Origin of the sequence: Acetobacter farinalis (genome assembly GCF_011516935.1) — a bacterium.
Classification (GTDB): Bacteria; Pseudomonadota; Alphaproteobacteria; order Acetobacterales; family Acetobacteraceae; genus Acetobacter; species Acetobacter farinalis.
Genome location: NZ_WOTF01000006.1, coordinates 56,197 through 98,777, shown reverse-complemented (window position 1 = coordinate 98,777; position 42,581 = coordinate 56,197). Strand labels below are relative to the sequence as shown.

The following is a 42,581-nucleotide window of genomic DNA, read 5'->3' as shown; positions in this document are numbered from 1 at the left end:
ATGCCAAATCCACGCCTCCATGAACTCCTGCCATGGCACTGGAAAACCCTTCACCACAGCAATAATACCATCAAAGCCTGATTACGCCCGCGGCTCTCTCCGGATGCTTACCATCTGTCCGCAAGCGGTGCGCGTGATGGTTCAGCCGCCTGTCAGAGAGAGTGTTGTCCAGGCGCGAGCCGACTTCGGGCTCTACGTCCGAGGGAAACCCACGTTGTATGTCGAAGTGGTCGGCACCGTCACCCGTGACGGACGCTCGATCTCAGAAGACGCCGAAGGCCTCCGCAACGCTATCGAGGAACGCCTGCTCCGCTATGTCGGGATGGCTCCGGTCGAAGTGCTGCACATCGATGAAGTATGCGATCCTGCCAGCCTGACGGCGCGTTTAGGTCAAGCTTTTGCTAGGGCTCAAGCCTTGTGAGCGCCTGACCTCAGTGAAGGCGAACGGGGGCGTGCACCAGGACAAGCCCCCGTCGGCTCCGGGTCAATGATGGAGCATGATGAATCGTATCAGCAAGGCCGCAGCGATCAGATAGAAAATGAGTGTCTCCAGGGCCACTGGAAGAGGCTGGGAACAGGCCCGACCGCGACGCGTTGAACCGCAAGGTCCACCTGATTCCATATCAGGGACATCCGCCCGGACCACCAGCTTGAGGACGTCCGCCAGAAGGAAGAGCGTTTTCCGGCCGAACTTGTATTTCGGGAGGAGCCCCTTGGCGACGTATCGGTCAACCGTCGCAACGTCGCATCGCAGATAGATCTCCGCTGCCTCGAGCCGGGTGATAAAGCGCCCCAATAGGCCAGACGTCTGTATGTCGTGCACCGCATGCACTCCTCAAGCCATGACGGTCGACCATCGACCGTCTTGTCGAACCACCTTGCCGAGGAGCTGGGGCTGTCTTGGGGAGGACGTTTGCCCTCGGTCACGAGGGGCTATGCTATGTTCTGTCGGGATGGAGAAATATTAAACGAAAAGGCTCCTCAGCGTATTCTTGTTTTGTTCTATCAGAATACGCGGCGTTCTGCCAACACAAATCGTTCCAACGCGGTTTGAAGCCGCCCGACGCCACAGGAAACCGCAAACCATAAGGTGGGATGGATGATGGGAGCGTAAAATAAATCACTCGCAACACACTGATTTGTTTAATGTTTTTTGATTATGTTGGCGGAGGGGATGGGATTCGAACCCACGGTACGGCTTGACACCGTACAACGGTTTAGCAAACCGTCGCCTTCAGCCACTCGGCCACCCCTCCGCAAGAAGAGTGTGAAAATACACGACGTTTGCAGAGGTGCTTTTAGGGGGTTCTGAACGTTCCGTCAAACCCCCTGAAAGGCTTATTTGCAGGTTATTTTCGCTCTACGCGAAAAATTATGTGCCCGGGCTCCGTCTGCCCGGGCACTGCCCGGTGCACTTATGCGTCCAGCTTGGATTTCAGGGCTTCGTTCACCAGCGCAGGGTTTGCTTTCCCCTTGGTTTCCTTCATCACCAGCCCCACAAAAAATCCGAACAGCTTGTCCTTTCCTGAACGATATTCGGCAACCTTGTCGGCATTGCTGGCCATGACAGACTCGATGGCGGCATCAATCACGCCTGTATCCGTCACCTGACGCAGGCCTTTTTTCTCCACAATCGCATCCGGGCCTTCCCCGGTTTCCACCATGTCTTCAAACACCTCTTTGGCAATTTTGCCATTGATGGTGCCATCCGCAATCAGGTCCAGCATCTTGCCCAGCGCTTCCGCGCTGACAGGGCTGGTTTCAATGGTCTTGCTGGTGCGGTTCAGGGCGGCAAACAGGTCTCCCGTCACCCAGGAAACGGCCAGTTTGCCATCACGCCCTTTGGCCACGGTTTCATAAAAATCCGCCACCGCCTGCTCGGCCACCAGAACGCCGGCATCATAGAACGGAATGCCGTAATCGGACTGGAAACGCGCCCGCTTGGCATCCGGGAGTTCCGGCAGGGCGGCCTTCAGCGCATCAACCCATTCCTGTTCAATCACCAGAGGCAGGAGGTCCGGGTCCGGGAAATAGCGATAATCATGCGCGTCTTCCTTGGAGCGCATAGTCCGGGTTTCACCCCGGGCGGCGTCAAACAGGCGTGTTTCCTGATCAACCTCGCCACCGCTTTCCCAGATTTCAACCTGACGGGCCGCTTCAGCCTCAATCGCCTGCATGACAAAGCGAATGGAATTGACGTTCTTGATCTCGCAGCGCGTGCGGAACGGCTCACCCGCCTTGCGCACGGACACGTTCACGTCCGCACGCATGGAGCCTTCTTCCATGTTTCCATCACACGTGCCGAGATAGCGCAGAATCTGACGAAGTTTACGCAGATAGGCCCCGGCTTCCTCCGGCTCACGGATATCCGGCTCGCTCACGATTTCCATCAGCGCCACGCCGGCCCGGTTCAGGTCCACCATCGACTTTGTGGGGTCCTGATCATGGATCAGCTTGCCTGCGTCCTGCTCCATATGCAGGCGGGTAATGCCGATTTTCCGGATTTCGCCGCTGGAGAGCTCAATCTCGATCGTGCCTTCGCCCACAATCGGGTGTGCGAACTGGCTGATCTGGTAGCCCTGCGGGAGGTCCGCATAGAAATAGTTTTTCCGGTCAAACCGGCTTTCCAGATTGATGCGTGCGTTCAGCCCCAACCCGGTCCGCACGGCCTGCGCCACGCATTCCTTGTTGATAACCGGCAGCATGCCCGGAAACGCCGCATCCACCAGACTCACCTGAGAGTTCGGCTCAGCCCCGAATGTAGTGGATGCCCCGGAAAACAGTTTGGAATTGCTGACAATCTGGGCGTGCACTTCCAGCCCTACAACAATTTCCCAGCTCCCGGTTTTACCTTCAATCACGTAGCTCATACGCCTGCCTCCGCATGCAGGGTGGGCTTGTGGGCAAAGCCCGCAGCCGCCTCGAGCGCGCCGCCAACAGACAGCACGGTTTCTTCATCAAAATGCCGCCCGATAATCTGCAGCCCGAGCGGCAGACCTCTGGAATCCAGCCCCACAGGCACAGACAGCGCCGGAACCCCGGCCATGCTGGCAGGCACGGTGAAGATGTCATTCAGATACATCTGCACCGGATCATCCATGTTCTCACCCTGCGCAAAGGCCGCACTCGGTGCGGTGGGAGTCAGCAGAACGTCCACCTGCTCAAACGCCTGCACAAAGTCACGCTTGATCAGCGTGCGGACTTTCTGGGCTTTCAGGTAATACGCATCGTAATACCCGGCGGACAGCACATAGGTGCCCATCAGGATACGGTTACGCACTTCCTGCCCGAACCCTTCCGCACGAGTGCGTTCGTAAATGCCATCCAGCGTGGGGGCATCCTGACGTTCGCCAAAGCGAATGCCGTCATACCGCGCGAGGTTGGAAGAGCACTCCGCCGGAGCAATGATGTAGTACGTGGCCAGACCATATTTGGTATGCGGCAGTGAGACATCCACCACCTCGCATCCGGCTTCACGCAGCCAGGCAATGCCCTGCTCCCACAGTCTGGCGATTTCTTCCGGCATGCCGGGAGCACGGTATTCTGCGGGAATACCAACTCGCAGACCCTTCACGCTCTTGCCCACAGCCTTGGAAAATTCCGGCACGGGGCGGTTGGAGCTGGTGCTGTCTTTCTCATCAAACCCGGCCATGGCTTCCAGCATCAGCCCGGCATCCGCCACGCTGCGTGTCATGGGGCCAGCCTGATCCAGCGAGCTTGCGAAGGCAATGGTGCCCCAGCGGCTGCACCGGCCATAGGTCGGCTTCAGCCCGACAATACCGCAGAACGCAGCAGGCTGACGGATGGAGCCACCGGTATCCGTGCCGGTTGCGGCCAGCGCCAGACCGGCGGCCACAGCCGCGGCAGAGCCACCGGAAGAGCCACCAGGCACCAGAGCGGCATCATCCCCTTTACGCTTCCATGGGTTCAGCACGGAACCAAAGGCGGATGTGATGTTGGCCGAGCCCATGGCGAATTCGTCAAGGTTGGTCTTGCCCAGGAACACTGCGCCCGCATCCAGCAGGCGTGCTGTCACGCTGCTTTCATAAGGCGGCACAAAATTGGCCAGAATTTTGCTGGCGGCGGTGGTTTTCACACCTTTTGTGCAGAACAGGTCCTTCACGCCAACCGGCAGGCCGTCCATCAGCCCGGCTTCTCCCTTGGCATAGCGGGCATCGGCGGCATCAGCGGCAGCCAGAACATCCTGCTCGGGCAGAACCGTAATATAGGCATTGAGCTGCGTGTTCAGGCGGCCAATGGCGTCCAGATGCGCCTGAGCGAGCTCACGGGCAGAAAATTTGCGGGCAGCAAGCCCCGCGCGCGCTTCGGTAAGCGTCAGTCCGGTCAGCATCATTCAACAACCTTGGGTACTGTATAGAAGGGGCCGGATTTTTCCGGCGCACAGGAGAGGATGGCATCACGGCAGTTACCGTCCGTCACCACGTCTTCACGTTGGCGCAGAGCCTCTGTTTCAGTCCCCACCATGGGGGGCACGCCCTCAACATCCACCTCGGAGAGCTGATCAACCCAGCCCAGGATGCCGTCCAGCTTCTGGCGGACGTTTTCAAGCTCCGCGTCTTCAAGGCCGATGCGGGCCAGTTTCGCAATACGTCGGGTGGTCGCGAGGTCGAGCGACATGAAAGCAGACTCTCTTCAGCTATGGAGGAAAAAAGCCCTAGCATAATCGGGCGCAAGGCAACATACCGTGCAGACATGGCTCTGTTCAACCTCTCCGATCTCGCCGCCACTCTGGCCCCTGAAGCGCGCCTGCTGGGCATTGACCCCGGCCGCAAGCAGGTAGGGCTGGCGCTGTCCGATGTGTCCCGCATGGTGGCCACCCCGCTGGAAACCGTAAAGCGCGGCAAGCTGGGAGCCATGGCGCAGCATGTACGCGCTCTGGCGGAAAAACACGGCATTGGCGGTATGGTGATCGGTATTCCGCTCTCGCTCGATGGCTCTTTCGGCCCCGCCGCACAAGCCAGCAAGGACTGGGCCACGGCTCTTTCCGAACAGTCCGGCCTTCCCGTCTGCCTGTGGGATGAGCGGCTTTCCTCTTCCGCCGTCAACCGTATGCTGATTCAGGAAGCAGACCTCTCACGCCGCAAGCGCGATGATATTGTGGACAGGCTGGCCGCGGCCTATATCCTTCAGGCCGCACTGGACTGCCTGCCCCGCCCTTGAACATGATGGGACCAGCATGGCAGAACCGGGGGAAGCGGGAGGTTTTTTTCACACCTTTTCTCAAGAATTTTACCGCATACCTCGCACAGGCTACTCTCATATTTGCCATAAACCGGCGGCATGACGAGTATAGCGTAGTGAACCGTATGGAGACCAAAATGGCACTTGCGACATTCCGGACCGCCCTCACCACCCTTCTGGGAGCTGCGGCGTTCACGCTTACCCTTCCTGCTGAACCCGCTCATGCTGAAGAACAGGGAGCTCTGAGCCGCACGTGGAATGACACGCGTCAGGCAACAGACAAAGCGTGGGATAAAACCAAGGAAGGCACCTCCAACGCTTGGGACAAGACCGCGGCCGGTTCCGAAAAGGCGTGGGATAAAACCAAGGAAGGCACCTCCAACGCCTGGGACAAGACCGCGGCCGGTTCCGAAAAGGCATGGGATAAAACCAAGGAAGGCACTTCCAACGCCTGGGACAAGACCAAGACCGGCTCCGAAAAGGCGTGGGATAAAACCAAGGAAGGCACCTCCAACGCCTGGGACAAGACCAAGACCGGCTCCGAAAAGGCGTGGGATAAAACCAAGGAAGGCACCTCCAACGCCTGGGACAAGACCAAGACCGGCTCCGAAAAAGCGTGGGATAAAACCAGGAACGCGACATCAGACGCGGCTGACTCTACAAAAAACTGGGCCAAGCGCACTGGCAAAGCTATTGGAAAATGGGGGGATAAAGCTGGTAAGAATATCAGCAACACATTTTCTGGTGACGGGAAATAAAACTATCCGCTCTCCAAAAAGCCCGCCCTTTCAAAGGGGCGGGCTTTTTTTTATGTGTTGTACATGCTTTTCAGGAGACCGTCAGAAAACCCGAGGCCGCAAGGTGGTGAAGGATTTTTGCAATGGGAAACGCGCCGCAGCCCTCACACACTCTCCGCCGTCCAACCCGGAAAAGCCTTTACTTAAACCCTTAAAAGATATGGCTGCTATGACCACACGCGCCGCAGACCACGCCACTGCGCCAGCCGCTGTCGTACAGAAGCCCGTGTTTTGCTGGCAATGCCTTTCAAGGCAAGCCAGTAAGCCCAGAATGCTGTCATGTTAGCCTCCGAATACTGCCATACTGCAAAATTCCTAATAATAATGTCTTCAGTATGACAGCATGACCCTTAATATTGACAAAACATTCTTCGGGAATATTTCATACAAACGTCACACTACACCGAGCAATCAGAGTGCTAGAACGCCGTCAGCCACAGTTCTGAACGGCAAAAGACAGACCATGAAACACGCTATGATACTTTCCAGCACAACACCGACCAATGAGAAATGGCGTGAAGCTGTTCATGAAACGCTTCGCAAAACACTCCTCTACATCTGGGAGCAGCCTGCTTCCGTACCATGCCGCGCACAGCGCCCCATGCCACACAGAAACACGCCTGCCCAGCCTTCAGCTCTTGCCTTGACCAACCAGACCGGACAATAACGCACGGCATTTTCTGGTTCAGTCTGAGAATGCTGAGCGGCCTCTCCGTCCCTCTTCATGCACTTTAGACATGGTGTTCGGCCTGCTCTTTCCAGACAACAGCGGCACGGGACCTGTTGAGGCCTCTCTGCAAGCAGGCTTCTTGCTTGAAAACATCAGACATGAGGACAGGCCTCACCCCGGCAAGGCTGGAAAAGCGGGTGTCCTGACCGTCAGCCTTGGTCGGGCAGGCCCTCACGCTGGGCGAAATGGCTGACGGCATCAAGCTCGTGAAGCGAAACCTCACGCTTGAACACCAGATGCAGATGGCGCGTGAAACGCTCCGTGAGCAGGCAGATGTCAGGTCGATACCGAGACAGTTAAGAACAGTCTTATTTCGATGAGAGAGCGGATGCCGGATAAAGCCTGCGGGCAACCCGCTCCATGGTCAGGCCCTGCACGATGATGGTGAACACAACCACGCCGTAGCAGACAGGCAGCAGCAAATCGCGCAAATCTCCGGGCGGCAATCCCAACGCCAACGCGACCGAAATACCACCCCGCAGGCCGCCCCAGGTCAGGATAGCAAGAGCACGCCCCCGCTTCCATTGCCGAAGATGTACCGGGAGAGTGGAAAGCAGCACGCTCAATGCCCGCACGGCAATAGAGAGCGGAATCACGACAAGCGCGGCCATTACCGTAAACAGGCGCGGCGTGATTTCCAGAATTTCAAAGCCGATAAGCATGAACAGCAAAACGTTCAGCACCTCGTCAATGAGCGTCCAGGCGCCGTCCAGCTCCCTGCGAGACGGCACATCAAAAACAGACTGACTGGAACTGGTTCCGAAGCACAATCCAGCCACGACGACGGCAATCGCGCCCGACATACCTAACTGGTTGGCTATGCTGAAAGTTCCAGTCGCCAGAGCCAACGATGTCAGCAGATCAATATGCGGATCTCGCTGCCGCTTGAGCACACCCAGTGCGATCCACCCGGTTACTGCGCCCAACAAACCGCCACCAAGCGCCTCCCGGCAGAAGCTCAGGGCAATTTCAGAGACAGTCACCCCATGGCTGTCCCCGGTCGCCAGCCCAATCGTCACACCGAAAATGACAACCCCCACACCATCATTAAAGAGACTCTCGCCTGCGAAAACGGCCTGGAGTGGTCCCGGCAGCCCCAGACGTTTCAACATTCCCACGACCGAAACCGGGTCAGTCGGTGCAAGGATGGCACCCAGTACGATGCACCATGCAAAAGGAACGGGGTGCCCCAGCAAGGGGAAAATATACCATGCCGCGACCGCCAGAAAGACGACAGCCAGCACGGTCCCCAGAACAGAGAGAGCAGCGACGGACGCAAGCTTTGCGCGAAGATGCCCAACATCCACCTGCATGGCCCCGGCAAACAAAAGGAGCGACAATGCACCGTTCAGAAGTGCCGTGGGGAGATTTATGGCTCCGAGCATGGATCGCGGGAGAGCCTGAAGATCATAAGCCGGGATCAGCGGATTCAGGATCATGACCAGCAGGGAGGTCAGCAATGAAAAGACCAGCACGCCGATCGTCAGCGGCAAGCGAAACGTGTGATGATTAAGAATACTGAAACCGGCGCAGAGAGTCAGAAGTAGGGCAAGGAGGCTGATGGTGTCCATGTTTCATCGCTGCTTCCTTCCGCTCTCCACGTCAAGAAAAACCCGTAATACCTGGCTTTTGAAACGGATCTGCCCCTGTAACCGGGTAGCCCCTGACAACGCAGTATCCGGCAAGACGAAGCAGGAAAATCATCGCTATAATGCGTTCCCCCAAGGCCGGAATTCTGCCGCCCTCCGACACCCTCACCATCCTGCCGCTCGGCATCACCGATCCGGACACTATCAGGAAAGCGTTCGCGCAGGTCAGCGATATCGCCGGGCTGCCAGAGCTGACAACCGCAGCACACACCCAAGATTCATCAACGACGGACCCCCTGGAAAATGTCGGCCTTCTGGTCGGCATGATCGACACACCGATGACAAAGAACTGGAATATTCCGAAGAGCAGCGCGACGAGCGTCGTGACAGAAGCCTATAACTGCATTGCCGCAGGGGCTCTCGAAATTCTGGCCGACGATACGACGCGCGACCTGAAATCAAGGCTCAACACGAAAGGCGAGGAACTGTATCCTTGGATGCATGCGCAACTCCGGGCGCTGATGGCATCATAGAAGCGGCGGGGCATTGATCAAGACGATACGTCGCTTCAGTTCGCTCCCGCCGAACCGCCTGCGCTCGCGGCCAGAGACAACAAAACTGCCGACTTGTTATGTCACTCATGTGCCAACGCACAGCGGTGCCGTTTTCCCGGAACATCCAGGACTCCATGGTCAGCCGATACTTGCCCTCCCCAACGCGTGTTTCCAGATGATAGTGATGGTTAGAGAAAAAAGTATGAACTGTCGGAAATGGGGGGGGAAGCGAAATGTCCGCTCTTGGCTGGCAGGCCAGTTACCGAGACATTCCTCACAAGAGCAACATGAGATTTTATTGATTAGGTAAACTTTATATGGTTATATGCCAATCAATGTATAACCGCACCTAAAGAGATAAAGATGGACCCGGTTCGAAATCCGTTTGCTCCCGGGGCTGGCTCACAGCCGCCCGAGTTAGCGGGGCGTGAGGAAATTATCACGACTACCGAGATAGCTCTAAAACGTATTCTACTTGGGCGCCCTGCCCAATCGCAAATGCTATTGGGTTTGCACGGTGTCGGCAAAACTGTTCTTCTAAACCGAATCGAACAGGTTGCTGAAAAACTAAATTACCTCACCTCTTTTATAGAGGCACCAGAAGATCGGACACTTGCCGATCTGCTTTATCCAAAAATCTATCAGGTTCTTCGTAAACTATCGCTATTTGAGAATGCAAAGACTGCCACACATAATGCTATGCGCGCTCTTCGCAGTTTCGCAAGCGTATTCAAAATTTCTATGGGCGATTTTGAAGTATCGGTCGATCCCGAGCCAGGAGTGGCGGACAGCGGAAATCTTGAATACGATATCACCGAACTCTTTTTTAAAATTGGCGAGGCGGCAAAAGCTGCTGGCCGAGGATGGGTGTTGCTGATTGATGAAGTGCAGTATCTTTCACCTGCAGAGTTAGGCGCGCTGATTGTTGCGATTCATCGCATCAATCAAAAAGCGTTGCCAGTGCTATTATTCGGGGCAGGTCTTCCCGCAGTAGCAGCCCTGTCCGGGGATGCAAAATCATATGCGGAAAGACTTTTCATTTATCCAAAGATAGATGCTTTGAATAAATTAGATGCTGCAAATGCAATTCGGCAGCCGATCGAAAGTGAGGGTGAGTCTATAGACGAAGATTTTCTATATAAAATTGTTAATTTAACAAAAGGATATCCTTATTTCTTACAAGAATGGGGGTTTCAGGTATGGAATGCATCAATGCAATCTCCGATTAGCATAGATTGTATTCAAGCCGCCGAGAAAGAAGCACTTAGAAGGCTCGACGAAGGTTTCTTCAAGGTTCGTATTGATCGCCTAACGCCAAAGGAGAGAGAATATGTCATCGCAATGGCACAGCTAGGAGCGGGGCCATATCGTTCAGCAGAGGTCGCCGACAAGCTCGGCGAAAAACTCACGACACTTGGACCTAGACGCGCACAAATCATTGCGAAGGGAATGATTTACAGTCCTGCGTATGGAGATATTGCATTTACTGTTCCAATGTTTGATGAATATCTTAAGCGTCATTGGATTATAAGCTAGACATCACCAGTAATACTATCCCAAGGCGCGGACATTATGCCGGGTAGCCGGCAGTGGCGCAAAACAAGAACGAAGAGTAGTTACCGCGAATATCCGCTATCCGCTCTACACCAAGACGTCGGGAACGACCGACATGAGGCGAAAGCGGCCATTTACTACTTTCTCTTACCTTTGCACATTGCCCATACCCGCTTGACTTGGCTGACGCTGCCCCCGGCTAGACGAGCGGTTTCCGCGATGCTGCTCCCGCCCGGAGCGCGACAACGCGAGCGTGCAACGCCCGATTGGGTCTGCACCCGCCATAACGGCCTGCCGCTTTCGCCAGTTCTATCCCCTTGCCGTTGGCGTTCCCTTCGATCCTCATCGTCGGCGGCGGCCATCTGCAAGGCTAGGCGCAGAAGCATTTCTTGTGCGGATTCAAGAACAATCCGAGCGACGCCTTCGGCCAAGGCTGTCACTTCCGATAGATCTACAACACCGAGGGTGGCGCGCCGTGCGCCTTGATTACAGATAGCTTTCACAAGCTGCGCCGCGTCGGCAAGAGGCAGGCGGCTGATGCGATCCATCTTTTCCGCGATCACGACTTCACCGCCTTGCAGATCGACGATCCTCCGCAACAACTCAGGCCGGTCGCTCCGCGCGCTCATTGAAGAGGTCGCAAGCGCCATTGACCGGGTCGCAGCCCTATCAGTGGTAAATTTCAATTTGTGTGCTGGTAGCGTGCCAGACTTAACTGCGAAGGATAGCAGTCCAAGTGCATAAGCTTCAGAAAACAGTGGGTTTTCCACCGGTCAAAGATGGTGGGCGCAACAGGGATTGAACCTGTGACCCCTACCATGTCAAGGTAGTGCTCTACCGCTGAGCTATGCGCCCATCTTTGACCGTGGGCCGCGTTCTATCTCGCTTGCGTTCAAAGTGCAAGCCCTCAATGATGGGCTCATGAAAAATATTACGCACAGCCTGATCAACCGGGGTCTGGCCAAGGTTTTGCCTGAAAAGCCAGCCAGCGGACAAGAAGAAGCGGACCGCGTGCAGGCTCCCGCCCCGGTGCTGGTTTCCGGCCAGCCGGAAACCCCGGTTGTGCTGGCCTCCCCCCATTCGGGCCGTTTCTACCCGGAACTTTTTGTGCAGGAGAGCCGCCAACCTCTGAACATCCTGCGCAGCGGGGAAGACAGCTATGTGGACGCCTTGGCGGCACAGGCGCACGCGGCTGGCCCTATGCTGGTCCATGCAACCTTCCCCCGCGTGTTCTGTGATGTGAATCGCGCCGCGTGGGATCTCGACCCCCGCATGTTCAGCACGCCTGTGCCAGCCTTCGTGCGGGCAACGCATCGGGGTCTTGCCGGGTTGGGGTCTGTGCCCCGCGTGGTTGCCGATAACCGCCAGATTTACCGGAGCCGGATGCCTTTCATGGAAGCAGCGCTCCGGGTCCGGGATTACTGGATGCCATATCATGCCGCTCTGGCCGGCACACTGCGCCAGACACAGGAGCGACATGGCCTATGCCTGCTGCTGGACCTTCACTCCATGCCCGACGCGCCGGAAGCCGGAAACCCTGATTTTGTTCTGGGTGATGTTTACGGGGCAAGCTGCGCACATGTTCTGGTACAGACAGCGGAAGACGCCCTGCAGGACTTGGGCTTCAGAACATCACGCAATACACCATACGCAGGCGGATATATCACCCAGCATTACGGTCGCCCGCGTGACGGAGTGCATGCCCTTCAGATAGAAATGCGCCGCAGCCTGTATATGGATGAGCAAACACGCCAGAAGCACGCAGGCTTCTCCCGCCTGAGCGACGCTCTGGCGCAGGTGGCAGAACGCCTTGTCTCGACGCTGCGTACGTTTGAGACGCTTTAGAAAAACCTTCGCGTTTTCAAAACGCCTTGAGAAAACGCTCCGGAATTCTGTGCAGACCGCTTTCAGCGCCCGCGTTTATAATCCCTGCAAGATCAAGATCCCCCAGAGATGTTTCCGAACGCGTTGCCTGAAATGTCCTGATGAAGTTGACCATGGTCCGATCCGCCATCCGGTGCGAGGCACCATGCTCCAAGGTCAGCGCCCGCTCACTCCACCGCAGGTGGCGTGTGATGTTCAACCGTTCCAGCAGGGTGTGTTGATCCGCATATTTCAGGTGAAACATCCATAGGTCTGTATCCAGATAAGCGGGTTCCTCGCAGGCATGAAAACCGGGCTGCCAGGTTAGAGGCACGGAGGAGAGAAGCGTTTTGCACGACCAGAAGCGTACCGCACCATAGGATCTTTGCGCCAGAATGGGTTTGTCCCACTGCACAGGTGGCAGATCCGGTGCGTAATCAATCACATCCACCCCCACACAGCGGAGGCTGGGGGCTGGAGCCCGCTCTACGTAGTCCAGCAGGGACGAATACCGCGCAGGGTCCGCCACCAGAAATTCATCACAGTCCGTGAAGAGAACATACCGATAGGTTTTGAGAAGCTGTTTCTGAAACGCCTCAACCTGCGCGCAACGGTCAATCTCATCCACTTCACCCCGCGGGACGGGAATGACCTCACACCCGGGCAGAGCAGGCAGGGCATCGCTCCCGTGGTCCAGAACAAAAATATTCCCCGCCCCGGCCTGCCGCCTGTAATAATCAGCCCAGAGCGGCAGCATGCGGTGCTCGTTATACACCATGGTCAACACGGCCAGCGGTTTGCGCGTATCCGGCCTGAACAGGCGCAAGAACGCCGCTCCCCATTTTTTCCATCTCGTTTTCATACGCCCCCCTTTCCGGGTTTGAGAGAAAAGTCCTGCCGTTGCCTCATTTATACCTTTGTCGAATGATGCTCTTTCTGCGGGAGACGCTTCGACCTGATGGCCGCTGGCCACAGCAGGGCCGAGGCTGCCCCCATTCAACCGTCCCGCCTGCTGAAGGCGCATGGCGCACCCAGACGCCATACTCAGGAGAAGACAGACAGATGATCACACGTTTCCCGGTCCTGATGGGTACAGTCTCCAGAAAACTGCTCGGCGCGAGTGTGCTGGGGGCCACCCTGTGCAGTCTGGCAGCGTGCCAGCCTGCACCGGCCACAGCGAGTGAACAGGCCGGAGCTACACCCTCCGGCGCGGCCCTGCCGCAGAGCGTAGCACCGCAAGCCCCGGTGCCGGGTACGGCACAGAGTGCAACACCCGGCACCATGCCCCCCGGCCAGCAGGCCCCGGCCCAGAGCAAAAAGCGCATTGGCATGGCCAATCCGGCTTCGCTCCACTGCCTTAACGCCGGAGGCAAGCTGGAGATCCGCACCGCGTCCTCCGGGGGGCAGTATGGCGTGTGTCACCTGCCGGATGGAAACAGTTGTGAGGAATGGTCTTTCTTCCGCACAGGCCAGTGCACCGCCGAGTCCCTGAAAAACCGCTGACGTTCTGCATCGGGAGATATTGAAAAATTCTCCCGATCATCTCATCTCCTTGAAGATGCAGGAGGCGGCAGCGTCTGGCCTGAGGGCAGATACTGCCGCGCTCATGATGCACAAGACGCATGAATGCGGGGATATGATGACTGAAAGAGCTACGGGCGCCACGCCCGCAAACGGCAGCGAAACACGGGAATTCAGCGCGGAAGTCGGGCGGCTGCTCGATCTTGTCGTGCATTCGCTCTATTCCGAGCGGGAAATTTTTCTGCGTGAACTGGTTGCAAACGCCGCTGATGCCACGGACCGCCGTCGTTTTGAGGCGTTGACCGATGGCGCGCACGCCCTTCCCGAAGACGCAAAAATCCGGATCAACCCGGACAAGGACGCCCGCCTGCTGACCATCAGTGATGATGGGTCAGGCATGAGCCGTGAGGAACTGGTTTCCAATCTGGGCACCATTGCCCGCTCCGGCACCCGCGCCTTCGGCCAGAAGCTGGAAAACGCGAAGCCGGAAGACCGCCCGAATCTGATCGGCCAGTTTGGCGTGGGCTTCTATGCAGCCTTCATGGTGGCGGACAAGGTGGATGTTGTCTCCCGCCGCGCTGGCTCGGAGGAGGCCTGGCGCTGGACGTCTGACGGAAAAGGCTCCTACACGCTGGAACCTGCCACGCGTGAAAAGCCCGGCACCGATATCACACTGCATATCAAGGAGGATGCGGACGAATTCCTTGATAGCTGGCGCCTTGAAGCCATTATCCGCAAATGGTCCGACCATATTGCCTGGCCCGTTACCATCCTCAAGGACGGCACGGAAGAAGCGGCAAACGAAGGCACCGCCCTGTGGCGCAAGCCGCGCAGTGAAGTGACGGATGAACAGCTGAACGAGTTCTATCGTCACGTCACCCACAATTTCGATACACCGTGGGACACGCTGCACTGGCGCGCTGAAGGCACGATTGAATTCTCGGCCCTGCTCTTCATTCCGGGCAGCCGCCCGTTTGAATTTGCCGAGCAGACACGGGAAAGCCGCGTCAGGCTGCATGTCCGCCGGATGTTCATTACTGATGAAGCCACCATCCTCCCCTCATGGCTGCGCTTTGTGCAGGGCGTTGTGGATACGGAAGATCTGCCTCTGAACGTCTCGCGCGAGATGCTTCAGGCCACCCCGGTTCTGGCGCGCATCCGCAAGGCCGTGACCGGCAAGGTGATGGGCGAACTGAAAACCCGCTCCAAAGATGAAGAGGCCTACGCAACCTTCTGGGAAAACTTCGGCCCCGTGCTGAAGGAAGGCATGTGGGATGACCCGGCACACCGCACAGAGGTAGCGGCTCTCAGCCGCTTCCGTTCCAGCGCGGTGGAGGGGCTCACCTCTCTGGATGCCTATATCAGCCGTATGAAGCCCGAGCAGGACGCCATTTACTACCTGACGGGAGACAATGCCGAAACACTCGCCTCCTCCCCGCAGATTGAAGGGTTCAAGGCCCGCGGTGTGGAAGTGCTGCTGCTGTCTGATGCGGTGGACTCCTTCTGGCCGGAACGTCTGGGCACCTATGAAGGGAAAACGTTGCGCAACGTGGCGCAGGGCCAGACGGACCTTGAAAAATTCGGCGCGCCCGCAGAAAGCGATGCCGAAAAGGCCGACATGGACACGCTGGTCCCTGCCCTGAAAGAGGCTCTGGGTGACGCGGTGTCCGACATCCGCGCCACAGACCGCCTGGTGAACAGCGCCATGGTGCTGAGCGCGCCCGAAGGAGGCCCGGACCTGCAACTGCAAAAGCTGATGCAGCGGAGCGGCCAGAGCCTGCCCTCCGTCACACCGGTTCTGGAACTCAACCCCGCCCATCCGATTGTCCATCATCTGGCCGGGCTGGTGAGTGCTGGAAAGCCGGTGGACGCACTGGCGCATATCCTGCTGGATGTCGCCAGCATCCAGAATGGCGAAACACCAAAGGACGTAAACGCCTTCTCCCGCAGGCTGATGGATTATCTTGCGGGCGGTGCTGAAACCCACACCGCATAAGCACTGGCCCCCTCTTACCCGGAGGGGGCCTTTTTTTGGGCGTCTATCCCAGGCCCGGCTTCTCAGGCCTCGCGTTTTTTGACCGCGTTCCAGACATCATCAAGATACTCTACGGACTGATCCTGCATGGAGCGGCCCTCTGCCGCCAGATGCGCTTCAACCGCCTGAAAGCGGCGCGTGAATTTGTCGCAGGCTTGCCGCAGACACGCCTCCGGGTCCAGATTCAGGCGTCGGGCCAGACTGGCGATCGAGAACAGGACATCTCCCAGCTCATCCTGCATTTTGGCCCGGTCATTCGCCGCCATTTCCACGGCGAATTCTTCCATTTCCTCATGCACCTTGGCCACGACACCCTGCACGTCCGGCCAGTCAAACCCCACACGCGCCGCGCGGGAGGCGATTTTTGAAGCCCGGAGCAAGGCTGGCAGCGCGGGGGGAATTCCCGCCAGAGCACTGGAATGCTGGCCCGGAACCCCTTGCTTCTGGCGTTCCCTGTCTTTCAGCTTTTCCCACTGCTCCGGCATGACGGCAGAGGCTGGCTGTGCGGCATGCGGGCTGTCCGTGCGGGCTGCGGCCTCTTCCGAAAAGCCCAGCACATCCGGGCCGAATGTCACGTGCGGATGGCGGCGGATCATTTTTTCCGTAATCATCCGGGCGACTGTCGCGAAGTCAAAATGCCCTTCCTCTTCCGCCAGCCGAGCCTGATAGACCACCTGCAGGAGCAGGTCCCCCAGCTCATCCGGAAAAGCCTGCCAGTCCCGCTTCTGAATGGCATCCAGAACCTCGTAGGCTTCTTCAATCGCGTATGGCGCTATGGTCTCATGCGTCTGCTCCCGGTCCCACGGGCAACCGTGATCCGGGTCGCGCAGGCGGGCCATCAGCGCCACAAGGCGTGTCAGCTCACGGGCGGCATCTGTCTGCCCCGCGGTTTCAGTCTGATCCTGCGCCGAAGAGGCGTCGTGTTGTGCACCCATAAGACCCTGCACTTCCTTTCAATACCCTTGTGTGTTCCCTCCAGCGGCCGGAACAGAAAGCCTCTTCCCGCATACCAGCCCCGCACCCGAAAGGTGTTTTTCATTCCCCCCCCTTTCGCCACAGGGGACTTACCCCATACTATGCACAAGCAGAGAGACCGAACAGCCACGCACCACAGGCCCGTGGTTCAAGGCGAAGAGAGAGGACCTCCCACGATCAGGGCGGATGAGAACGGTATGACACAGCAGCCTGTTATTTTTATTGACGGAGAAGCCGGAACCACCGGGCTGGGTATTCGGGAGCGCCTGTCCGCGCTGCCTGTCACGCTCCACTCCATCGACCCCGCCCACCGGAAAGACCCGGCCGTCCGCAAGGACGCCATGGCGGCCGCAGATCTGGTTGTGTTGTGCCTGCCGGATGAGGCCTCGCGTGAGGCTGTGGAGATGGCCAATACACTCGGGCAGGCAGCCCCGCGCCTGCTGGACGCCAGCACGGCCTTTCGCACAGCCCCCGGCTGGGTCTACGGCTTTCCGGAACTTTCTCCCGCACAGGCCGAAGCTATTCAGGGCGCGCCCCGCGTCTCAAACCCCGGCTGTTACCCAACCGGTGCGATTGCGCTGCTGCGCCCGCTGATTGATGCGGGGATTATGGACGCCCACTATCCTGTGTGCATCAACGCCGTCAGCGGCTATTCCGGTGGTGGCCGGATGATGATTGAAGCCCACGAGCGCGACGGCGGCCCGGCCTTTGAACTCTATGGTCTGGCACTTGAGCACAAGCATGTCTCGGAAATTCACCTCCATGCGGGGCTGGCACGGCGGCCGGTTTTTGTGCCGTCTGTCGGCCATTTCGCGCAGGGCATGATTGTCTCCATCCCGCTGCATCTGGATGACCTGAACGGCGGCGTGACAGGGGAAGACCTGCATACCGCACTGGCTGGCCGTTATACCGCTCAGGACCACGTGCATGTTCTGCCTGCAGACCCCAAACTCTCCGCCGAGGCTCTGGCAGGCAGCGATAAAATGGAACTGCGGGTTCACGGCAATCCTCACACCCGGCAGGCCGTGCTGACAGCGCGGCTGGATAACCTTGGCAAAGGGGCATCCGGGGCGGCTTTGCAGAATATCGCCTTGATGCTCGGCCTGACACAGGCCTGAGCACTTCTTCGGTTTTACAAAAGCAAGGACCTGAAACATGACAAACCGTGCAGCGCTGGTCACGGGCGGCAGCCGGGGCATTGGCGCCTCCATTGCAGAAGCATTGGCAAAAGACGGGTTTGACGTAGCCCTGACCTACGCCCGCAATGCAGAGGCCGCAGAGGCCACAGCCGCAACCGTGCGGGCGCATGGCCGCAAGGCGTTGACCATACAGGCCGATGGCACCACGATTGAGGGCAATCAGGCCGGAATTGCTGCCACCGTGAAAGAATTTGGCCGGATTGATACGCTGGTGTGTAACGCTGGCCTCTATCCGTACGGGCCGATTGACGAAATGAGTGTTGCGCAGATCGAAGAGGTTCTGAACCTCAACCTGCGCGCCGTGATGGTGGAAACCATGGAAGCGGCCAAACATATGAAGGACGGCGGCCGGCTGATCTTCATTGGTTCCGCTTTTGGTGCCCGCGCGCCTTTCCCCGGCATTTCCCTTTACGCGGCTACCAAGGCCGCCCTGCGCGGGTTTGCCAAGGGTGTTGCGCGAGATCTGGGGCCGAAAGGCATTACCGCGAACGTGGTGGAGCCCGGCCCGATTGATACAGACCTCAACCCCGCCACGGGGGACTCCGCCAAGCTGATCAGCAGCTTTGTCGCAACCGGGGCCTACGGAACGGTTCAGGACATTGCCAGCATGGTCTCTTTCCTCGCCAGCCCTCAGGCAGGCTACATTACAGGAGCCGCCCTGCCGGTGGATGGCGGCCTGGAAGCCTGACAAAACCTGATTGAACACGGGTTATCCAACCGGGAAGGCTGGCACGCCTTTCCGGTTTTTTATGAACGGCTTAGCGTCTCATTATTTGTATTGATTATCATTAATTATATTGTTAAGGATTTTTAAGGATGAGCCGGCGCACGGTTCTGCGGTGCGTGATCATTCTTGTTATAATTTTCAAGGAGCAAACGCGATGCGTACCCTGACAACTACAGAAATGGACAATGTTTCCGGCGGCACATGCTGCCTTATCGCTGCTGGCCTGTCCGTGCTGGCTCTGGCTGCGTTCTTCACGGCAATCAGCCCGGAAGCCAATGGCGGCCAGCAGGCTGCTGTAGGCAAGACGCCTGCACCAAGCAAATAAGCAAGACTTCAGCCTGCCATGCCGTGAAAACAGCATGGCAGAAGAAACCACTTTCGAAAAACGATTATTCCGACAGACTACGGCGTGTCGTCAATTAGGCTCAGGGCCTATTAATTTATTGAACTGAGCGAGACGTTGTGATTCCCAGGCTTACCGATGGAGGTGAGGCTGTGAATGAGGTGTTTTTGCTGTCTGAGCACCAGATGAAGCGGATTGAGCCATTTTTTCCTCTGACGCATGGAGTGCCACGAGTGGATGATCGCCGTGTTCTGAGCGGGATCGTTTACGTGATCCGCAACGGGCTTCAGTGGAAAGACGCTCCAATAGCGTATGGCCCGCAGAAGACTTTATACAATCGTTTTATTCGCTGGAGCCGCCTCGGTGTCTTCGACTGGATCTTCGTCGCCCTGACAGAACAGGCTGGCCGTTCAAAACGCCCGATGATCGACGCGACGCACCTTAAAGCGCACAGAACGGCGGCGTTTCTCCTCAAAAAGGGGCTTTTCCCCGCTATATCGAACGCACAAAAGGCGGTCTGAACTCAAAACTGCATGCCATGTGCGACGGTCAAGGGCGGCCTATCCGCCTTCATCTGACTGCGGGACAGGTTAGTGACTTCAAAGGCGCAGACGTGCTGCTGGCAGATCTCCCCGACGAGACAGAAGAAGTTATCGGGGACGGAGGCTATGACAGCAACCAGATCAGGTTATCGCTTGCAGAACGCAATATCACTGCCTGTATTCCCCCGAAGAAGAACCGGAAATCAAAGCCGCCTTACAATTGGCATCTGCATAAAAAGCGTCATCTGATCGAAAATATGTTCGCAAAGCTGAAAGACTGGCGACGTGTTGCGACCAGATACGACCGCGGCACTCATACAGTCATGTCTGCAATCCACATCGCAGCAAGCATCATCTTCTATCTCAAAGAATGAGTCCTGAGCCTAGATATTCCGTCCATTCGTCAGAGAGACTGCTCAATTCTGGATCACCAGGATTTTGAACATCAGTACCGAATCAAACGGCGGATGCCTGCCCTTACTCCCATCAGTATAGGCCAGAGCTTTGTCTAGATTAGGGCAGAAGATCTCGAAATCCACAGTTCGGGAAAACGCTTTGATTGGGTCACCAAGCCGCTCTTCAACATCAAAGAAACCGGACTGTTTCATGCCATCACTCCCAATCATCATATAATCACAGCCAATAGCTCAAAACCAAGAGGTTTTTAGAATCCTCCATTTTCAAAAAAAAATCGATTGCAAAAATATTTCCCTACGATAACAAACATGATGATTGGAGAACAAGAAATGATAGCATCTAAATATAAAATATCCATCTCTGTATGTTTTATCTCTTTTCTGTGTGCGGTATTTCTATTTTTACACGATGGTTATAACTGCATACGAGATTTGTCTTTTTGGGTGTTTTTCCTGATTTTTTCAAATCAACTATATGTATCATATAAAATACGGAATAGAAAATGAGATCTCTCAGGGTTGACGAAATTGAAAAAATTTCTGGAGGATCCACGGAAAGTGATGCTTTTTTTGGGGTAGCCAAGTGTATTATGGGAGCCGGTCTAGCTTTTGGCGGACTTATCGCCGCCGGTCCTACAATGGGACTTAGTGGGGCGCTTGCTTGGGGGGCTCGGCATTGCTACTGCTGAATGCGCTCAAGTAGGCTATAATTGGTCTTCAGCCACTTATGGTGTTGGAGCCGGTGGTCGTGTCTCCATGGCTCCCACCATGGAAATAGAATTAGATTAACAAATAGATTTCAAAACATTCTCGGTGTCTTTCCGGAAATAAAATAAACAACTTCAGCAAGACACTAAGATATTATTGCAAACGCAAAATATCTTCTAATACTTGGAATTTTACGGCTTTGTGTCTATTTTTTTTGCCTCAGGTTACCGACCGATCCCTAAGCTGATTGACTACAAAGATGCGTATCATGTGCTATACTCTGGGCAATCCAGTGCAACTTACCATTATACCAGAACAGGATACCGATTACCACTCAGGCTAAACTGTTTCTAGAAAATATTGCCCTAAATAGCTTCCTTGTCGACAGCGCGTATGACGCAAACAAGGCGATTAATTAAAAGAGCACGGGACTGCTCCCAATCATTTTTCAGAAAAGCAAAAGAATGACACAACGAGAAATAGATTTAGCTCTCTACCGTAAACAGAATTTTATTGAGAGACCCTTCAATAAACTGAAGCCTACTTTCCTGGCAACCAATTTTACGTGATGACCGTACGATTTAAAAACTAACATCACTATGGAAACTCCGTAAAAAATTCACTATTCATTAATATCATCAAATCATCATTAACACAAAAATAACGATAGAACTATTTTCACTCTACCCGGCGTTTCCTCTAGAAATATAATCTATATAAATATACACTATTGCACTGATTTTATCTTTATAAACCTCTCGGAGCCTTCCTCCTTATGACCCCAAGCGGCACACAATGCGCTTCAGGATACTTATCATTGGCGAGTCGCATTATTTCTTCAGGTCACACGCCCTATTTGATTTTTTCCATCCTTGAATCCCGTGACCTATGAGCTCTGATCTCTTCAGGCCGGAGGCTCTTGCCGCCCGGCGTCAGTCCTGGCTGGGGCAGGTTCAGGCGTCTCAGCCTCTTTCCATCCGGATAGCGGCCTGGTTTACGCTTGCTCTTGTCCTGCTGGCCGTTCTCTACACAATTTTCGGGGTCTACACGCGCCGCGTGCACGCCACAGGGCTGATGATGCCCCCTTCAGGGCTTATAACCGTCAATGCAAGTGCTGCTGGCATTGTGAAGAAGCAGCATGCGGAAGAAGGGATGCGCGTCAAAAAAGGGGAAACCCTGTTTGTTATTGACCTCGAAGCCACGTCTTCCTCCGGCCCGACGCAGGAACATGTTGTCAGTGAACTGATGAACCAGCGTGCCCTGTTTGAAAAACAGAAGGCTATCCGTTCGGCTGACGCACCTATTGAAAAACAGTCCATGGTGACACAAATCCGCTATCTGCAGCAGCAGCATGAGCATATTGGCCATCAGCTTGAGAATGATGCCCGCGTGCTGCCCGTGGTGGAAAGTGCCGTGCGCCGCATGCAAAGCGCTGAAACAGCGCATCTGGTGACAGAGACGCAGTTCCAGAGCCAGCTTTATACCTATGCCCAGCTCCTCAGCAGTCATGCCCAGTTTCTGCAAAATTATACCGATACAGAAGGGAAAATTGCGGATCTGACCTCAAAGCTCATCCGTTACGACAGCCAGCTTGCGCATGATTTGAATGATCTCGACCGCCAGATTGCCCAGGTTGACCAGCAGATTGCCGAAGGCGAAGGCCACCGCACAAACGTTATTCTGGCACCTGATGATGGGATATTAACGGCCATTCGCGCCAATCCCGGCCAGCAGGTTTCGGCGGGCACACCCTTGGTAACCCTGCTTCCCACAGGGCACACGCTGGAGGCGGAACTGTATGTTTCCAGTGCTTCCATCGGATTTATTCATGAAGGGGAACCGGTTCTGCTGCGCTATGCGGCCTTCCCGTATCAGCGCTTCGGCCTTTCCCGTGGTCGTGTGCGCGAAATTACCCGTGCGCCCATTACCGCGACAGATACGAATTCAACCGGCCAGCGCGCAGCCCCTACCGCAAAAGACAAGACACAGTCTCAGGCCCCCAGTCAGGATGTATATCGCATCCGCGTGCTGCCCGACCTTCAGTATGTCGAAGCCTACGGGCAGCGTAAAAATCTGGAAGCCGGAATGGAGGTGGAAGCTGACATCGCCATTGATTCCCGTAGACTTTACCGATGGATTTTTGATCCTGTCATCAGCATGCGGGACAGTATTTACGCCGTGAGCGGAGGATTGGTGAAATGAACCTTGGCCAGAAAGAGCTGGAATTTGGCTGGGGGTCCCGCACACCGGTTATCCTGCAGGTTGAAGCGGCGGAATGTGGTCTGGCCTGCCTGGCCATGATCATGGGCCATTATGGAAACCAGATTGATCTTGCAACGCTGCGCCGCCGGTATTCCGTGTCGGTCAAAGGGGTTTCCCTGCGGGATCTGGTCTCCACGGCGGACAAGGTCGGTCTTTCCACCCGCGCGGTGCGTCTGGATATGGAAGACCTCCCCAACCTGCGCCTGCCCTGTATCCTGCACTGGAGCATGAACCATTTTGTGGTTCTGACAAAAGTAACGGCCAACAAGGTGGTTATTCATGACCCCGCCGTTGGCAAGCGTACGCTGAGCATGGGCGAAGTCTCGCGCGAGTTTACCGGCATTGCGCTGGAAGCTGTGCCCAACGAGAGTTTTCGCAAGCAGGATGACCGTGAAACCCTGCGCCTGCGGGACCTGTTCCGTCAGGTTGCCGGGCTGCGCCCTGCCCTTATGGTGCTGTTCGCACTTTCACTGGGGCTCGAAGTTATCGCGCTGGTCATGCCGATGATTTCTCAGGTGGTGATTGACGAAGTCATTGTCACGGCTGACCACGAGCTGATGATCACCATTGCCTTTGGTCTGGCCCTGCTGCTGCTGTTGCAGATGCTTATTGGCTCTGTGCGGCAGTGGGCGGTGCTTATTCTGGGCACACGCGTGGGGCTGGAGTGGAACACCAGCCTGTTTGATCACCTCTCCCGCCTGCCGCTCGACTATTTTTCAAAACGCCATGTGGGGGATGTGCTTTCCCGCTTCAATGCTCTGGGAACCATCCAGAAAACCATTACAACGGACATGGTGCAAACGCTCATGGACGGGTTGATGGCAATTGGTATGGCCATCATGCTGTTTATCTACGGCGGCTGGCTGGGCATGATTGCCATGATCGCCACAGGGCTGGATATCACGCTGCGTCTGATCACCTACCGTGTTTATCGGGAGGCATCGGAAGAACAGATTGTGATTGATGCACGCCAGCAAAGCCATTTTATTGAAACATTGCGCGGCATGGCCAGTGTGAAGCTGCTGGGCCTGCGGGAACGGCGGCGCACAACATGGCTGAACCTGATTGTGGACAGCATCAACATCCGCCTGCGCCTGCAGCGGTATGACCTGATTTACGGGCGGCTGGGAGACCTGATTTTCGGGGCGGACCGCTTGATCATGATGGTGCTGGGGGCCAATGCCGTCATGCGCGGTGATATGAGTGTCGGGATGCTGGTGGCCTTCCTGTCCTATAAGGACCAGTTTGCCAGCCGCATTGGCAGTCTGATCAGCAGCGGGTTCCAGCTCCGTATGCTTAACGTGCAGACAGACCGACTTTCCGACATTGTAATGACAGACCCCGAACCTTCAGCACAGGGGATTATTCCCACTCCCCTCCGCGCTGAAGGGATGCATCAGGCGGCTTCTTTAACCTGCCTCAATATCTCGGCACGCTATGGCACACAGGACCCGTGGATCTTCAAGGATATTTCTGTTGAAATTCCGGCGGGTTCCTCCGTGGCTATTGTTGGGCCCTCCGGGTGCGGTAAGACAACCCTGCTGAAAACCATGATGGGCCTGATGCATCTGGATGAAGGGGTGATCCGGCTGGATGGCGCAGATATTGCCGCCCTCACTCTGGAAGGCTACCGGGACAGGATTGCCGGTGTGCTTCAGGATGATGGTCTGTTTTCTGGTTCCATTGCTGACAACATCAGCGGGTTTGCGGAAAATCAGGATGAGGACTGGTTGCGTGAATGCGCTTCCCGCGCGGCCATTCTGGAAGATATCATGCGGATGCCCATGGGGTTTGAAACGCTGGTGGGCGATATGGGCAGCGGCCTTTCCGGCGGGCAGAAGCAGCGCGTGATTCTGGCCCGCGCCCTCTACCGGCGCCCGGAAATCCTGTTCCTTGATGAAGCCACCAGCCATCTGGATGAACTGACGGAACACAAGGTTGCAAACGCTTTGCGGGACATGAACATCACACGCATTATGGTCGCCCATCGCCCGGCAACCATTGCCCATGCGGATACCGTTTACGTGTTCCAGCCGGGCGGGCAGCTTGTGCCGTATCAACGCCCGCAGCCGCAACCGCCGCAGCCCCCTGCGGTTGAAGAAGGATAACAGTACCGCACCACGCGGCACCGCCTGCTGAACCCCCGATGCCCATGCGTCGGGGGTTCAGTGCTTCAGAGCCCCGCCTATACCCCCAGTGCCCCTGTAAACCGTCTTTCAGCCAGCATCCGTGGGGGCATCCAGCCTCACGACCACCCGCCCCCGGATATGCCCATCCAGAAGATCAGACGCCGCTTTCTGCACATCAGAAAGCGGAATTTCTTTTACAATACCGTCCAGTTTTTCGAGATCAATCAGCTCAGACAACTGCTGCCATGCTGCAAGGCGCTCCTCGCGGGGGCACTGAACACTGTCAATGCCGACCAGTGTCACACCACGCAGGATAAAAGGCGCCACCGTTGCCGGAAATTCCATTCCCCCCGCCAGACCACACGCGGTGACCACACCCTGTAGCTGTATGGACGCACACACAGCCGCCAGCATAGCGCCCCCGGCAACATCAACAGCACCGGCCCATCGGGCTTTTTCCAGTGGTCGCGTCAGTTGAAGCAAGGCCTGACGGGGTAGAATATCGCTCGCCCCCAGATCGCGCAGGGTCGGTTCCTCTTCCGGGTGCCCGGTAACAGCCGTGACCTGATAGCCAAGCCGGCTCAGCAGCATCACCGCCACGCTCCCCACCCCACCGGAGGCTCCCGTCACCACCACCGGCCCGCTTTTCGGGGTTACCCCTTGCTTGACCAGTGCCCGAACACACAGCATGGCGGTATAGCCTGCTGTCCCCAGGGCCATGGCCTGCCGGGTGCTCAATGCGGCTGGCAGAGGAATCAGCCACTCTCCCGGCACCCGCGCCCGCTCAGCCAGCCCGCCCCAGTGGCGTTCTCCCACACCCCACCCATTCAGCACCACAGATTGACCAGCAACCAGACCGGGATGAGAGGAGTGTTCAACTGTTCCGGCAAAATCAACACCCGGAATCATCGGCCATGCCCGAAGAATGGGGCCTCTCCCGGTCAAGGCCAAAGCATCCTTGTAGTTCAGGGTTGACCATTCCACCCGCACCGTCACATCCCCGGGGGGCAACTGGTCCTCCGCAAGAGAACACTGGCGGACAACCTGACCGCCCGCGTCTGTTTTTTCAATCAGTACCGCTTTGAACATGGTCTTGCTTTTCCATGGTGAGGAGGAGCCTTATGGCAGGCGTCCACCTGTTTTCTGATACGCTCTTTGGGCCTCTAACGCTCAGTCTGCCCCGAAAGTCACCCGGCACCCACGCTTTTAATCAGAGCTCATGCGTCAACAAAGAGTGAAGGCAGTGTGAGCCGCCGTGCAGCACATCAGAACAGGCACAAAGGACAAATTTAGGAAAATAAATTAGGATTTTAAAAAGCCAGAAGTTATAACCTTGATCGATAAGCTTTTTCTTTTTGAACTCCGAGCGTGTCTTGATCCTTTTTCTTCTGGGCGTTCTAGCCCTTTTTCTTCTGATAGCCGTCAGTATCCTGATTTCTCTTTCCGAGATTTCCTTTGCCGCAGCCCGTGATGTGCGGCTTCGGTCCCGTGCAGAAGCAGGAGACAAACGCGCCCAGGCCTTCCTTGCGCTGCGGCGCAACAGTGGGCAGGTGATCACTGTCCTTCAGATCTGCCTGAACGGTGTTGGGATTCTGGGCGGTATTGTCAGCTCGGAAATGCTCTCTCCACCCTGCGGAGACCTGCTGCGTTACTGGGGTGTGCCAAACGGACTGGCTGAAAAAACCGGCTCCACCCTCAGCTTTATTATGGTGACAGGCCTGTTCGTGCTGTTTGCTGACCTGCTGCCCAAGCGGGTTGCCATGAATGCGCCGGACAAGGTTGCCCTCTCCATTGGCTGGTTCCCCAAATTCGCGTTGCAGGTGCTGTATCCGTTTGTCTGGATTTTCTCCAAAGTTTCAGATGCTGTTCTCCGCGCCCTGAAAATTCCCGCCGCCTCCGCCGTGGAACCCGTAACCCCGGAAGACCTGCGGGCCATTCTGGCTGCTGGCACGGCATCGGGTGTCCTGCTGGAGCAGGAACACCAGATGATCCAGAATGTGCTGGGGCTGCAGGACCGCTCGATTACCTCCGCCATGACCCCGCGTGACGAAATTGTTTTTCTGGACGTGCAGGACAATGCGGACATCAACTACGAAAAAGTGCGGGCCAAACCCTACTCCCGTTATCCGCTGTGCGATGGCGGGCTGGACAAGGTTATTGGCTCCATCCGTGCGGAAGACGTTCTGGCATCCGTTGTGGACCCCACCCGTATCCCTGAAGATCAGGCCCCACGCACCACTCCCATTTTCCGCATGCGGCGCGATGTGCTCTCCGTGCCCGAAACACTCAACCTGTGGGATACGCTGGCCCAGTTTGACACGCATGGCGTTGGTTTCGCCCTGATTGTGAATGAATACGGGCTGGTCGTCGGGTTGATTACCTTCAAGGACATCATGGGGGCACTCATGGATGGTCTGGCCAATCCGTTTGAAGAGCAGGCCATTGTCCGGCGTGATGAAAATTCCTGGCTGATTGATGGCGCCGCCCCGATTGGGGACGTGATGCGAGAGTTGCATGTGCTCGAACTGCCCGACAGCGCCCAGTTTGACACCATTGGCGGTTTTGTCATGCACCGGCTGCGCCGCATGGCCCGCAAAGCGGACCGGGTGGATGCGGGGGGCTTCCGGTTTGAGGTGGTGGATGTGGAGGGCTTCCGTATCAATCAACTTCTCGTCACCCGTTTGACCTGAAGCACTCCTGTGCTGAAGGCTGTCGTGCTGGTCTCCCGGCACGGCATGCGCACCCATGGCGTGCCTGCTGGCCAGCATGATCCCCTTTTACCACAAAGGGCCAACACTCTGGCGGACGGAAAGACCCGCCTCCCTCACGCCTGCATTACGCAGGATATGGAACACGTTTCTGCGCAGACTATTCAGTCAGGACAACCAGAAGCACAGGCTTTATGATTTTTTAAAGAACACTGATTTATAGTATTCAAGAGACAATATTTGTTGAAATCAGGTCTTCAGAACTTTAAAATTTTCTGACTACACGGTTTTGTTTACGCCTGAACCAAGGATAAAAGCCATGTCTTCCAAAACAACACCTGAAAAACCCCCTTCAAAAACTCTGGCCTCCATTGCCGCCAGAGGCCTCAGCCATCCGGACGCTCTCACTCTGGAAGAAATAAAGGAATTGTGCGGCCGCGTTCTTTCGGAAGAAAACAAGCGCGATCACCACGGGCACTGAACCGCAGGACAGGCAGAAACTTCCGCCGCCTGAAACCGTTGAAAGGCTCTACACGTCTGGAAACACTGGGAGGCAAAACGTCATCCGCCTTTCTGGCTGATTTAAAAGGTTTCCCCGCGTCCAAAAAATTGCCAGAATCCCCTGTCTGATTATTGTCCAATAGCAACAAGAGTATCCTTTCATGACGATCAAAAAAGCGGCTCTCTTCCTTCTCCCTGCACTTCTGCTGTCTGCCTGTGCAGAAACGCCAATGGGCCCCACGGCCATGGTTCTGCCCGGCAAAGGCAAGAGCTATGCAGCCTTCCAGCAGGAACAGGACTTCTGCCGCTCACAGGCCAGTGCCGCCGTGCAGGGCCAGGCAGAACGCCAGAACCACAAGGCTATTTATGGCGGTCTGGCTGCCACGGCGCTGGGTGCTGGTCTGGGTGCGGCTGCGGGTGGCGGCGCTGGCGCTGGCATCGGGGCCGGAGCGGGTGCTCTGGGCGGCGCTCTGGGTGGTGGCCTGTATTCCAAAAACCAGCAGGGCTCTATCCAGACGCAATACAACAATGCCTATGTGCAGTGCATGGTTGCTTACAAGAACGTCATCCCCAGATAAGAGCGACTGGCAGCGCTCTCTTTTTTCGCGTTCAGGTGGCCCGCTTTGCCGGGTCACTTTTTTTGCCCGGCACTTGCCGTTCGCCGCCTTGCCTAAAAACTCTTGCCTCTCTCTGGCAGGAAGCAGATGCTCCGCTCCATGAGCGCCTCCCCTTCCCTCCCGCGTCTTGCAGCCCTTGTTCTGGCTGGCGGTACCGGCACCCGCATGGGTGGATGTGACAAACCCCTTCTCCCGCTCTCCGGGCACCGGACCGTGCTGGATTTCGTTCTGGCCGCCCTGCGCCCCCACTGCGCGGCCATCGCCCTGAGTGCGAATGGAAACCCCTCCCGCTTTGCCCCATGGGGGCTTCCCGTTTTACCGGATACGCAGGCAGACATGGGGCCGCTGGCGGGCATTCTGGAAGGGTTGCTCTGGGCTGAATCGCAGAACTGCTCTGTCCTGATAACAGTGCCAGGCGACACACCGTTCATCCCGCCTGACCTGCCCCTGCATGTGCTGCCAGCCCCTGCCGTCGCGGTTTCAGAAAACCAGCGGCACCATCTGGTGGCAAGCTGGCCCGTTTCGTGTCGGGCCGCCCTTCAGACGTGGCTGGCCCAGCCCGAGCATCCTGACAAACGTCGCATCCGCAGTTTTGCCGCAACACTTGGCATGCGCGATGTCCTGTTTCCAGACCAGACGCCTGATCTGTTTTTCAACATCAATACACCGGATGACTATGCCTGCGCCCGCGCACTGGCCGAAAGGAACTGACGCATGACTAGCCCTGTCATGACACAATGGGATGTACTGCGCTTTTCTGACACCACGGCAGAGCCAGCCACGCTGAACATTGCCGAGGAAACGCCCATCGGGTTTGTTTACAACAGCGTGCCTTATGCCGTGATGATGGGCACACTTCAGGACCTTGAAGATTATGCTTACGGCTTTTCCGTAACAGAGCGGCTTGTGTCACAGGCTTCTTCTATCCGCTCCGTGCGGATTGAAACCGCGGAAGATGGCGTAACACTTTCTCTTGATATTGCCGGAGAGGATTTTCGCCGCCTGCTTCAGTCCCGCCGCGCCATGACAGGCCGCACGGGCTGTGGGGTCTGTGGCAGTGAAGACCTCAAAAGTCTTCACGCCGCCCTGCCCCCCGCACCCACCATGCCTCCGGTTCCCCTTGCTGCCATCCGTCAGGCCGTGAACCATCTGGCAGAACACCAGACCCTGAATGCGCAGGTGCATATGGTACATGGGGCCGCCTGGTGCGGGCCTGATGGTACAATCCGGATTATCCGTGAGGATGTGGGCCGCCATAACGCTCTGGATAAGCTGATCGGGGCGGGACTGCGGCAGAACATCTCCTTTGCGGAAGGATTCTGCCTGATTACCAGCCGCTGCTCCTACGAGATGGCGCAGAAAGCGATACTTGCCGGTTTTTCAACACTGGTTGCTGTTTCTGCCCCGACTGCACGGGCATTGCAGCTTGCTGAGCAGGCTGGCCTGACCATTGTAGCACTTGCCCGAAATACATCACGTTGCCTGTTTACAGGCTCTGTTAAGAAAGAACCCAATAGCTGAACGGGTTTCCACAAGAGTATATGAAAATCATACTCCATATAAAAACCCCCACAGGGTGACCTGAGGGGGGTTCTTATACTCTGGAAAAGTAACGCTTTTAACAGCAAGGGAAGTCTTTCAGACCTCCCTCACCATCACATCTGAAAGACTTCAGAAACCAGCCTGCACACGTGCCGCGATGGAGTTACCCGTGCGGCCATAAATGTTGGTCGCCTGTTCGCTGCGAGACACGATGAAGTGGCTGTAATCGAGCATGAAGCGGAAGTGGCGGTTGGGATACCAGTTCAGACCACCGGTCCAGACAGTCTGCTGACCACCACGGATCACGTTTTTCGCATAGGCATCGTTCAGGCGGCTGTTGAGATCGATCACGCTGTAATGACCCACAACTTCCAGCGCGCCCCAGTGGTTGCGTGCGGGATCAAATTCCTGGTTTTCGGAAACGCCCGGTGCGCCAAACGCACCTTCCTTTTCGTTATACATGCGCGGATTGCCGAAGAGCGTGTAGGCAGCCGAACCATACCAGCCCTGGAAGCCTGCGGACTTCAGGCCCGGCCCGTTACGCTGAACACCAACATGATAGTATTCACCCTTCACAATCAGGCGTTTCCAGCGAACACCCAGTTCCGGACCAGCGGCCCAGACCTGTGCGGCATTGCTGATTCCGCCAGTTGCGGACAGGTTGGCTTCACCAATATCGAATTCAGGACGCTGGCCGAAAGACGTGGAGCGCGAGCAGGACGTTGCATTGGCATTTGCCGCATTACACGCCTGACGGAAAGACGAAATGCTGGAAATACCAGTATGGACATCCCAGTCCTTCGTCGCAACCGGGCGACCTGCCACACGCAGCATGGCGCCTGTCTGGCTGTCCATCGTGTTGCCGTTGCCGCCACCGTAGTAGGTGCTGCCCATGTCAGATGCGTTGCGGTGGCCCCATTCCTGACCCGTGAAGTAGCCTGCAATCCACCAGCGCTTTTCATAATGCAGGGCACCGACACTGAAGCGTGCGTCACCAGCAGCAATGTTACGGACCATATCGGTGATGCTCGGACGTTCGAGCGTGAAGAAGTCGTTGGAGCTTTCAGAATCTTCTTCTGTCACGCGCGGCTGGAAGTAACCAACCGTCAGGATCGTATTGTGCAGGCCGGTATAGTTCAGGTTGCCTTCATACAGGCCAACGTAGCCGTCATTATGGTTCGCGCCAAAGTCCGGCGTTACAGCAGCAACCCAGTTTTTGTAGCGGAAGGAGAATGGGATACGCAGGCGACGCATGTTGGTCGTGAAGCTGTTAAATGCACCACGCGCCTCACCCGGACGAGGGCCGGAATTGAAAAAGCCACCGAAATCTTCATGGAACGCCAGACCGATGGACAGGCCGTAAGCGCCATCTTCAGATGCAACGGTAAAGCGGCCCTTCGGGAAGCCGACGACCATGCCGCCAACATGCACGTTTTCATCACTCTTCGTGGCAGCGCGGAACGCTTTCCAGGATGTGACATCCCCACGATCAGATGTGGGCGTGCCCGCATTGGCCAGATGAATTCTGCTTGAAATAGATGTTGGCTCATTAAACTGAACGGTTGGATCAACCGGCCCGGAGGCAATCTCACGATGGCCTGCATGGACGTTACGAGCTGATGCGCTGCTCATACGGTCCTGTTTCCGGGCGGAAGTTTCTGTCCGGGCCAGACGGCTTTTGAGTGTTGTAATCTGCCCCATCATTTCTTTACGCATTTCCGCCATTTCAAGGCGAAGTGCGCGAATCTGGGCATCATCAGAAGATGATGCCACTGCGACAGGTGCCGCGCCACCCATCAGAAAAGTGGCAAATGCCAGTGATGAAATAACCGGTTTACAGCGCATCATTACCAATCCAGAGATAAAAGATTACCGCTGAATATCGCGCTGAACGGCTTTTGTGCGTGATGGTTTCGTGATGGTTTCGTTACACTTATATGACAAAGGAGGCGGGCTGAATATTCAGCCCGCCTCCCTTTTAAACACTATTCCAGAAAAATAGATTTCTGAAAAGGCCTTATAAAAAGTCTTTATGAAATAAGCACAGTTTTATTTGCTGCTTTTCCAGGCAGAGAGAATGCTGGTCTTCACAGCCTGCGGCAGGGCCACATAATCCAGCTTCTGTGCCGTGGCATCGCCTTTTTCAAAAGCCCAGGTAAAGAACTTCTGCACGGCTGCGCCACGTGCTGCGTTTTTCGGCGCAATCGGGGTCAGGACATACGTGGCGGACACAATCGGCCATGCGCCTTTACCAGCCGTATCAAGCAGGTTCACAGCAAAATGCGTTGCGTGCTGCCAGTCTGCGGCTTCAGCAGCGCGGGCAAAGCTTGCCTGATTCGCGGCAACGTCATCCCCTGCGCGGTTATGCAGCTTGACTGTCGTCAGGTGGTTGCGGCTGGCATACGCATATTCAACGTAGCCAATTGCACCTTCTGTGTTCTGCACGGTTGCTGCAACGCCATCATTCCCGCGGGCACCCAGGCCACCGGGCCAAGAGATGGAGGTGCTGGCACCCAGAGAATCGTGCCAGGAGGCAGAGGCACCGGCCAGATAAGAGGTGAAGACAAACGTGGTGCCGGAACCATCTGCACGGTGCACCGGAGCAACGGGCATATCCGGCAGGCTGACGCCCGGGTTCAGCGCGGCAATTTTCGGGTCATTCCACTGGGTGATTTCACCAGCATAAATACCAGCCAGCACAGCGCCGCTCAGGCGCAGTGTATCAGCCTTCATGCCCGGAATGTTCACAACAGGAACAATGCCGCCCATAACGGTCGGGAACTGGAACAGGCCTGCGGATTCAATTTTCTTTGCATCCATCGGGGCGTCAGACGCACCGAAATCAACCGTTCCTGCCAGAACCTGATTCTGCCCAGCGCTGGAACCGACGCTCTGATAATTGATCGTGACGCCAGCAGCAGTTTTTGCGGTTTCACCCCAGGCTTCATAAATCGGGGCAGCAAAGCTTGACCCAGCGCCCGTGACGCTTTCGGCCCGGGAGGCGCTCGGCAGTGCAGCGGTCAAACACGTTGCAGCAAGCAGACACAGAGCAGGCCTGAAGGAAAGACGCATTTCGGTTTTATCCCTGGACATCATAAATAACGACGCAAATCGCCACGTCGGGGACGAACCTTAATGGCCTTTCCACTTTTGCGGGATGACATGTTCAAGACTGTTTTATGACTCTTTTATGACAGTCTCTTTTGTGGCAGGCGGTTTTGTGACAGCCGCTGCCGGCAGCGGCACACACGGCAGCCAGATTTTGCAGGTTGTGCCTTTACCCACCGTGCTTTCTACAAGAAAGCGCCCGCCATGACGGGTTACAACATGCTGGACAATGGCAAGGCCCAGCCCACTCCCTTCCACTGTGGCCGCTGTTTTGGGCACACGGTAGAAATGCTCTGTCAGCCGCGGCAGATGGCGCGCCGCAATACCAGGGCCGTTATCCGCCACACTCAGCACCACACCCGGCCCGGCAGGCCAGTGCGGGTCTGGCTGGGCGGACTCGCAGGAAACCGTGACCTGCAGGGTATGCGCCTCACTACTGCCTTCGGGCTGGGTGCCGTATTTGAAGGCATTTTCAATCAGGTTGATCAACACCTGCACAAGCTGCCCGGTATCGGCGGCAATGCACACGTTCGGGTCCGGCACGGGGCGAAGTGTCAATTTTGCCTTTTTCAGACGAAAAAGCCCTGAAGACTCCGCCTTCAGCCGAACAAACAGCTCTGTGAGCGTAACCGTGCCACGAGGCCGCTGATGTTCCAGCCGCTGCACGCGGGAGAGGTAAAGCAGGTCATCCAGCATATGCTGCATCCGCTTTCCCTGCGCCGCCATAATGCCCAGAAATTCCTGCTGGGCTTCCGGGTCATCCGCCGCGGGGCCTTGCAGGGTTTCCACAAACCCCATCAGGGCTGCAAGCGGTGTCCGCAATTCATGGCTGGCATAGGCCACAAAATCCGTATGCTGGCGCTCGGTATTATCCGCTTCCGTTTCATCATGCAAAGCAACGAAAACCAGCGGGAACACCGGGCGCTCCAGAGCCCCATTCCGGCTACGGGACTCGGAAAACAACGCACCAGAGAGCACGTGCTGCTGAAAATAGGCCCGGATAACCCGGTGGTGCGGCACATCCAGCACGATCCGGGCTGTTGCTGAGCGGACGTCTGTCCCCGGTTTTTTTTCTGCAAGGCGATCAAGCGCTGTCTGAAAAGCCGGATGGCGCTTGATGCTGCCCAGATTATCGTCAAACAACTGGTGCGCTTCCGGCGAGGCAAAATGCAGCCGCCGCTCCGCATCCAGCACCAGCGTGGCGGCGGGCAGGCAGGCCATGACCTGCTCCACCACAGCCGGCACAGGTGCCCTGAAGGAGGAGACGCTGTCTTCCTGATGATATTCGGGAACCACAACTTTTTCAGGACGGAGCCGCGTGACAAGGAGGCTGGCGGTCACCCCGCTGCCTACCAGCATCCCGGCCACTGCAAGCAGAGCCTCATGCATCACATGGCGCTCCGCCAGGAAACAGCGTGATCAGTCCTGTGGCATATCAAGAGCATAGCCCCGGGCGCGAACGGTTCGGATAAGATCTTTCTCGTCCTCTGCATTCAGCGTCTGCCGCAGCCTGCGAATATGCACATCCACTGTGCGAAGCTCCACACAGGAACTCCGCTCCCACGCCTGTTCCAGCAATTCCTCACGCGAGAAGACCTGCCCGGGGTGCGTCATCAGAAATTCCAGCAGCCGGTATTCCGTTGGCCCCAGCGGCAGGTGCCGCCCGTTCCGCTCGACCTTGTGCGCAACACGGTCCAGACTCAGGGAATCAAATTTCAGGACGTTGCCCGAAGGCGGCAGCCGCCGCAGCATGGCCTTCACACGGGCGAACAGCGCTTCCATGCCGAAGGGTTTGACCAGATAATCATCCGCGCCAATTTCCAGCCCGCGCACACTATCTGTCTCCTGCCCGCGTGCGCTGAGCATGATGATAGGAATGGAGCGGGTTTTAGGCTGCTCTCTGAGTTGCCGGCACACTTCCAGCCCTGAAATGCCGGGCAGCATCCAGTCCAGCAGAATCAGGTCAGGCGCACGACGGCTGATCTGGTCAAGCGCGGTATGGCCATCGCCCGCCAGACGTACGTCATACCCCTGTTTTTCAAGGTTATAGCAGATCAACCGGGAAAGTGCGGGATCATCCTCAACGACGAGCACGCTTGCATTGTGTGTCATGAACACCCCATAGCGATTCGGGCGCAGAATAAGCGCGCCACCCGGAAGAAAACAACTGGTGTCATAAAAGTTACACACTTCAGACCCACCGGCCCCGGCTCTCCGCCGCTTTTTTCAAAACCGGGCAGCGCTTCCATTTCCGTGAGCCGAACGGCATGGAACTGGCCATCATGCAGGCGGACTGAAGGCCCCAGCACGCAGCAGAAACGAAAAGACCCGCATCGTCTCCCCCTGAAAAACTCCGGAAGAGCTGTTTCAAAAGGAGAGACTCAGCGGGCCCTGAAACCGACCAAGGACTGGTCGATTAAGGACTGGTGTTCACTCAGTCTTCAAACGGGTCACGCATCAGGATGGTGTCATCACGGTCCGGGCTGGTGGACAGCAGGGTGACAGGAGCCCCAACCAGCTCTTCAATCCGGCGGACATATTTGATGGCCTGTGCCGGAAGATCCGCCCAGCGCCGTGCGCCGTGGGTGGTTTCTTTCCAGCCTTCCATGGTTTCAAAAATCGGCTTGATCCGGGACTGAGCCGCCGGGGAGGACGGGAACCGGTCCGTTTTCTTCCCGTCCAGCTCATAGCCGATGCAGATACGGATTTCGTCCAGACCATCCAGCACGTCCAGCTTGGTCAAAGCCAGACCATTCACCCCCCCCACGCGCACGGCATGGCGGACCAGAATGGCATCAAACCAGCCACAGCGGCGCGGGCGGCCTGTCACGGTGCCGAACTCATGCCCGCGTTCACCAATCTTGCGGCCAACATCATCAAACAGTTCGGTCGGGAACGGCCCTTCACCCACGCGGGTGCAATAGGCTTTGGCAATGCCCAGCACGAACCCGGCAGCATTCGGCCCCATGCCCGCCCCGGTGCCGGCATTGGCGGCCACCGTGTTGGAACTGGTGACGAACGGGTAAGTCCCGTGGTCCACATCCAGCATAACCGCCTGAGCGCCTTCAAACAGGATACGGCGGCCACCACGGCGGGCTTCGTCCAGAATGTCCCATGTCGGGGCCATGAACGGCAGGACCTTGGGGGCAATGTCCGTCAGGAAGGCCAGCAGGTCTTCCTTTTTGAACGTTTCGGCACCCAGCCCCGCCAGCAGCGTGTTGTGGTGCAGCAGCAGTTCGTCCAGCTTCCAGTCCAGCGTTTCCGGCTCGGCCAGGTCACACAGGCGGATGGCGCGGCGGGCTACCTTGTCTTCATAGGCCGGGCCGATACCACGGCCTGTGGTGCCGATCTTGCGGTCCCCACGGGCGGCTTCACGCGCACGATCGAGCGCGCCATGCACGGGCAGGATCAGCGGAGCGTTTTCTGCAATTTTCAGGGTGTCGGGGGTCACGATCAGACCCTGTTCCTTGATCCGGCCGATTTCCGCCAGCAGCGCCTGCGGGTCCACCACCACGCCGTTCCCGATAATGCCCAGCTTGCCGCTGACCACGCCGGACGGCAGCAGGGAGAGCTTGTAAACCTGATTACCCACAACCAGCGTATGCCCGGCATTGTGCCCGCCCTGAAAGCGCACAACAATGTCTGCCCGGCTGGCCAGCCAGTCTACAATCTTACCTTTGCCTTCATCGCCCCACTGGGCGCCGATCACCGTGACGTTGGACATAAACGGTCTGCTCCTGGAAAATCTGCCTGAAAAATCTGCTAACGGGCCTGTGTGCCTCTTGAGCGGGAGAGATCAGTCAAGCTCTGTGCATGTTGCACCGGAAAGAATGTGGCTGCACCCCAAACGCCGCGCCTCGGCCCGATCATGCTCCGGGCCTGCGCGATACGGGGCCTCCGGCGGCAGGGCTGCCAGCGTGGCACACCCTTCCGCGCGCAGGCGCGCCGCAGCCTGCGGCTGTGCATCCGGGGCAAGATAGATCCGCCGCATGGCCTGTGCGGGCGGAATGGCCCGGAACAGCACATCCGGCCGGAATGTCAGCCCGCAGGCCGGTTCATTCTCATTGGAAAGATACCGGCCACCGCGCCCGAGTTCTTCCGCACGCCCCACGGCAAACAGCGTGACACACACGCCGGTATGATATTTCCAGCCCCGGAATTCGACTGGATCGACCGTCAGGCACAGATCAGGCTTCACGTGACGAAGCGCGGTAACCGTTGCGGCCAGACGCTCACTGAACGCCCGTGCGCGAGGCGGCAGGCTGATATGGGCAAGCTGTTCAACAGCCTGTTCCGCCGGGCCGGCAGCGCGCAGCAGTGCAATCAGTGTTTCAGCCACGGCACCGCCCAGTTCCGCCACGGCAGCGGCATCCTTGCGGTCCAGCGCCCGCATGAGCGCCGGGCGCACAGCGGCGGAAATACCGGCTTCTTCCAGCAGCGCCGGAACAAGCGGCGGCATGGTCAGATCAAACGAGACATCTGGCACGCCAAGCCGGGCCAAGGCTTCCGCCCCGACAGCAACAACCTCGGCATCGGCCTGCGGGCTATCCGGGCCGATCAGCTCGATACCCGCCTGCATGATCTGCCGCCCGCTCTCTTCCGCCGCGGCAGGCATGACCACCACGCACGTTCCGGCATAGGACAGACGCAGGGGCCGGGGGGCGGCGCCAAGCCGAGTCGCGGCCATACGGGCGATCTGGGGGGTGATATCGGGCCGCAGGACCATCATCTTGCGGGTATCAGGGTCCATCACCCGGAAGCTCTGTTCCGCCAGAGCCGCTCCGGCTCCCGCCAGCAAGGTCTCTTCAAACTCCATGAGCGGCGGCCGTACACGGTCATACCCATGCGAAGCGAACACGCCCATAAGCGTAGCAACCCCCTCTGCCTCGGTACGGGCATCAGGGGTCAGGAGATCAACAAAACCAGCCGGCAGCAAAGCCGGGCTAAAGGGCGGGTCATCCGTCATGCTTCGGCCTATAGCACTGCATGCCGCGCCCGTCATGCCCGGAAACCCGCACTTTTTTTAACAGAACTCACCCTTGTGGAACGCCGGGCAGCGTCTCCCACCCCGGCCCGATGACAGTCATGACCCGCCGCCCCATGCCATCGGCCCGCAGGACGATGATATTCCGGTCTTCCAGCCATTCCAGAAGCCTGCGGGCCCGCCCCTGTGAGGCCGTGCCGTAAACTCGGGCAATTTCCGCATCAGAGGGGCACGCCTGACGGCTGATGGCCGCACGCGCCAGGAACAGGAAAACGGATTGCAGGTCTTCCGGCAGGGCATTGGCCAGAGCCTCCGCCTGCTGCCAGTCGTCCGAGGCCACCATATCCTCACTCACGCCGCTCCGCGCCGTGGCCAGAGCACGATTAAAGGCTTTCAGGTCCAGCGCGTTACGCCCCAGCCCGGCAATGCGGCAGCGCACCAGAAAATCCTGATACAGCACGGCCGCGGCGCGGAATGAGGTTTCATCATCCGCCAGTATATCCCGCAGGATTGCGTTCATGCGGGCCTCACGCTCCGCCTGATCTTCCGACGATTCTTCCGGCTGCTCCTCCTGCAGGACAGCAGCCTGTGCCTCACCATGCGCGGCAAGCTGGCTCAGCAGGTCCGGCTGCGGCGTGACGGGGGCCTTTCTGGGGCGCGCCAGCGTTTCCGAAACAGGCACCGGGGCCAGAATAAGCTCATGCACCGGGGCGGAGGGCGGCTCGAAGGGCGTCAGCATCGGGCCGGCGGAGCGGCTTTCCGTTTCCACCGCGCCCACGCGCACCGGCACCGGCCTGCGGCACATGGCTGGCCCCAGCGCCACAAAGGTTCCCCGAGGCAGATCCCGGAAGGCTTCGGCCTGCCGCCGCTCCATTCCCAGCAGGTCCGCCGCACGGGCCATATCGATATCCAGAAAGGTGCGGCCCATCAGAAAATTGGAGGCTTCCGCCGCCACGTTCTTGGCCAGCTTGGCCAGACGCTGTGTGGCGATAATGCCTGCCAGACCGCGCTTGCGGCCACGGCACATCAGATTTGTCATGGCCCCCAGCGAAGCACGGCGTGCTTCATCAGATACCTCCCCGGCGGCGGCGGGGGCAAAAAGCTGGGCTTCATCCACCACCACCAGCACGGGGTACCAATACTCACGCGGGGCTTCGAACATGCCGCCCAGAAAGGCCGCGGCCCATTTCATCTGCTGGTCTGCATCCAGACCTTCCAGATTGAGCACAACGGACGCCCGATGCCTGCGCATCCGCTCACCCGCGGCATGCAGCGCCATTTCCGAACAGGCTGCGCCATCAATCACCAGATGGCCGAATTTCTCGGCCAGACTGACAAAATCCCCTTCCGGGTCAATAATCGCCTGCTGCACCATGCGCGCCGACTGCTCAAGCAGACGCCGCAGAAGGTGCGATTTTCCAGACCCGGAATTGCCCTGCACAAGAAGGCGGGTGGCCAGAAGCTCGGCAAGGTCCATCTGTGCCGGACCACCACCGGACACATCCCCCATCACAATCATATTGTTATTCGGCATGGTACTGCTCATAGGGGCTTCCGATACCCCTCCGGATGCTTATCCCGCAACCATGCAAGCGCCCCCTGTGCCGCCAGCCGCCCGGTTGCGAGACATGCATGCAGCAGATAGCCGCCGGTTGGAGCCTCCCAGTCCAGCATTTCACCTGCTGCAAAAACACCGGGCTGCGCACGCAGCATCAACCGCTCATCACACGCGGCCTGCGCAATGCCCCCTGCGGTGGAAATAGCGCGCTCCAGCGGCTCCGGCCCTGTCAGCCGCACCGGCAACGCCTTGAGTCGGGCCGCCAGAGCGGGAGTGGACACCGGAACAGGCCCGGCCTCCCGCAGCAGCGCCACAGCCACAGGCGGCAGGCGCAGGGCCTTGCGCAGCTTGTTGGACAGGCTCTCACGCGGGCGCACGGCAGCCAGCCGCTGTGTCAGCTCTTCCACCGAAAGATCGGGCCGTAGGTCACACAGCACCTCCGCCACACCATGATGCGCCAGATGCTCCCGCAGCGGGGCGGACAGCGCATAAAGCGCGCCACCTTCCAGCCCTTTTGCGGTAACAATCACTTCCCCCCGCACCGTCTGACCACCAAACGTCAGCGAGACCGGCTTGAGCGGCGTTCCGGCGAACCTTTCCCGCACAGCCTCCGGCCAGTCTGTCTGGAAACCACAGTTTGCAGGCCGTAGGGGCGAGAGCGTAACCCCGCGCGCTTCCAGCAGCGGCACCCAGCCTCCATCACTCCCCAGACGCGGCCAGCTTGCCCCGCCAAGCGCCAGAATGACGGCATCAGGCGCTGAAAACACAGCGGGGCTGTGCGATGCGGACGCGGCATCCTCAGACTGCGGATGCGAAAAGGTCAGATGTCCGGCGGCATCCCAGCCTGTCCAGCCTGTGCGGGTGTGCAGCACCACACCCTGCGCACGCAGGCGGGCCAGCCATGCCCGCAAAAGCGGAGAAGCCTTCATGGCCTTGGGGAAAACACGGCCGGAAGAGCCGACAAAACTTTCCTGCTCCAGCCCGCTCATCCAGTGCCGGATATCCTCCACTGTCCACGCGGCAAGTGCCGGAGCAAGCCATGAGGACGCCGCGCCATACCGGCTGAGGAATTTTTCTGAAGGTTCGGAATGCGTGATGTTCAGCCCGCCACGACCGGCCATAAGAAACTTACGGCCCGGACTGGGCATATGCTCCACAACCTGCACCGCGCAGCCTGCGGCGGAAAGATACTCCGCCGCGGCCAGCCCGGCAGGCCCGGCCCCGATTACAACAACACGGAACGGACTGCTCATGCCCGCGTGGCAGACCGCAAGGCTGTCCGCATGAAAGCTGCTTTACGGAAAAAAAGACGAGTCATCCCGCCTTTTTCTCCCCGGCCCGCACGGCAGCAGCCAGCGTTTCAATCTGCCCCAGCACGCGCGGCAGGGTCTGGTCTGTTGCCTTGCCGGTGCTATCCAGAGTTTCCGCCAGCGTGGCCAGCAGGGCAGAGGCCACCACAGCGCCATCCGCAATTCCGGCAGCCGTTGCGGCCTGCTCCGGCGTGCGGATGCCAAAACCGATGGCCACCGGCAGATCCGTCGCGGCGCGGATGCGCGCAAGAGCCGACTGCAATTCCGCAGCACTGGCTGTCCGTGTGCCGGTAATACCGGTAATGCTCACATAATAGACAAAGCCGGACGCATGGGAGAGCACATACCGCAGGCGCTCATCCGGCGTGGTGGGTGCCACCAGACGGATAATGTCCAACCCGGCATCCTGCGCGGGCTGCTCCAGAATATCGGCTTCTTCAGGCGGCAGATCGACCAGAATCAGGCCATCAACCCCGGCTTTGGCCGCATCCGCACAGAAACGGGCATGGCCGTATGCTTCCACAGGGTTCAGGTAGCCCATCAGAATGATGGGGGTTTCCTGATCTTCCTTGCGGAAAGCCGCGATCATCTCCAGCACGCCCGCCACAGAAGCCCCGGCCTTCAGCCCCCGGATGGCGGCGAGCTGAATAATGGGGCCATCGGCTGACGGGTCGGAGAACGGCATGCCGACTTCAATCAGGTCCGCCCCGGCAGCGGGCATGGCCTTGAGCAGCGCCAGAGAAGTTTCAAGATCCGGGTCGAACGCTTCCAGATAGGGGATGAGCGCACCGCGCCCCTGTGCGGCCAGTGTTTTGAAGCGGGCGGCAATACGGCTCACAGTTTTACTCCCAGATGCTCGGCAACGGTGAAAATATCCTTGTCACCCCGGCCTGAAATATTGATGACCAGCAGCGTCTCTTTCGGCAGTGTGGGAGCAATCTTGGCCGCATGGGCAATGGCGTGGGCGGATTCCAGCGCGGGAATAATCCCCTCCGTGCGGGTGCAGAGCTGGAATGCCTGCAGGGCTTCATCATCCGTGGCCCCGACATACTCAGCGCGGCCAATATCACTCAGCCAGGAATGCTCCGGCCCGACACCCGGATAGTC

General features: G+C 57.7%; 37 protein-coding genes, 2 tRNA genes and 2 pseudogenes (1 of these 41 running past the window's edge). 20 read left to right on the top strand and 21 right to left on the bottom strand.

The features are described 5' to 3' along the window. Window positions 1-421, top strand: a pseudogene (locus GOB82_RS08020) (hypothetical protein); the annotation flags it as partial. Between the two features lie 742 nt (window positions 422-1,163). On the opposite strand, the gene GOB82_RS08015 reads toward GOB82_RS08020, so the two are convergent. From GOB82_RS08015 to gatC, 4 genes are all read right to left on the bottom strand, one after another. Continuing rightward, window positions 1,164-1,256 (bottom strand) — tRNA-Ser (locus GOB82_RS08015). A gap of 159 nt (window positions 1,257-1,415) precedes the next feature. Then, window positions 1,416-2,870, bottom strand: coding sequence for an Asp-tRNA(Asn)/Glu-tRNA(Gln) amidotransferase subunit GatB (gene gatB / locus GOB82_RS08010; protein ID WP_166121890.1), 1,455 nt, complete (start codon window positions 2,868-2,870; stop codon window positions 1,416-1,418). Then, window positions 2,867-4,351, bottom strand: coding sequence for an Asp-tRNA(Asn)/Glu-tRNA(Gln) amidotransferase subunit GatA (gatA, locus tag GOB82_RS08005; protein WP_166121923.1), 1,485 nt, complete (start codon window positions 4,349-4,351; stop codon window positions 2,867-2,869). The genes gatB and gatA overlap by 4 nt, the downstream gene beginning before the upstream one ends. Then, entirely contained in the window at window positions 4,351-4,638 is a 288-nt protein-coding gene (gatC, locus tag GOB82_RS08000; protein WP_166121888.1) for an Asp-tRNA(Asn)/Glu-tRNA(Gln) amidotransferase subunit GatC, read from the bottom strand. Before gatC ends, gatA begins: the two co-directional genes overlap by 1 nt. Before the next feature lie 75 nt (window positions 4,639-4,713). Here gatC and ruvX point away from each other — a divergent pair, with 75 nt between their 5' ends. The 3 genes from ruvX (at window position 4,714) to GOB82_RS07985 (ending at window position 6,666) form a co-directional block, all read left to right on the top strand. After that, window positions 4,714-5,181 carry a Holliday junction resolvase RuvX gene (gene ruvX, locus GOB82_RS07995; protein WP_166121887.1) on the top strand — a complete coding sequence of 156 codons (468 nt, stop codon included), beginning with the start codon at window positions 4,714-4,716 and terminating at the stop codon, window positions 5,179-5,181. Window positions 5,182-5,339: 158 nt separating this feature from the next. Next, the gene (locus tag GOB82_RS07990) at window positions 5,340-5,960 is read left to right on the top strand and encodes an endoglucanase (RefSeq protein ID WP_242007269.1); all 621 of its coding nucleotides are present in this window, start codon (window positions 5,340-5,342) and stop codon (window positions 5,958-5,960) included. A gap of 514 nt (window positions 5,961-6,474) precedes the next feature. Further along, complete coding sequence (locus GOB82_RS07985; RefSeq protein ID WP_166121885.1) at window positions 6,475-6,666, top strand: hypothetical protein; 192 nt, start codon at window positions 6,475-6,477, stop codon at window positions 6,664-6,666. Between the two features lie 371 nt (window positions 6,667-7,037). Here GOB82_RS07985 and GOB82_RS07980 read toward each other — a convergent pair whose 3' ends face one another. After that, a complete protein-coding gene (locus GOB82_RS07980) occupies window positions 7,038-8,300 on the bottom strand; it encodes a cation:proton antiporter (RefSeq protein WP_166121883.1) in 1,263 nt (420 codons plus the stop codon). A gap of 140 nt (window positions 8,301-8,440) precedes the next feature. Here GOB82_RS07980 and GOB82_RS07975 point away from each other — a divergent pair, with 140 nt between their 5' ends. Both GOB82_RS07975 and GOB82_RS07970 read left to right on the top strand, forming a co-directional pair. Continuing rightward, complete coding sequence (locus tag GOB82_RS07975) at window positions 8,441-8,851, top strand: Rossmann-fold NAD(P)-binding domain-containing protein (RefSeq protein WP_166121881.1); 411 nt, start codon at window positions 8,441-8,443, stop codon at window positions 8,849-8,851. A gap of 384 nt (window positions 8,852-9,235) precedes the next feature. Beyond that, complete coding sequence (locus tag GOB82_RS07970) at window positions 9,236-10,408, top strand: ATP-binding protein (protein WP_166121879.1); 1,173 nt, start codon at window positions 9,236-9,238, stop codon at window positions 10,406-10,408. A gap of 155 nt (window positions 10,409-10,563) precedes the next feature. Here the strand turns inward: GOB82_RS07970 and GOB82_RS07965 are convergent, their stop codons facing one another. Beyond that, window positions 10,564-11,076, bottom strand: coding sequence for a recombinase family protein (locus GOB82_RS07965; RefSeq protein WP_242007268.1), 513 nt, complete (start codon window positions 11,074-11,076; stop codon window positions 10,564-10,566). A 130-nt stretch (window positions 11,077-11,206) separates the two neighbouring features. Next, window positions 11,207-11,281, bottom strand: a tRNA-Val gene (locus tag GOB82_RS07960). Window positions 11,282-11,347: 66 nt separating this feature from the next. Between GOB82_RS07960 and GOB82_RS07955 the strand changes: the two genes are divergently transcribed. After that, on the top strand, window positions 11,348-12,271 hold the full coding sequence (locus GOB82_RS07955; RefSeq protein ID WP_166121877.1) for an N-formylglutamate amidohydrolase: 924 nt from the start codon (window positions 11,348-11,350) through the stop codon (window positions 12,269-12,271). A gap of 16 nt (window positions 12,272-12,287) precedes the next feature. Here the strand turns inward: GOB82_RS07955 and GOB82_RS07950 are convergent, their stop codons facing one another. Beyond that, on the bottom strand, window positions 12,288-13,151 hold the full coding sequence (locus tag GOB82_RS07950) for a glycosyltransferase family 2 protein (RefSeq protein WP_166121875.1): 864 nt from the start codon (window positions 13,149-13,151) through the stop codon (window positions 12,288-12,290). Between the two features lie 200 nt (window positions 13,152-13,351). Here GOB82_RS07950 and GOB82_RS13420 point away from each other — a divergent pair, with 200 nt between their 5' ends. Beyond that, the gene (locus GOB82_RS13420; RefSeq protein ID WP_242007267.1) at window positions 13,352-13,792 is read left to right on the top strand and encodes a putative hemolysin; all 441 of its coding nucleotides are present in this window, start codon (window positions 13,352-13,354) and stop codon (window positions 13,790-13,792) included. Between the two features lie 136 nt (window positions 13,793-13,928). Next, on the top strand, window positions 13,929-15,806 hold the full coding sequence (gene htpG, locus GOB82_RS07940; protein ID WP_166121918.1) for a molecular chaperone HtpG: 1,878 nt from the start codon (window positions 13,929-13,931) through the stop codon (window positions 15,804-15,806). 62 nt (window positions 15,807-15,868) lie between these two features. On the opposite strand, the gene mazG is transcribed toward htpG, so the two are convergent. Continuing rightward, on the bottom strand, window positions 15,869-16,780 hold the full coding sequence (gene mazG, locus GOB82_RS07935) for a nucleoside triphosphate pyrophosphohydrolase (protein ID WP_166121873.1): 912 nt from the start codon (window positions 16,778-16,780) through the stop codon (window positions 15,869-15,871). Window positions 16,781-17,017: 237 nt separating this feature from the next. Between mazG and argC the strand changes: the two genes are divergently transcribed. The 4 genes from argC to GOB82_RS07915 all read left to right on the top strand — a co-directional run bounded on the left by argC (window position 17,018) and on the right by GOB82_RS07915 (window position 20,005). After that, window positions 17,018-17,938, top strand: coding sequence for an N-acetyl-gamma-glutamyl-phosphate reductase (gene argC, locus GOB82_RS07930; RefSeq protein ID WP_166121871.1), 921 nt, complete (start codon window positions 17,018-17,020; stop codon window positions 17,936-17,938). Window positions 17,939-17,975: 37 nt separating this feature from the next. Further along, window positions 17,976-18,707: an SDR family NAD(P)-dependent oxidoreductase gene (locus GOB82_RS07925; protein ID WP_166121869.1), complete on the top strand. Its 732-nt coding sequence runs from the start codon at window positions 17,976-17,978 to the stop codon at window positions 18,705-18,707. 193 nt (window positions 18,708-18,900) lie between these two features. Then, the gene (locus tag GOB82_RS07920) at window positions 18,901-19,071 is read left to right on the top strand and encodes a hypothetical protein (protein ID WP_166121867.1); all 171 of its coding nucleotides are present in this window, start codon (window positions 18,901-18,903) and stop codon (window positions 19,069-19,071) included. 170 nt (window positions 19,072-19,241) lie between these two features. Beyond that, window positions 19,242-20,005, top strand: a protein-coding gene (locus GOB82_RS07915; RefSeq protein ID WP_166121865.1) for an IS5 family transposase whose coding sequence is annotated in 2 segments (ribosomal slippage) — window positions 19,242-19,575 and window positions 19,575-20,005 — 765 coding nt in all. Because the reading frame shifts where the segments join, the coding sequence is not laid out codon by codon here. Between the two features lie 10 nt (window positions 20,006-20,015). On the opposite strand, the pseudogene GOB82_RS07910 reads toward GOB82_RS07915, so the two are convergent. Then, window positions 20,016-20,239: pseudogene (locus GOB82_RS07910) on the bottom strand (IS5/IS1182 family transposase); the annotation flags it as partial. A gap of 1,404 nt (window positions 20,240-21,643) precedes the next feature. On the opposite strand from GOB82_RS07910, the gene GOB82_RS07905 reads away from it, so the two are divergent. Continuing rightward, window positions 21,644-22,957, top strand: coding sequence for an HlyD family efflux transporter periplasmic adaptor subunit (locus tag GOB82_RS07905; RefSeq protein WP_166121863.1), 1,314 nt, complete (start codon window positions 21,644-21,646; stop codon window positions 22,955-22,957). Beyond that, complete coding sequence (locus GOB82_RS07900) at window positions 22,954-25,125, top strand: peptidase domain-containing ABC transporter (RefSeq protein ID WP_166121861.1); 2,172 nt, start codon at window positions 22,954-22,956, stop codon at window positions 25,123-25,125. Before GOB82_RS07905 ends, GOB82_RS07900 begins: the two co-directional genes overlap by 4 nt. Before the next feature lie 108 nt (window positions 25,126-25,233). Here the strand turns inward: GOB82_RS07900 and acuI are convergent, their stop codons facing one another. Continuing rightward, window positions 25,234-26,235 carry an acrylyl-CoA reductase (NADPH) gene (gene acuI, locus GOB82_RS07895; protein ID WP_166121859.1) on the bottom strand — a complete coding sequence of 334 codons (1,002 nt, stop codon included), beginning with the start codon at window positions 26,233-26,235 and terminating at the stop codon, window positions 25,234-25,236. Window positions 26,236-26,519: 284 nt separating this feature from the next. On the opposite strand from acuI, the gene GOB82_RS07890 reads away from it, so the two are divergent. The 5 genes from GOB82_RS07890 (at window position 26,520) to fdhD (ending at window position 30,493) form a co-directional block, all read left to right on the top strand. Beyond that, window positions 26,520-27,836 (top strand): hemolysin family protein, encoded by a 1,317-nt coding sequence (locus GOB82_RS07890; RefSeq protein WP_166121857.1) that lies wholly within the window; start codon window positions 26,520-26,522, stop codon window positions 27,834-27,836. 337 nt (window positions 27,837-28,173) lie between these two features. Further along, window positions 28,174-28,335: a hypothetical protein gene (locus GOB82_RS07885; RefSeq protein WP_166121855.1), complete on the top strand. Its 162-nt coding sequence runs from the start codon at window positions 28,174-28,176 to the stop codon at window positions 28,333-28,335. Between the two features lie 181 nt (window positions 28,336-28,516). After that, a complete protein-coding gene (locus GOB82_RS07880; protein WP_166121853.1) occupies window positions 28,517-28,933 on the top strand; it encodes a glycine zipper family protein in 417 nt (138 codons plus the stop codon). Between the two features lie 126 nt (window positions 28,934-29,059). Next, a complete protein-coding gene (gene mobA / locus GOB82_RS07875; protein ID WP_242007266.1) occupies window positions 29,060-29,683 on the top strand; it encodes a molybdenum cofactor guanylyltransferase in 624 nt (207 codons plus the stop codon). A 3-nt stretch (window positions 29,684-29,686) separates the two neighbouring features. Further along, on the top strand, window positions 29,687-30,493 hold the full coding sequence (gene fdhD / locus GOB82_RS07870; RefSeq protein WP_242007265.1) for a formate dehydrogenase accessory sulfurtransferase FdhD: 807 nt from the start codon (window positions 29,687-29,689) through the stop codon (window positions 30,491-30,493). 150 nt (window positions 30,494-30,643) lie between these two features. Here fdhD and GOB82_RS07865 read toward each other — a convergent pair whose 3' ends face one another. The 10 genes from GOB82_RS07865 to trpB all read right to left on the bottom strand — a co-directional run. Next, on the bottom strand, window positions 30,644-32,359 hold the full coding sequence (locus tag GOB82_RS07865; RefSeq protein ID WP_166121912.1) for an OprO/OprP family phosphate-selective porin: 1,716 nt from the start codon (window positions 32,357-32,359) through the stop codon (window positions 30,644-30,646). A 204-nt stretch (window positions 32,360-32,563) separates the two neighbouring features. Next, window positions 32,564-33,586 carry a phosphate ABC transporter substrate-binding protein PstS gene (gene pstS / locus GOB82_RS07860; protein WP_166121851.1) on the bottom strand — a complete coding sequence of 341 codons (1,023 nt, stop codon included), beginning with the start codon at window positions 33,584-33,586 and terminating at the stop codon, window positions 32,564-32,566. A 105-nt stretch (window positions 33,587-33,691) separates the two neighbouring features. Continuing rightward, window positions 33,692-35,011 carry a sensor histidine kinase gene (locus GOB82_RS07855; protein WP_166121849.1) on the bottom strand — a complete coding sequence of 440 codons (1,320 nt, stop codon included), beginning with the start codon at window positions 35,009-35,011 and terminating at the stop codon, window positions 33,692-33,694. Window positions 35,012-35,041: 30 nt separating this feature from the next. Next, window positions 35,042-35,734, bottom strand: coding sequence for a phosphate regulon transcriptional regulator PhoB (gene phoB / locus GOB82_RS07850; protein ID WP_166121847.1), 693 nt, complete (start codon window positions 35,732-35,734; stop codon window positions 35,042-35,044). Window positions 35,735-36,056: 322 nt separating this feature from the next. After that, window positions 36,057-37,346, bottom strand: coding sequence for an adenylosuccinate synthase (locus tag GOB82_RS07845; protein ID WP_166121845.1), 1,290 nt, complete (start codon window positions 37,344-37,346; stop codon window positions 36,057-36,059). Between the two features lie 72 nt (window positions 37,347-37,418). Beyond that, window positions 37,419-38,624 carry an ATP phosphoribosyltransferase regulatory subunit gene (locus GOB82_RS07840; protein WP_166121843.1) on the bottom strand — a complete coding sequence of 402 codons (1,206 nt, stop codon included), beginning with the start codon at window positions 38,622-38,624 and terminating at the stop codon, window positions 37,419-37,421. A 31-nt stretch (window positions 38,625-38,655) separates the two neighbouring features. Beyond that, window positions 38,656-40,152 (bottom strand): helicase HerA domain-containing protein, encoded by a 1,497-nt coding sequence (locus GOB82_RS07835; protein ID WP_166121841.1) that lies wholly within the window; start codon window positions 40,150-40,152, stop codon window positions 38,656-38,658. After that, a complete protein-coding gene (locus GOB82_RS07830; RefSeq protein WP_166121839.1) occupies window positions 40,149-41,417 on the bottom strand; it encodes a TIGR03862 family flavoprotein in 1,269 nt (422 codons plus the stop codon). The genes GOB82_RS07835 and GOB82_RS07830 overlap by 4 nt, the downstream gene beginning before the upstream one ends. A gap of 61 nt (window positions 41,418-41,478) precedes the next feature. Then, window positions 41,479-42,312 (bottom strand): tryptophan synthase subunit alpha, encoded by an 834-nt coding sequence (trpA, locus tag GOB82_RS07825; RefSeq protein WP_166121837.1) that lies wholly within the window; start codon window positions 42,310-42,312, stop codon window positions 41,479-41,481. After that, window positions 42,309-42,581, bottom strand: the end of a protein-coding gene (gene trpB, locus GOB82_RS07820) for a tryptophan synthase subunit beta (RefSeq protein WP_166121835.1). The gene runs 975 nt beyond the window's last position; 273 of the gene's 1,248 nt are visible here — the last part of the coding sequence; the start codon falls outside the window, past its right edge; its stop codon occupies window positions 42,309-42,311. The genes trpA and trpB overlap by 4 nt, the downstream gene beginning before the upstream one ends.

What these genes read in the sequence shown, in the direction of transcription:
- GOB82_RS07990 (WP_242007269.1), top strand. Translation starts at nt 5,340, where the DNA reads ATGGCACTTGCGACATTCCGGACCGCCCTCACCACCCTTCTGGGAGCT.
- gatC (WP_166121888.1), bottom strand. Translation starts at nt 4,638, where the DNA reads ATGTCGCTCGACCTCGCGACCACCCGACGTATTGCGAAACTGGCCCGC.
- GOB82_RS13420 (WP_242007267.1), top strand. Translation starts at nt 13,352, where the DNA reads ATGATCACACGTTTCCCGGTCCTGATGGGTACAGTCTCCAGAAAACTG.
- GOB82_RS07970 (WP_166121879.1), top strand. Translation starts at nt 9,236, where the DNA reads ATGGACCCGGTTCGAAATCCGTTTGCTCCCGGGGCTGGCTCACAGCCG.
- GOB82_RS07865 (WP_166121912.1), bottom strand. Translation starts at nt 32,359, where the DNA reads ATGCGCTGTAAACCGGTTATTTCATCACTGGCATTTGCCACTTTTCTG.
- GOB82_RS07900 (WP_166121861.1), top strand. Translation starts at nt 22,954, where the DNA reads ATGAACCTTGGCCAGAAAGAGCTGGAATTTGGCTGGGGGTCCCGCACA.
- GOB82_RS07905 (WP_166121863.1), top strand. Translation starts at nt 21,644, where the DNA reads ATGAGCTCTGATCTCTTCAGGCCGGAGGCTCTTGCCGCCCGGCGTCAG.
- GOB82_RS07955 (WP_166121877.1), top strand. Translation starts at nt 11,348, where the DNA reads ATGAAAAATATTACGCACAGCCTGATCAACCGGGGTCTGGCCAAGGTT.
- phoB (WP_166121847.1), bottom strand. Translation starts at nt 35,734, where the DNA reads ATGACACACAATGCAAGCGTGCTCGTCGTTGAGGATGATCCCGCACTT.
- GOB82_RS07840 (WP_166121843.1), bottom strand. Translation starts at nt 38,624, where the DNA reads ATGACGGGCGCGGCATGCAGTGCTATAGGCCGAAGCATGACGGATGAC.
- acuI (WP_166121859.1), bottom strand. Translation starts at nt 26,235, where the DNA reads ATGTTCAAAGCGGTACTGATTGAAAAAACAGACGCGGGCGGTCAGGTT.
- GOB82_RS07925 (WP_166121869.1), top strand. Translation starts at nt 17,976, where the DNA reads ATGACAAACCGTGCAGCGCTGGTCACGGGCGGCAGCCGGGGCATTGGC.
- htpG (WP_166121918.1), top strand. Translation starts at nt 13,929, where the DNA reads ATGACTGAAAGAGCTACGGGCGCCACGCCCGCAAACGGCAGCGAAACA.
- GOB82_RS07985 (WP_166121885.1), top strand. Translation starts at nt 6,475, where the DNA reads ATGATACTTTCCAGCACAACACCGACCAATGAGAAATGGCGTGAAGCT.
- GOB82_RS07885 (WP_166121855.1), top strand. Translation starts at nt 28,174, where the DNA reads ATGTCTTCCAAAACAACACCTGAAAAACCCCCTTCAAAAACTCTGGCC.
- argC (WP_166121871.1), top strand. Translation starts at nt 17,018, where the DNA reads ATGACACAGCAGCCTGTTATTTTTATTGACGGAGAAGCCGGAACCACC.
- GOB82_RS07975 (WP_166121881.1), top strand. Translation starts at nt 8,441, where the DNA reads ATGCGTTCCCCCAAGGCCGGAATTCTGCCGCCCTCCGACACCCTCACC.
- GOB82_RS07920 (WP_166121867.1), top strand. Translation starts at nt 18,901, where the DNA reads ATGCGTACCCTGACAACTACAGAAATGGACAATGTTTCCGGCGGCACA.
- mobA (WP_242007266.1), top strand. Translation starts at nt 29,060, where the DNA reads ATGCTCCGCTCCATGAGCGCCTCCCCTTCCCTCCCGCGTCTTGCAGCC.
- ruvX (WP_166121887.1), top strand. Translation starts at nt 4,714, where the DNA reads ATGGCTCTGTTCAACCTCTCCGATCTCGCCGCCACTCTGGCCCCTGAA.
- GOB82_RS07835 (WP_166121841.1), bottom strand. Translation starts at nt 40,152, where the DNA reads ATGAGCAGTACCATGCCGAATAACAATATGATTGTGATGGGGGATGTG.
- mazG (WP_166121873.1), bottom strand. Translation starts at nt 16,780, where the DNA reads ATGGGTGCACAACACGACGCCTCTTCGGCGCAGGATCAGACTGAAACC.
- GOB82_RS07965 (WP_242007268.1), bottom strand. Translation starts at nt 11,076, where the DNA reads ATGGCGCTTGCGACCTCTTCAATGAGCGCGCGGAGCGACCGGCCTGAG.
- pstS (WP_166121851.1), bottom strand. Translation starts at nt 33,586, where the DNA reads ATGCGTCTTTCCTTCAGGCCTGCTCTGTGTCTGCTTGCTGCAACGTGT.
- gatA (WP_166121923.1), bottom strand. Translation starts at nt 4,351, where the DNA reads ATGCTGACCGGACTGACGCTTACCGAAGCGCGCGCGGGGCTTGCTGCC.
- GOB82_RS07880 (WP_166121853.1), top strand. Translation starts at nt 28,517, where the DNA reads ATGACGATCAAAAAAGCGGCTCTCTTCCTTCTCCCTGCACTTCTGCTG.
- GOB82_RS07845 (WP_166121845.1), bottom strand. Translation starts at nt 37,346, where the DNA reads ATGTCCAACGTCACGGTGATCGGCGCCCAGTGGGGCGATGAAGGCAAA.
- GOB82_RS07980 (WP_166121883.1), bottom strand. Translation starts at nt 8,300, where the DNA reads ATGGACACCATCAGCCTCCTTGCCCTACTTCTGACTCTCTGCGCCGGT.
- gatB (WP_166121890.1), bottom strand. Translation starts at nt 2,870, where the DNA reads ATGAGCTACGTGATTGAAGGTAAAACCGGGAGCTGGGAAATTGTTGTA.
- GOB82_RS07855 (WP_166121849.1), bottom strand. Translation starts at nt 35,011, where the DNA reads ATGCATGAGGCTCTGCTTGCAGTGGCCGGGATGCTGGTAGGCAGCGGG.
- fdhD (WP_242007265.1), top strand. Translation starts at nt 29,687, where the DNA reads ATGACTAGCCCTGTCATGACACAATGGGATGTACTGCGCTTTTCTGAC.
- GOB82_RS07950 (WP_166121875.1), bottom strand. Translation starts at nt 13,151, where the DNA reads ATGAAAACGAGATGGAAAAAATGGGGAGCGGCGTTCTTGCGCCTGTTC.
- GOB82_RS07830 (WP_166121839.1), bottom strand. Translation starts at nt 41,417, where the DNA reads ATGAGCAGTCCGTTCCGTGTTGTTGTAATCGGGGCCGGGCCTGCCGGG.